We start from the raw sequence: 56,064 nt of genomic DNA on the forward strand, positions 1-56,064 counted from the left end.
TATATAATTGTAAAGCCTTGAAGTCACTTGACTACAAGGTTATGAAATTAACTATAATAATATATTAATAGGGGGAATTAGAATGTTAGAACAAGAAGGAAAAAATGCAAAAAACACAGATGGTCAAATAGCAATGAAAGATGGAAAAATAGTTAAATCCAATTCTAAAAATGCAGCAAGACCTGCTTTCTTGAACACTTTTATGGCTAGCATTATAGATTTAATAGTTATTGGTGTTATATCAACAGTAATAGTATTTTTAGCAGATGCTGTGCTTAGAATATCAGGATATGCATTAACTCAAAAATTTGGAATGATATTTGTTGCTTTTATGGTTGTGATGGTATTATATATGAGTATAATGGAAAGTGGAAAAATGTCTGCTACACTTGGAAAGAAAGCATCAGGATTATTTATTACTAAACGATAGGAGTTTGTGAAAAAAATATGCAAAGAAGAAAAGAATATGAATTTAATATAGAAGCGTTAGAATTTCCAGCACAAGGGATAGCATACTATGAGGGTGAAAAGGTAATGATTAAAAATACATTGCCAGGTCAAAAAGTAATTGCTAAAGTATCAAGAAAGAAGCCATTAGTAGTAGAAGCAAAACTTGTAAAAATACTTGAAGATGTAGACTATAAAGTTGAACCTCTTTGCAAAATCACTGAATTTTGTGGAGGATGTAGTCATCAATTTCTATCTTATGAAAAACAATTAGAATTTAAAAAGCAACAGGTATTAAAATTGTTTGAAGACGAAGAAATAAAAGACTTTGAATTTTTGGGTATACAGCAGAGTCCTGAGCAATTCGAGTATAGGAATAAAATGGAATTCACTTTTGGTGATTTTAGAAAGAACGAAGAATTAACTTTAGGTATGCATACAAAAGGAAGAAGTTTTAGCATAGTTACTGTTGATGATTGTAAAATAGTTGATGTAGATTTTAGAGAAATTTTAAAATTAGTATTAAATTATTTTACAGAGCTAAAATTGCCACATTACAATGTAATGGAACGTAAGGGATATTTAAGAAACTTAGTGATTAGAAAGGCAAAAAATACTGGTGAAATATTAGTTAATTTAGTAACCACATCACAGATGGATTTAGATCTTAGCGAAATTACGAGTAAACTTAAAGAATTAAAATGTGCTGGTGTTATTACAGGAGTAATGCATACATATAATGACTCATTATCTGATATAGTTCAAGCTGATAAAACTGAACTATTATACGGAAAAGATTATATTATGGAAAATATATTAGATCTTAAGTTTAAAATAAATCCTTTTGCTTTTTTTCAAACAAATTCGAAAGGTGCAGAAAAACTTTATAGTATCGTTAGAGATTTTTTAGGTGATTCAGAATCAAAAGTTGTGTTTGATTTATATTGCGGAACAGGAACGATAGGTCAAATTGTCGCAGCTAAAGCTAAAAAAGTCTTGGGAATTGAATTAATAGAAGAAGCAGTTGCTGCTGCAAATGAAAATGCAAGAATTAATGGATTAGACAATTGCGAGTTTATAGCAGGTGATGTATCTAAGGTTATAAAAGATGTAAAAGATAAACCTGATAGTATTATCTTAGATCCTCCAAGAGCAGGTGTTCATCCTATAGCATTAGATTATGTAATAAAGTTTGATGCACCACACATAGTTTATGTTTCATGTAACCCTAAAAGTTTAGTTGTTGATTTAAAAGAAATGATCAATAACGGATATAAAGTTAATAAGGTGATATTGATGGATATGTTCCCTCATACTCCACATATTGAAACTATTGTTGATATAGTTAAGGCATAACTGGCGAAGCCATATATGCTAATCATCAATATACGGTAATTAAATAAAAATGATAGAACTAAGGATTGAGTTTCCTTAGTTCTTTTTTTTTTATGCATTTTAATCTAGATAAATATAAGTTATATGTAAATATAGAGGTTAATTGGAATAAATGGTATAATTATTAAAAGATTATTCAAAAGTTTGAAGCAGAAGGATAGTGCTGGTAACAATTAATTTACATAAGGGGAGAGAAATGAATATTAAAATCAAAAAATGCATTAAAAGTTCTTTTTCAGTAATTGGTAAAGAAGGTTCAACGAATGATGGAAATGGTTTTGTAAATAAGTTATGGGAAAATGCTGATAATCACTATAATGAGATTGAATTTTTGGCAAAGAAAGATGAAAAGGGAACTATTTTAGGCTTTTGGGGACTGATGAGTGATTTTTCAAGAAATTTTAAACCGTGGGAAGAGAATACTACAAATGGATTATATTTAGCAGGGGTAGAAGTTAGGGATAATGTTGAAGCACCTGATACCTGGATAAAGTGGACAGTTCCTTCATTTGAGTATCTTTATATCAAAGTGGATAATGAATATGGAGAAGCCTTTTCCTATGTTTTAAATTACATGGATAATAATAACATTAAATTAGCGGGTGCTGTATTTGATTATAATTGTCCTGAAGAAAATGGGCAATTGTATTTATTTTTCCCAATAAAAAGGTTATAAGTTACTATGTCATTAGGTAAATATAATTTTAAATTGTTTGATTCATAATTTCCATAAATATTGCATTAATCATAAAACTACGATTAATGGCGATTATTAAATGTGGTAAATTACCAACGTAATAATTTAAATTTAATAAAAGGGTGGAATAAAAATGGATTGTAAAAAAAGAGCAGGTGAAAAAGCAGTTGAGTACATTCAAGATGAAATGATTATTGGGCTTGGAACTGGGTCTAGTGTTTATCACACAATTGTAAAATTATCTGAGAAAGTAAAACTTGTTTGTTTCGACTTAGACGATACTTTAATTAGAGAAATACATTCCGTAATGTTGCCATGCATTTTAAATGGGAAAGAAAATGAGCACTCTTTAATTCAAAAGCAGGAAGAGTTATTTTAAATTGTTCATATAAAGAAAATTAAATTAAATATTGTTTACAATATGAAAGGATATGAATTTAATGTTAAAGCTGGGGTTAATAAGTGGAACAGTAAAGATTGAAGAATACAATCCTGAATGGAAAGATGAGTTCCTAAAAGAGGAAACATTGTTGAAAAAGCAATTACAAGATTATGATGTTGATATACAGCATGTTGGTAGTACATCAATAGTAGGATGTCATGCTAAACCAATAATTGATATAGCAATAGGCGTTGAATCTTTAGAGTATGGAGAACAACTAATTCCAGTATTAAGAAACATTGGATATATATATAATGGAGATGGGCATATAGCTGGGAGACACTTTTTTAAGAAGAAAGATGGAGAATTAAGTACGCATTATATACATGTAGAACCAATTAATGGTAAGCTATGGAATAATCACATTTTATTTAGGGATTATTTAAATAAACATCCGCTAATTATTATAAAATATTCTAATCTCAAAAAATATTTAGAAAAAGATTTTTTTAATAATATAAATAAGTATGCAATAGGAAAAAATCCTTTTATTGAAAAAGTTATTGAAACTGCAAAAGGAGAAAAAAATAAGAAATTATAATCCAAGAAAATATTTAAAAAAACGTTATGAATATTGCGATTATATTATTTTTTTATATACAAATTCATTTATACGATTATATAGAATTTTAAGACGCTGGATTCGGCAAAGAACGGGGAAGGAAGCATATAACACCAAGCCAACATTAAAGTTCTTATGGATGAATATAAAGTGGCATAATGAATTTAACAATTATAGGAAACAGTTAATATCTGAATTATTGCAATGTGGATTAAAATATAAAAGATTTAAAAATGCAAATGATGTTATCAAATTTTGTTATAACACATATGAATTAAAATGAGTCTGAAGAATATCACTAATTTATATTTAAGGTACAATCTTCTCTAAAATTTTATCAATCGTAAAAGTAGAATATATTCAACATTGTAAAAAACAGTGAAGTGATAAAACTATTGAGGAAGTAAACTATGGAATATTTTTATTAATACCAAAAGAATATCTTTATCGTGGACCATTGGTATACGATAACTGTGATTATAAGTATAATTGTGCCGTAACTGTAGAATTATGTTTTATTGATATATTGGGAAGGAGATTTATATGGTTATAAATCAAATATCAGAGAGAATATACTACTTGCCTTTCGATGAAAATACAGACAGACCAAATATTGGGTATATTTTCGGGAATAAGTATTCGATTATGATTGATTGTGGTAATTCGCCCAAACATCTTTCTTTATTTTATGCTGGACTTGAAGAGAGACATCTTCCTATTCCACAAATTGCTATTATTACACACTGGCATTGGGATCATACCTTTGGTATGAGATCATTTAATGGGATGACGATTGCAGGACAAATTACCAATAATAAACTGAAAGAAGTCATGAAATGGAAATGGACTGACAAAGCTATGAAAGATCGCCTTGTAAATGGTGAAGAAATTGAATTTTGCGATAAAAATATCCGAAAAGAATATAAGAATTTATCAGAAATTTGTGTGAAATCAGCTGATGTGATATTCGATAGTAGTATTTCAATTGACCTTGGGGGGATTACCTGTACAGCATTTTATTGTCCATCACCACACTCAAAAGACAGTGTGATTATCTATGTTCCAGAAGAGAAAATATTATTTTGTGGAGATGCAGATTCTCGAGACTTTTACGATAATAAGGGAGAACGTGAAGTTGGACGAGTAAAACAATATCGGGATGTTCTGATGAAAATTCCATTTGAAGTCTACTTACATGGTCATTGTGAACCATTGAGACGTGAACAGGTATTTATAGATTTAGAAAAAATGATTGAAGGTAATTAAAATAAAAAATACCATATAAAGCTAATTGCTGCAGAAAAGCAAAAGAACTATTGCCTTAATCGTTATTCTACGATATATGAATATTTGTAACAAAATGTGATTTAATGAGCAATGTAAATAACTCAATAAATAGTAATTTGAAAGGAAGCTATATTATGGGAGAATTATCAAAACTACCTAATATCGGGAAAGAGGTTGAAAGTCAGTTAAATAAAGTAGGAATATTCACTTATAATGAATTAAAAGATATTGGTACAGAAGAAGTGTGGCTGAAAATACAAAAAATCGATACTTCGGCATGTATTCATAGATTGTTAGCACTTGAAGGTGCAATTCATGGTATTAAGAAAACAGCATTGCCTCAGGAGCGTAAAGAAGAACTAAAAGATTTTTATAATTGGCACAAAATATAATTATTTTTTTGAGAGGAGAGGAAAGGTATGAAGAAACTTATAATAATAAATGGAACTATGGGAGTCGGAAAAAGTGCAACGTGTAAAGAATTGAATAAAACTCTTGATAAATCTGTTTGGCTTGATGGTGATTGGTGTTGGATGATGAATCCGTTTATTGTAAATGATGAAAATAAACAAATGGTTGAAGATAATATAATATATTTGTTAAGAAAGTTTTTATGTAATTCGTCTTTTGAATATATAATTTTTAATTGGGTAATTCATAGGGAAGAAATATTTGATATGATATTAAAAGGTGTTAATGATTTGGAGTTTGAATTGTTTAAAATAACTCTTATATGTTCACAAGAGAACCTTAAAAATAGAATATTGAAAGATATAAAAAATAATATAAGAACAGAAAATAGTTTGGAAAAAAGTTTAGATCGACTTCATTTATATCAAGAGATGAACACAATAAAAATTGATACAAGTAACATTACTATTTCTGAAACTACAAATAAAATCAAAGATATTATCTATACTTAGACTTTGAAATAATTTATTGGGAGGACTATTAATAAAAATGAGTTTGGTATGCCAAAGCTTATTGAGAGTAACAGTATTAAAAGATGTGCAAAATTGCCATAGGTGATAGCAATATTAAAATATGTATTTATTTAAATTAATAGAGGAGAGGCTTTAATGAGGAAATGGCAACGAAATTATATTATATGTTTTATATTTACTTTTTTATTATTATTTATAAATGTTCAGGTATTTGCAGGTACAGTAATTCGTGTAAGTAAAGTAAGTATAAATAAAAATAATGATACTTTAGTAGCAGGGCAGACAGATATACTAAAGGCAAAATTTACACCAACAAACGCAACAAATAGAACTGTAAAATGGAGATCTTCAAATAATACAATAGCAAAAGTAGATATTTGGGGCAAAGTAACATCATTAAAGGCAGGAATTACAACTATTACTGGAGTAACGGCTGATAAAGGATTAAAAGTTGCTTGTAAAATAACTGTTAACCCTAAGCCAATAATTCGTGTAAGTAAAGTAAGTATAAATAAAAGTACTAATACTTTAGTAGCAGGGCAGACAGGTATACTAAGGGCAACATTTACACCAACAAATGCAACAAATAGAACTGTAAAATGGAGATCTTTAAATAATACAATAGCAAAAGTAGATATTTGGGGTAAAGTAACATCATTAAAGGTAGGAACTACAACTATTACAGGAGTAACGGCTGATAAAGGATTAAAAGTTGCTTGTAAAATAACTGTTAAACCAAAACCTTATGTTCCAAGTTTGAAGTTGTTATTTAATTTAAATGATACCCACAATTTTCAATCACTCACTTATTTTAATAATTATATATACTGTGGATTTGATGTTGGAAGTGGACAAGGAGAAATATCTAAGTATAGTATGACAGGTACAAAAATATCACAAACAAAACCTATGAAAATAGGACACTCAGCCGACCTTGGATATAGAACTAAAACTGGAAACATCTATATGGCAAACGGCGGTGGTACAGCAAAAACACATGTATATGTTGTTAATTATGCCAGTAGCAAAGTAATGACTGATTTAAACTATGAAAGTCTCGGTACTTCTGCATTACTTGCAATAGACAACGTTCATGACTATTTAATATTGCATACTATTTTAAGTGGTGGGGACTTTGGAAGTCTAAGATTTACTATAATAAATTTAGCTAATATGAAAGTCATAAAAACTTTTATTAAACCTAATCAAGGACGACCACAAGGTCTTGAATCTAATGGTAGATACATTTATTACTATACAAATAATAAGATTATGACATTTGATTATAATGGAAAAGAAATCGCTGCTAAATATTTTAATGAACCAGGTGAGAGTGAAGGAATAGCAATGGTCTTGGATAATAATGTACAACATTTGATTGTAGGATATAATCTTGAAAATAGAATTTATGAGTATAAATAAATTTTTATAAAAGTTTTAAAACGAGATAACTATGCTAAAGAAGTGGAGGAATACGCATATGGATATAATATTTGAGTTAGCAAAAGAATTTTCTAATGAAATTGCCTTACTCGTTGATGAAGTCACCAAATTTAATAAAGTCAGTTGGGATTTAATAAATTCAGATGACACAATGATAGATAAGCGTGTAATTTTAATTAAATTTGCAGACCGGCTTCACAACATGCGTACTCTCAAGTATATGAAACCAGAAAAATGGAGGGAAAAGGCAAAAGAAACAATAGATATATTTTCACCAATTGCTGTTCGGCTTGGCATCACCAAAATTAAGATTGAGCTTGACGATTTATCGCTTAAATATTTATAATTTAAAAAGCTATGGGATTAAGGTATTAACTTTAAATTCTATAGCTTTTATTTGAATATATTAATTACTTTGAATTACTTTGAATTACTTTGAATTATATCGAACAAATAAATTGAATTACATTTAGATTAAGGATATTAAATATTTATAAAAAATGTAAATATATTTAATTGGTGGGAATTATGGTACAATTTAATAAAAACATTTTGAGAAAGTGTAGTTAACCATAAAATTTACTGTTAAAAACATAAGTGGTGTATGGTACATCACGGGAAAGAAAGAATCTGCATAAATTTAAAATAGTGTTTTTGAATTTTATAAAAGTGGAAATTAATGATAATGTTGAAGGAAGAAGTGTGTACTTGATAGTAATCTATTATGATATAAAATTAAAGAAGTAAATAAAATATTGTAGAGAATAATATCCAATTGAGGTGTATAAGAATGGAAAAAATCAATAAATATTTAATGCCATTGGGAATGGTTGGAGTCCTATTTTATTTTACACATACTATTTTAGGAAATATTCTATGGAAGGATTATAATCCAATAACAACAGATATTAGTTCACTTACCGCAGATGGAGCCCCTAATGCAAATCTACTAAAAATATTTGGTTTTATTTATGGTATTTGTATGGTTTTAATGGTAATAGGATTGATTGCAAAAGCATTCAGAAAATATCACAGCATGTTAAGAATTGGATATGTAATTTTGATGATAATGCAGTTAACTTCTTTATTTGGGTATAGTTTATTTCCTCTAACTGGGAATAAAACAGTGATGAACTTTCAAAATATAATGCACATTGTTGTGACAGTTGTCGTGGTGGTTACAACAATTGCTTCCTCTTTTTTTATTTCGGTTGGGTACCTAAAGCAGGAGAAAATGAATAGCTTGGGAAAAATTACTTTAGTTATGGCTATACTTATTACTGTGTTTGGAATGTTTAATCCAATTTCTATGAGTTTACAATTAAACATATTAGGGCTAACAGAACGATTAGCTATTTACACCATTCAGGCACTTATGTTTATGTTGTCCTACTACTATACTTTTTTAGAAAATAAGCATAAAGATTTTACAACAAATATAAATACATAAAAGAATTGCATAAAGTTGAGTTATATCATGCAGGAACTATTTATATTATTGGGGGAGGTTTATGGTTGAAAAAAATAAAATATATGAATTAATTATTAGAAAGATGAAATGTTATCCAAATACAATAGTTGGAATTACAGATATTGCTTATTCATGTTATTCCGAGCAATATAAGTGTGCTATCGTATTAGCAGTTCCTCATAAAGAAATTATATCTTTAAATAACTATTCAGAAGAAAAATTTGAAAAGACGATATCGATTGCCCATCAAGAAGTGAATATGATTGTTTATGATCTGATAACTATATTGCAAAAATATAACATCCATTTTTATTTGCCACCAGTAGCTCAGAGTAATGAAGAAAGTCTAATTGCACCATTTTCATTTAAATACGCTGCTGTTAATGCTGGAATTGGGTGGATTGGAAAAAATGGAGTTTTAGTTACTCGAAAGTATGGTCCACGAATAAGACTTTCGGCTATATTAATAGATTATGATTTACCTATAGGAATGGCTATTAGTAAAAGTATGTGTGATGACAAATGTTTTCACACTTTAGTTGTGATACTGTTAATTCTCCTGAGGTAGTGTCTTATCCCAATTTCAATAAAGTGGGTATACTTGTAAATGGAGAACCAGGAACATTTTATAAAAAAGATTCTAATGTAGACTATTATGAAGGTGAATAATTCTTTATATAATGGTTAAGAAAGATAAATTAAAGATAATGGCTGGACATACTATTTAGTAATATGAGCGTAACAATATTGTCATGCATGTTAAAATAAAAAATAGGGGAACTAAAATGATTTGTCAATCAAAAGATTTTTATATAGATTTAGTAGAGAGCAGAGATTTAAATGATATCATTGAAGTATACAATTCCAATAAGCAATTTTTATTGAATCATATGGGAAGTGACATGGTTGAATATAAATGGGTGATTGAAGAGTTAGCGTTAATGAAAAAAATAAATTTTTATTCTTGTAAAGTAGTTTTGAAAAGTTCAAATAAAATAATTGGTATAATAGATTTTAAATTAGGTGAGGAAACTTATTTATCCCTGTTAATGATACATAATGATTACAAAAACAAAGGGTTTGGAAAGCTGATTTATGAGGCTTTAGAGGAGTATGTTAAGTCAATAAAAAGCAGAGTCATAAGAATAGATGTAGTAACTAATTATGACAATAGGGTACTTAATTTCTGGATTAGAAATGGCTTTAATAAATTTAAAGATGCGAAATTAAATTGGACAGGAAAAGTTTTGCCTGCATTAATTATGAAAAAAAGTTTGTAGTCATAAAACAATAGTAAAAAGGAAGTGAGCATTAGTAGGTTTGAGTACATAGGTACACTCTCTTACTATGAATAATTATGTTAAATGAAATGGATAGACAATACTTGAAAATAGTTGAGAAAATTTTAAAAAGAGGATATCATGATCAAAATCGTACTGGAGTTTCGACTTATAAATTACCTCACCAAATTATGCAGTTTGACTTAGAAGAAGAATTTCCAATATTAACGACTAAAAGTGTTGCATTTAAAACAGCAGTAAAAGAGTTACTTTGGATATTTAAAGACCAATCTAATGATGTAAAAAAACTTCAAGAACAAAACGTGCATATATGGGATGAATGGGCATACTCCGATGGAACAATTGGTAAAGCTTATGGTTATCAAATAGCTAAATATCATCAAATTGATACTCTTATTAAGGCTCTAAAAAATAATCCTCAAGATAGAAGAATGCTTATGAATCTTTGGAACATAGAGGACCTTCCAGAAATGGCTCTTCAACCATGTTGTTTCTTAACTCTTTGGGATGTAACTGATGGACGACTTAATTGTATGTTAGTACAACGAAGTGGTGATATGGCACTTGGAGTTCCATTTAACACTAGTCAATACGCAGTATTAGTTCATTTAATTGCTCAAGTTACAGGACTCAAAGCAGGATTATTTACTCATGTAATAAATAATGCACATGTATATGAAAATCATATTGAGGGTTTAAAATTACAGATTTCAAGAAAGGCAGAAGCTTTAGATGCTCCTAAACTTTGGATCAACCCAGAAATTAAAAACTTCTATGATTTTACACCAGAAGATGTTAAACTTATAGATTATAAGCATCTTGGTAAAATAGATATGGGGAGCGTGGCTATATAATGTTAACATGTATTGTTGCAATTGGAGATAACTTTGCTATTGGTAAAAATAATGATTTACTTTGGCATTTTTCAAAAGATTTAAAAAGGTTTAAGCAAATAACAACTGGAAATACTATTATTATGGGAAGAAAAACATTTGAATCTCTTCCTGGTATTCTCCCTGGAAGGCATCATGTTGTTTTTACTCAGAATAAAGATTTTGTAGTGAATGATGAAAGGGTAACTGTGATTAATTCTAAAGAGGCATTATTTGCTTATTTAGATGATAATAAAGAATATTTTGTTATAGGAGGAGGAGAAATATATAAGCTATTGTTACCTTATTGTAATAAAATACATTTAACACAAGTGCATAAGGAATATGATGCTGAGGTATTCTTTCCAACTTTAGATTATTCAGAGTGGAATATAAAAGAAGATGAAACTGGGTTCATTGATGAGGCTGAAACAACATCATTTAGTTTTTTAACTTTGACACGGATTATTAGGTAAAATAATATATTAGTATTGGTGATGATTGCAAAAGGGCATTTGAGGTTACAGATGAAATAGTAGGAAAGAGAGGCTAATTTTAATATCCGAATATCCCTATATCGATATACGAAAAGGAGCGAAAATTATGGATTACAATGAAATTATAAAAGAAAACTCTATCTTAGAATCAAGCAGATTAATTCTAAGACCATTTTCTATTAATGATGTAAAGGATGTGTTCTTATATGCAAGTGATGATAGTGTAACAAAATATTTAACCTGGCCATCACATACGGATATATCACAAACAGAGAAATCAGTAAAAGATCATTTTTTAGATAAAGTAGGGACTTTTGCAATTGAGTTAAAATTAGAGCATAAATGTATTGGGTGTATCGATTTAAGGATATGTAATGACGATAATAAAGCGGATTTTGGTTATGTACTAAACCGCAAATATTGGAATAATAATTATATGTCTGAGTCGTTGAATTTAATATTAGAACTTTCCTTTTCAAAATTAGAGCTGAATCGTGTTGAGGCTACACATTATGTAGGAAATGAAGGCTCTGGTCGTGTTATGAAAAAATGTGGGATGAAATACGAAGGACTTGGTCTGCAAGAAGTAAAGGTTAAAAATATTTTTTATGATGTTGTTCATTATGCTATTTTGAGAGAAAATTGGGTTAATGATAATATGACCTATTAATCTATATGTATTAAAATGAAAGGATGAAAATAAGTTATGTTAGAAAAAATATTAACAATGAAAGTATTAGCAGAAAAATTTGGTGTTTGTAGATTAAATAAAAATGCACTGATTCCTGAATGGGTAGGGGCAAGCAACTTTTATTCTGTAACAAAGACATCGGATGAATTATCAATTGTATGTTCTCAGGCAAGCATTCCAAGTGATATAAAATGTGAAAAAGATTGGAGAATTTTAAAAATTGAAGGGCCATTAGAATTTTCGCTGATTGGAATACTTTCTTCAATTAGTACAATATTAGCTAAGGAAGGAATAAGTATATTTGCTATTTCTACATATGATACAGATTATATACTTGTAAAAGAGAAAGACATTGATAATGCCATAAACACATTATCTAATGAAAGATATGAAATTATTAATTAGTAGTATAAGGCTTTACTGATAGCAAAATTTAAAATGCTATTGGTAAGGCCTTTTGCATTGATAAGACAAGATAAACAAGCAGCTAATTAGGAACGAGAGGAAAGAGTATTAACAATTATTTAGAAATTAATAAAAAAATAAAGCTAAATAAAATTAAATATAAGTATATGTAAATATAGAGGTTAATTGGAATAAATGGTATAATAATTAAAAGATTTCTTAAAAGATATAAAGAATAGTTAGAGCATATTAAAAAATGAGGTGTAAGATGAAAAATACAAAAATATGTTTCAAGTGTAATTCAAGAAATATTATAATAATACCAGGTAAGTTTGGATCATATAGCTCTGGTAATAATATTACATGGGGAATTTCAGGGTTTAAGGGAGTAAAAGTAACAAGATATTTGTGTTGCGAGTGTGGTTATTCTGAAGAATGGATTGATAATAAAAAAGATATAGAGAGTCTCCAGAAAAAATTTAAATAGATGTTTATTGGGGAGAGGATGTAAAAGTGGGAGTAACAACAAAAGATAATACTTTGAAGTTTATAACTTTAAAAGAATTACAGCCCTACCATTGGACAGGAGCATATCCGAAGGAGGAGTTAGAACATTATCAGAAGGTTAGACTTAGGGAGTAACATTATTTATGGCCTTTGATGATAAACAGCCCATTGGTGCAGTAACCATTATTTCAAGAACTGATGATATACATATGCTTGAGGGAAGAGAGGATATGACCGTATTATGGGATATACGTATATCTGATATATATAAGCATAAGGGGATAGGACAAAAATTATTTAATCTTGCTGTGGAGTGGTCAAGAAGCAACGGTTTTAAACAAATGAAAATTGAATGTCAAAATAATAATGTACCTGCTTGCAAGTTTTATCATAAACAAGGAGCTGTTTTAAGAAAAATAGATGAATATGCTTATTAGGATGATGTTTGTGGCGATGACGAAGTACAATTTATTTTGTATCTTGATTTATAGGTAGATATGAATCTTTATAAATTAATCATAGATAAGCATTATTAAGGAAGAGGATAAGATAGAGAAGGTTTATTCCTTGTAATGGATATAAGGAGAAAAGAAACAAAGGATAAAGAAGTATGGTTAAGTTTACATCATAATAATACAGTTGCTATAAAACTATATTATAAATATGATTTTTTAGAGTAACTATTTTAATTTAAATTTATAATTAGAGGTGAAAATATGAATATTAAAAAAATTGATATGAACTCTTATCCACGAAAATCTCATTTTGAATATTTTAGAAATATGGCATATCCTTATGTCGGAGCAACGGTTAATATTGATATTACTTATTTAGTTAATGTGATTAAGAGAGAAAAATTGCCTTTTTTTTTAACTGTAATTTATATAGCAACAAATGCAGCAAATAAAATACCTGAATTTAAAAGAAGGATTGATGGAGATAGTATAATTGAATATTCACATTGCAATACATCTCATACAGTTGCTTTAGAAGATGGAACTTATTGTTATTGTGAACTGGATTCTTCTATGAATTATAAAAAATATTTAGAATACGCTCAAGAGAAACAAAGATTATCTAAAATACAAGGTATTACGGATGATGGAAGTGAAGCAGATTCATTGTTTTTTGTATCATGCTTACCATGGATTAGTTATACTGCAATTATACAGCCTGTACCAAGTCCATCTGACTGTAATCCGCGTATTACATTTGGACGCTATTTTAGATATAATGATAAAATATTAATGCCTACAACCATATTAGTAAATCATGCTCTGGTAGATGGAATACATATTGCAAAATTTTATGGAAATTTTGATGAAATTATGGCTCAATTAATTGATGGTTTACAAAAATAAGCTTAATTATCTTATTGGAGGAAAGTTCATATAGAATTCTTTAAATAAGGTTTAAGAAATTATGAAAAGGAATTTAATGAGAATATGATAGTTGTATGTGAAGAATTTAAAGTAGTTTGATAATAACAATTAATCAGAAATACATGATAATTTTATACTATGTTGAAATAGTAAAATAATTAGTGAGGGGTAAATAGTATTGATAAGAATGGCGACAATTGAGGACATAGATAGTCTTGTAAAATTAAGAATTAAGTTACTTAATGAATCAAACAACAATATTAAAAGTTATGATTGTGACCAATACTCAGGAGTATTAAAAAAGTTCTATTATGACAACTTACCAAGTGGGAAAGTTATAGCATTATTAGTACTTATAAATGGAGACGTTGTTGCTATAAGTATGATTTGTTTATATAATATTACTCCTTCACTTTATAATTTAGATGGAAAAATGGCCTTACTTACTGACTTGTATACAATTCTACAATACAGGAATAAGGGGTATGGGATGGATATTTTAAAGGATATAATGGAATATGTTAAAAATAGGGGGTATGGTAAGGTTATTTTGAATGCTACTGAAGCTGGTAGGAAATTATACGAGAAATATGGCTTTAAAGATGTTAATGGACAAATGTCTTTTAAATTCAAATAATACAGTTATATCTTCCATCAAGGCTATTTTGAGTTTTTAATATATTGTGGAGGGATGTATAAATGGGAAAAGAATTATCAGAAATGACGCTGAAAGAAATGTGGGAGTTATTCCCCATCATATTAAAAAAACATAGTACAGATTATAAAGAATGGTATGAAACTGAAAAACAAAATCTTCTAAGGTGTATTGATAAAAAAGATATTATGCGTATTAATCATATAGGAAGTAGTGCGGTTGAAGGCTTGATTGCTAAGCCAACAGTCGATATTTTGTTGGAAATGGATAATAAAAGCAATATTGAACAATTAAGAGATACCCTTCTACATAATGGGTGGGGATTGATGGCATTTGAAGATAAGCCAAACATGAAAATGGTTTTTAATAAAGGATATACAAAAGAGGGATTTGCAGAGAAAGTATATCATTTGCATGTTCGCCACCAGGATAACTGGAACGAATTGTATTTTAGAGACTATCTTATGGAACATGATGAAGTAGCTATAGAATATGGGAAACTTAAATTAGAACTTATAGAAAAATATGAGCATGATCGAGATGGATATACAAATGCTAAAACTGATTTTATTTTAAAATATACAGAAAAAGCAAAAAAAGAATATGTTGATAAATATAAACCAAGCAATATTTAAAAAAGGATTTTTTGAAAATAATATAATTATGACATAAGAAAAAACATTCTAAAATCAGGTCACTAAGTGAATTGCTATAGCTTGCAATCAATAGTTGAGCAAAAGGGATTTGTTGAAAGTAAGCAATATAGATTTGTGATTGTTGCTCAAAAACGTAAGCATATAAATTTAATATAATCATATTGTTTTATATTAGACGCTACAATGAATAAAGTTGTTGCGTTTTTTTATAATAGAGTTGGAGGTTACGTTAAATAACAGTTTTTAATAGTACAATCTTTATAGTTATACTATTTTATGGTAAAATATTATGATATTCGTAGAATATTCTGAACAATATTATTATAAATATTTGCCTAAAATGATAAGCAAGGTAATATTAATGAAGTATTTAGACTTGAATTCAATGATATTAAAGAATATATAAATGCTTGTTGACGAGGTATAAAAGGGAGAGATAATAATGGATATAGATACAAAACATAAAAAAATCATACAAATAGTTAAGGATAAATTAACTTGTTCTGCTCATAATTTGGACCATGTATTTAGGGTGTATAAACTTTGTCTGTTACTTTCAAAATATGAGAAAGATGTAGATTTAGAAGTTCTTATTCCTGCAGCATTATTACATGATATTGCAAGAGTAGAAGAAAGTGAGGATAAAACAGGGAAAATTGACCATGCTGTTTTAGGTAGTGAGATTGCGGAAGGAATATTAGAAAACTTGGAATATGAACAAGAAGAGATAGATAAGATAAAGCACTGCATTGTCACGCATAGGTTTAGAACTGGAAACGAACCTAAAACTATAGAAGCTAAAATTCTTTTCGATTCAGATAAGCTTGATGTTATTGGGGCAAGTGGAATTGCTCGGACCTTTATGCTAGCAGGTCAATTTGGACAAAGATTAACAGTAAATGAACCACTTGATGACTATTTAAATGGCAATACTGTTGAGAATGGAAGGATAAAAGATGTTTCAAAACATACGCCATTTATTGAATATGAAGTAAAATTTAAAAAAATTCCTGATAAATTATATACAAAAAAAGCAAAGGAAATAGGAAAAAGAAGGCTTGAATTTATGAAAGAATATTTTAGTAGATTAACGTTAGAGATAGAAGGAAATGAATAAAAATAATTCTTTATTTTCTATTAATATGGAGGAGAAGTTAAATTGAAGCTTAAAATAACTGTAAACTCATTATACATTTGCGTTAAAGATATGGATAGAGCTATTAGTTTTTATGAACAATTATTTGAGCAAACGGTAGATAAGAAAGATGATATATTCAGTATTTTTATTATAATGGGATTTAAATTTTGTCTGTTTAATTATAGCAAAGTTAATGAAACGGTAATTTGGGGTGATAATTGTCTGCCAAGTTTGGAAGTTAATGATATCACTAAATTAATAGAAAAATTAAAGTTGCTAAGGGCAGAAATAATCTTTCCTTTAACAAAGATTAATAAAAACTGGGTATTAGAATTTACTGATAGTGAAGGGAATAATATAGAAATATATTGTAAAGATTGATTAAGTATAATGAGATAGTGAAAAGGAAAAAATATGAACAACTTTATGATTGGAATGTATGGTAAATTTATCTTAATTATAAATAGAGAGGTGGAAAATGAAAGCAGTTGATTTGTATAGTCAGTTAGAGAAGGATTTTATAAATGAAGATATGACAGATGAATGGGCTAAGTATATGAATGAAGTAGAAGAATATTTAAGCGATAACTTTAAGAAAAGAAGCATGGGTGTTGTTTGTGATTTTACTGAAAAAATAGACAAGGTATATACTGCGGTGTTTCCAACGAAAGAAGTTTTAAAAAAAGTTATGGATGATGACGCTCAAAATTCGATGTTATTTCTTCATCACCCTAGTATTTGGGATATAAGAAAATCTCCAAATGTGTTTTATCAAATGGATACTGCTATGCTTGAAAAGTTTATAGAAAGTAATGTATCAATATATAATTTGCATGTTCCATTGGATAATTACAGTAAATATTCAACAAGTAATACATTAGCTGAGACTTTAGATATTGAGGTTATAAAGCCATTTGCATATTCTAATGGAGCTATAAATGGAGTGATTGGAAGAACTAGATGTGTCAATTTAATAGGTTTGAATAAAAAGTTCTCAAGTGTTTTAGGACATCAAACTAAATGTTATTCGTATGGAGATAGCAATATAAAAGATGAGAAAGTTGCTGTAATTGCAGGTGGTGGAAATGACATTGCTTTTCTTAAAGAAATGTTAGAAAATGATGTTAGAGTATTAATTACTGGGATATCATCTGAAAATGATAGATATGCAAAAGTACATGAATTTGAAAAAGAAAATAATATTTCTCTTTTAGGAGGGACACATTATAGTACAGAAAAATTTGCATGTATTAAAATGTGTAATTATTTTGAACAACTGGGGTTAAAGTCAGAATTTATAGAAGGAGAACCTATTTATGAGGATATGTAAGATAAAACAAAAGTAGATTTAAATATAGAAATAAGGAGTGTGTAATATATGATTCTTTCGGGAAAAGAAATAAAGAGAAAGCTAGGAAAAGATATTGTTATAGAGCCCTTTAATGAAAAACAACTTAATCCTAATAGTTATAATTTGAGGTTAGATAATGAATTACTCGTATATGATGAATCAATTTTGGATATGAAAAAAGAAAATAAGTATAAAAGACTTTTTATACCAGAAGAAGGCTTAGTACTAGAAACAGGAAAGTTGTATCTTGGTAGAACAGTAGAGTTCACAGGGACGAATAAATATGTACCAATGCTTGAAGGTCGGTCTTCTATTGGTAGGTTAGGATTATTCATTCATGTAACGGCAGGGTTTGGGGATGTTGGGTTTCAAGGCTTTTGGACATTAGAAATATTTTGTGTTCAACCAATAAAAATATATTCAGGGGTTGAAATTTGTCAAATCTATTATCATAGTATTGAGGGCGAATATGATGAATATTGCAGTGGAAAGTATCAAAATAATGAAGGGGTTCAACCAAGTTTATTGTATAAAGATTTTGAAAAGTAATATGAAGGATTTTTATAAGAAAGTATATATTAATATAGAATGAAAGGTGGATACAATTATGAATCAGAAAGATAGAATGCTTGCAGGTTTGCCATATAAGGCGAGTTTAGACGGATTGGAAGAAGAACGAACGAAAAATAAAAAGAAAATATATGAGTATAATCACTTTTTACCAGATGAATACGAAAAAATTGATAAATTAATAAGAAATATTCTTGGTAAAGCAGGTGTAGATATACATATTGAAGCACCTTTTCATTGCGATTATGGAAAGAATATTGAAATTGGGAATTGTTTTTTTGCAAATTATAACTGTACTATTTTAGATTCGGGAAAAGTAATCATAGGTAATAATGTGCAATTTGCTCCAAATGTTTCTTTATATACAGCAGGTCACCCTATACATCCTGATTCAAGAAATTCTGGATATGAATATGGGATTGGTATAACGATAGGAAATAATGTCTGGCTTGGTGGAAATGTTGTCGTAAATCCTGGGGTTCACATTGGAGATAATGTTGTTATAGGTTCGGGAAGCGTCGTAACTAAAGATATTTCTGGTAATATGTTAGCAGTAGGAAATCCATGCAAGGTTATTCGAGAAATCACAGAAGAAGACCGTAAATATTATTACAAAAATAATATTTTTGACGTTGATGATTATTTTGATTAAGCTAAAATTAGCAAATAATGATCCGTCTTTAAAAGAAAATATAGCGATAGTAAAAGTGATTAAGGACAACTTAATTGAAATAAAAACTAGCATGAACAATAAGGACAACACAGATTTAGATTTATTATATAAATATATAAAAAATAAAGATATTATTGGATTTGGAGAAGCAACTCATGGAACAAAAGAGTTTCAAAATATGAGGACAAGGATAATAGTATATTTGATAGAAAAATTAGACTTTAGAACTATAGTGTTAGAGGAAAGTTATATCCATTGTTTAAGGATAAATTCATATATATTAAATGGTATGGGAACGGCAGAGGAAGCGGTTAGGCAAGGTTTATTGTTCCCTTGGGTATTTAAAACAGAGGAGACTGTACTTTTAGTAAAATTATTGAGAGAGTATAATATTACTGCTGATAAAGATAACAAGGTTAGATTTTATGGAATGGATATACAAGGTGCAAATAAAGTATCTCAGGCATTAGAATTATATATTAAAAAAGTAGATATAGAACTTTTTAATGATAAAACTAAGTTAGACATTTTAATAGGAAATATGTTTTCTATAAAGGAACTTTTTATTAAAAATAAAGTTAATTATATAATAAATAGTTCTTAAAGAGAATTTACTGAGGTATATCATTGTTTTGATGTTTATTATCACTGGTTAGAATATAGCGAAGAAATGACATTTAATAAAAGAGATAGATTGATGTATGAAAATGCAAAATGGATTATAGAAAATGGAAGAAAATATAATGATAAAAAAACAATTATAGTAGGCCATAATGATCACATTCAAAAGGGAAAATATCTTAATTCATTTGAGAATAAACAATTAGGTAACTGGCTGAATCTCTATTATAAAGAGAAGTATTATAACATTGGTTTTGAATTTTCAAGAGGTACAGTTAATTCAATGGATATAAATACTAGAGAGCAAAAGACATATCACGTGGATAAAAGTATAAAGAAAGATTTGGCAGCAAGATTGTTTGAAGAAACAAAAACTTCTATGTTTTACTTAGATTTAAATGATATAGCACATGGAAATGCTAAATTTAAAAGATTTATATCAACCGTAAACAGGTATAACTCAATTGGTGCCGTATACGATGAAAGAAACGAAAGTTTTGGAATAGACAATATAATAATCGAAAATATGTATGATGCAATTATATATATCAGGGATAGTAGCAGCACAACCATATGTGAAACAGGTGTTGAAGTTGTAAAAGCAGCAGAGAAAAAATCGCCTATGAGAGTAGATGTTATTTATCAATAAATATGATAGATAGGATTAAGGATATATTTCCTTAGTCTTATTTTTATGTTTTTGGGCATCAGGCAAGTAGTTAACCATTGCATATAATGGTATAATTCATTTATAAGAGTTGCATACCAATGATAATATATAATGCAACAAATTTTGGTTAAGAAAAACTTTGGAGGCATATAATAATGTTAAATGTAAATATAAAAGATATTGATATGAAATTTAATACATCAGAGGAGGTTTTTGCACCTCGAAACGTTGATAAAGGTACTTTAGCGATGTTGTCAATTATTGAATTTAAGAAGAATGACAAGGTATTAGACTTGGGATGTGGATATGGTATAGTTGGAATACTTTCTGCAAAAATAGTAGGTCCGTCTAATGTAGTTATGGCAGATATAGATAGCAGAGCAGTAGAGCTTGCAAAAGAAAATATTGAGTTAAATGATGTTAAAGGAATTGAGGTATATGAAAGTGATGGATTTAAAAATATTAATGAAAAAGATCTAACTTTAATTATTTCAAATCCTCCATATCATGTTGATTTTTCTGTTCCGAAGGAGTTTATTGAAAAAGGATTTAATAGATTAGCCATTGGTGGGAGAATATATATGGTTACTAAAAGAAAAGAATGGTATAAGAATAAGTTGGTTTCAATTTTTGGTGGTGTAAAAATAACTGAAATTGATGGTTACTATGTTTTTATGGCGGAAAAGAAAACTACTACATATTCAAGTAAGAAAAAATCAAAATAAAGGAGAGAAAATATGTCAACGAAGTTGATTCTAATTTAATTCTATTATAGAAGGTAACATATAAAAGAGTATGAGGCGTCACAAACAATAAAAGTTTGTGACGTTTTTCTTCGTTAAAGAATAAAGGTATTGGATAGTAGCTTAACAATATCCAAATCTTTATTTAAATGCTATGTTATGGTAATATATATTAAATTGTTATAATATTCTAATTAGTTAAATATATTATTGAAAGAATAACAAATGGAGTAAGCTCATGTGTTCGTTATATGAATAAACTAATTGCTTGGGGAATTACACAATATGATTGAGCTATAGAATTTTTGTATGTCTTGCCTGATTATAGAAGAAGAGGATATGCTCAAGATGTATTGATAGATTTAATTAAAAAGGTTCGTGATGAAAATGAAATACCATTTGTACATATTGAGGAAGAAAACGAAAAATCTATGAGGTTAGCAGTGAAATTAGGGTTTGAAAAAGATAAAGTAGTAAGTTAGTTTGAGATAGAGTAGGAATTATAAAGTAGAAAAAACAATAATGGGTATCTATTAGTTTAATATATATGAAATCAATAGAAAGTGGGGATATTATGAAATTTGAATGGAGAAAACAAGAAAAGAATTTTTATTTACCAAAAGATAAGCCAAATTTGGTAACAGTTCCAGAGCAAAAGTTTTTTATGATAAGTGGAAAAGGAAATCCTAATGATGAAGAGTATTCTGAAAAAATAGGCGTTTTATATTCTTTGTCTTATGCTGTTAGAATGATGCCTAAACAAGGGTACATCCCAGAGGGGTATTTTGAATATACTGTCTATCCTCTTGAGGCGACATGGGATTTGACTCAAGAAGGAAAAAAATTTAAAGAATTAAATAAAGATGAATTATTGTATACCATTATGATAAGACAGCCTGATTTTGTGACACAAGATATAGTTGATAGAGCATTTGAAAATGTTAGAAAAAAAAAAGACCATTCTTTTTTAGCTGATGTAACTTTTGAAACTATGGAAGATGGATTATCTGTTCAAATGATTCATATTGGTTCATATGATGATGAACCTAAAAGTTTTGAGTTAATGGATAAATATTGTTTGGATAACAATCTTCAAATTTTATCAGATGTTCATCATAGAGAAATATATCTTTCTGATTCAAGGAGAACTGAAAAATCTAAATTGAAAACAGTCTTACGGTATATGGTTTGCTATAAATAATGAGTTATTTTCATTAGTTGAAGTAATAAATATAAAAGGGAGAGGAAATATGGAGTGGATTGATTTAATACGAGAATATAAGCCTTATAATGCTCAAGAAGAAAAAGATAAAGAGTTATTTTTACAATGTATAGATATATTTGATGATGTTTTAACTAGGGAAAATAAGATAGCACATGTAACGAGCTCAGTATTTATAGTAAATAAAGCAAAAGATAAGGTGTTAATGGTGCATCATAATATATATAATTCTTGGTCATGGGTAGGCGGTCATGCAGATGGAGAAAAAGATTTATTGGCTGTTGCAATTAAGGAAGCAAAGGAAGAGACAGGTATAAAAAATGTTAGGCCGATATCTTGTGAAATATTTTCATTAGATTTATTGACTGTACTTGGCCACATAAAAAGAGGAGAATATGTTTCTCCACATTTACATTTATCAGTAACTTATTTAGTAGAAGCTAATGAAGAAGAATTGCTTATTGTTAAAGCTGATGAAAATAGCGATGTTAAATGGATTCCCATTAATGAAGTTAATATATATTCAAATGAACCTCATATGCGTAAGGTTTATACTAAATTAATATCCAAAATATTTTTAAAATTCAAGGAGAAATAAGATGGATAAATCAATAGACATAGTGATAAGAGAATTAGAACTTAAAGACTTAGAGGATTATTTGTATTTGAATCATCCATCACGTGAATTCCAGAAATTCAATGGACCATATTACGCGAAAAAAAGTGAAGCGGAATTACGAGAATATGTGGAAAATTTAAAAATATTATTATTAAAAGGAGAAAAGAATGTACTCAAAAACAAAAAGATAATAGCAAATAAAAATACAGATAAGATAATTGGAGAAGTAAATTGGTATTGGAAATCAGAGGAAACTTTTTGGATGGAAATTGGCATTGTTATTTTTAATGATGACTATTGGGGTCAGGGAATAGGGTACAAAGTTTTAAAAATGTGGATTGGAGAGATTTTTGTTAATAATCCCAAACTTATAAGGATTGGATTAACAACTTGGTCTGGAAATGAAAGAATGATGAAATTGGCTGAGAGGATAGGTTTGAAGAAAGAGGCTGTTTATAGGAAAGCAAGAATTGTTGACAATAAATATTATGATTCTGTGAGTTATGGCATGTTGAAGGATGAATGGCTAAAATTAAAGTTTTAAATCCGTGCTAAACAAAAGGAGAGAAAAGGATGAAATGCAAAATAAAAAACATATTTATAAACTATAAAATAATAGGTAATGGAAAACCAATTATTATGTTACATGGTTATAATGTAGACCATAGGTTAATGGTAGGCTGCATGGAACCAATATTTAACGATAAAATAGGTTATAAAAGGATATATATTGACTTGCCAGGTATGGGTCAATCAGAAAGTGCAGAATGGATTATTGATTCTGATATTATGCTTGATATTGTAATTAGTTTCATTGATAAGATTATTCCAAATGAAAATTTTTTACTTGCTGGTGAGTCATATGGGGGATATTTAGCAAGAGGAGTAATCTATAAAATGGCAGCTAGAGTTGATGGTGTTTTACTGATTTGTCCGGTTATAGTAGCAGATTATAATAAACGTAATGTTCCAGAACATATTGTTTTGGTTAAAGATAGCAAGTTATTAGCTAAACTTACACCAGAAGTTGCTGAAGGGTTTAATTCTAGCTCAGTGGTTCAGAGTGGAAAAATATATGAGAGATGTGAAAACGAAATAATATCTGGAGCTAAAATAGCCAACAAGGTGTTTTTAAAAACTCTTAAAAAAGATGGATATGTATTCACGTTTGATGTAGATAAGGTAAATAATAAATTCGATAAACCTTCGCTTATATTGTTAGGAAGACAAGATAATTGTGTTGGATATAAGGATTCGTGGAATATATTAGAAAATTTTTCAAGAGCGACTTTCGCTATATTAGATAGAGCGGGACATAGTTTGCAAATAGAACAAGAAAACTTATTTAACTCATTAGTGGAGGAATGGCTTAAAAGGGTTAATTAAGAATAAATATAAGGTAGATTTTTAGGAGGAAATGTATGGATAAAATGAGAAAAATAAAGGTTGGTGATTCTATTGGTATTTTTTCACCATCAGCCCCTATAACATATTCATGCCCTAATAGATTTGATAGAGCTAAGAAATATCTACAAAGCAAAGGGTTTAATCTGATAGAGGGAAGGTTAACAGGAAAATATGATTTTTACAGGTCAGGTAGTATTATGCAAAGAGCAGAGGAATTAAATAGTTTAATTAGAAATCCAGAAGTAAAATGTATCATGGCAACAATCGGTGGAATGAATTCAAATTCCATTCTTCCTTATATAGATTATGATGAGTTTAAGAAACACCCTAAGATAATAATAGGTTATTCTGATGTTACAGCAATTCTGCTTGCAATATATGCACAAACAGGAATAAGTACATACTATGGCCCTGCATTAGTAGCCTCATTTGGAGAATTTCCAACATTTGTTGATCTTACTTATAAATATTTCAAAGAAATCACTATGGATAAAATGAATTTTCCTTATGTGCTTCAAATTCCAGAATACTGGACAGATGAATACGTTAATTGGGAAACACAAGATAGATGCAAAGAGAAAAGAGAAAACTCTTGGATTACAATCTACGGGGGGAATGTTCGAGGTCGTGTAATGGGTGGTAATTTAAATACAATTCAAGGGATATGGGGTAGCAAATATATGCCTGAAATAAGGGATGGAGATATACTTTTTATAGAAGATTCTTTAAAAGATGCTGCAACGATAGAAAGAAGTTTTTCTTTTCTAAAACTAAACGGTGTGTTTGACAGGGTTTCTGGAATTATACTTGGTAAACATGAATTATTTGATGACTTGAAGACAGGTAGAAAACCATATGAAATATTAGTAGAAGTATTAGGAGATAAGAAGTTACCATTTATTGCTGATTTTGATTGCTGTCATACACATCCAATGATGACACTACCAATAGGATGTGAAATAGAACTTGATGCTACCAATAAGAAAGTAAGCATCATTAAAGGTTGGTTTAATTAGCAATAGAGTACAGAAATGCGGAGAAAATCTATATTGGAGGTGAGCTATGGATATCACATATTGTAACAATGATAAAACGGTTTTTAATTATAGGACCTGTGGTGTCATTATTAAAGGTGAAAGAATATTATTGCATAGAATGATGGATGATGATTTCTGGGTTCTTGCTGGTGGAAGAGTGAAAATGTTAGAGTCATCTGAATGTGCAATAAAAAGAGAAATTAAAGAAGAATTAGGAGAAAATATTGTGATTAATAGTTTGCTTTGGACAGTAGAGAATTTCTTTGAATTTAAAGGAAAAGATTATCATGAAATTTTAACAATTTATCTTATTGATCTTGAAAAGGAATCATGGATAATAAATCAACAAGACTCGTTTAATGGGTTAGAAGGTGAAATGCTAATATATAAATGGTTTAATTTTAATGAACTATATAATTTAAATCTAAAACCAAGTTTTTTAAAGGAAAAACTATTATGTTTACCGAGTGGACCAACTCATATAATTCACAGGGAATGTTGATTACACATGGGAGGAGCATATGGAAAAATTAGAGATAAGAAGATTTGATAATAATGACGCAACTATTGTATCAAAAATGATTTGTAGAAATTTTTTGGAAGTTAACATAATGGATTATTCCAAAGAAGAGATGAAACGGTTATCTGAAGTTTATAATGCTGATAAAGTAATAATGGTAGCGGGTTACTCACACATGTATGTTTTTTGTTTAGATAAGAAAATTATTGGTTGTGGAGCAATCTCAAGTTTTTGGGGAAAAGAAGATGAAAGTATACTTTTAACAATATTCGTTTTACCTGAATTGCATGGCAAGGGAGTAGGAAGAACAATAATTGTAAACAGATTAGTTGTTAGGGGTAAGTACTTTTAGGGAAAGGCGATGAATTAATATGGAAACATTAGTAACTAATAGATTGATACTAAGACAATGGAAAGATAATGATAGTGCTGATTTATATGAGTATGCTAAAAGTGAATTAGTAGGTCCAAGTGCTGGGTGGCCACCGCATAAGAATGAGGAAGATAGTAAAGGGATAATAAGAATGTTTATTGAAAATAATGAAACATATGCTGTAGTTTTAAAATCAGAAAACAAAGTTATTGGGGGAATTGGACTTCATAACAGAAAACCTGATGATAGTCTTTCTGACTTGTTGCAAAAGGAAATAGGATATGTTCTTAGTCCTAAATACTGGGGAAATGGTTTTATCCCAGAGGCTGTAAATTTTTTAATAAAATACGGATTTAATGAATTAAATTTAGATTTAATTTGGTGCGGACATTTTGATTTTAATTCTAAGTCTAAAAGAGTAATTGAAAAATGCAGATTTAAATATAGATTTCAAAAAAATGAGAGGTTAAAACTATTAGATAATAAAGAAGTTACAACACTATACTATAATATTTCTAAATCCGATTATATTGATTAATATAATTAATAATATATAGGGGTGAGGTATAATGTCAGAGAATAAAGTAAAATTAACAAATTTATGCCCAGTTTTTATATCTGAAGACGTCAGAAAAGCTGTAAACTTTTATGTTGAAAAACTTGGGTTTAAGTATGCAGAGCATTATGATAAAATTGAAAATTTTGCAGCAATATATAGAGATTCAATTGAATTTATAATTATACAATCAAAATTTGGAAAAGTTCAATCAAATCAAAAAACATATGGTGTGGGTTACGATGCATATATTGACCCAGATACAGTTGGTGGGGTAGATATACTTTATAAAGAATTTAAATCAAAAGGTGTTAAAGTAGTCTCAAAACCAAGTAGAACGGATTATGGCAGTTATGAATTTGTTATAGAAGATATTGATGGAAGACTTATTGGAATAGGACTTATATATCATAAGGAAACTTTTTTTGAAAATTCAGATGTAGTGTCATTTGAACAATCAAAACAATAGTTTATGAAAGCGCGTAAGCAATAGGAATGATTCTAAATTTCAAATTTGTTCCAAAAGCTTAGTGTAAAATTATTAATATAGATAAAAAAGAGGAGAAATCTTCTTTTTTATTTTTTTGTAGCTATAGTTTTGTAGATATGAAAATATAATTCTATAAAAAAGAAATAGTGTGGACATTTAAAGAAAAAAGGAATAAAATACAATTAGAAGATTAGATAGTTATCTAAATGTCTAATTATATGAAATTAGAAAATTATAAGGAGAAATTAATATGTCAATTCTCAATTTACCATTTAAAGCACTTGCGGATCCAACCAGGAGAAAAATTATTTTATTATTAAAAGAGAAAGATTTGACTGCTGGGGAAATAGCAGAACATTTTAATATGACAAAACCTAGTATTTCTCACCATCTTAATGCTTTAAAACAATCGCTTTTGGTAACAGATGAGCGAAAAGGTCAATACATTTATTATTCTCTTGATACCACAGTGTTCCAAGAAGTAACTAATTGGTTTTTTAATACAACACATCTTAATGAGGGGGAAAGTGAAAATGAAAAAGATAAGTAATGTTTTAAAAAAAGATTGGGGAATTTTGTTTCTTATATTTGTAGGGTTTGCAATTGGAGTTCATTTTTATCCATTACTTCCAAGCAGAATACCTATGCATTGGAATTCAAATGGACAAATAAATGGTTATGGGAGTAAATTCTTTGGAGCATTTGGTTTAGCATTTATAAATTTAGGAATGTATTTATTATTTATTATATTACCTTATATAGATCCCAAAAGAAAAAATTATGAAGCATTTCAGGCAACTTACCAATATTTAAAGTATCTATTAATAATGTTTTTTCTTGCAATGGAAGTATATGCGCTTTTAATAGCCACAGGAACTATCATTAATAAACCAGATTTCACGCAAATAATGGTCTCATTGTTATTCATTTTATTAGGAAATGTAATGGGTAGATTTAAGTTTAACTATTTTGTGGGAATAAAAACTCCTTGGACTTTAGCAAATGAAGAAGTATGGAAGAAAACTCATAGAATGGCTGGACCAATATGGGTTATAGGAGGAATATTAAATATCCTATTAACTGTTATAGGTGTAACTTTTAATGGAATAGTTTTCATAATCATTTTGGCAGTAATGGTAGTTGTGCCTACTGTATATTCATATATTATTTATCATAAAATTGTTAACGAAGATAAATAAAAATATAAAAGTTAAATGACCCTTATCTTATGGGGCTGATTATTTATAAAGGAGGAGACAATGGAAAAAACAGATTTACAAGAAGTTGCGGATAATCTAAATATACTTGGTGATTTTCTTTCAAAAAGAGATATTGAGGATTTGTCAAAAGCTGCCTTAATAAAAAAGTATGGAATAAAGCAAGTGGATTTGTTGATTCTTCTTGGGGGTAGTATTGTATATGGTTGTGAAATTGCTGGCAAAACTTTTAGTAATGGTATTGCAAAACAATTAATGATTGTAGGAGGGGAAGGGCATACCACATCTCTTTTAAGAACAGCAATTTCAGAGAGGTATCCGAGTATTATTACTCAAAATCGTATGGAAGCAGATATGATTTCAGATTTATTATATGAAAAATATTCGATATCTAAAAATGATATTTTTATGGAAAAACAATCTACAAATTGTGGAGAAAATGCATTGTTTTCTTTAAGACTAGCAAAGGATAAAGGAATTAAACCTAAGAATGTAATAATTATGCAGGATTCATCTATGCAATTAAGAATGGATGCCACATACAAAAGAGAGTGGAGAGAATGTAATACAACATTTATAGGGTATGCTTCATATAGAGCTCATGTAATTATAAAGGAAGGTAAATTAGTTTTTGAGGATAATAATATTTGTGGAATGTGGAGTATGGAGCATTATATAACTTTACTACTTGGTGAAATTCCAAGGTTGCATGATACATCTAAGGGGTATGGACCAAAGGGTAAAAACTATATTGTACATGTTGATATACCAAGTGGAGTACTAGAAGCATTTGAAAATCTAAAAATGCATTATGGCAAATATGTTAGAAAAGCGTGGCAAAAAAGTAATAAATAGGTGATAGATTTATGAACGTAATGGGTGTTATATCAGTAAATACATTTAAAAAAGAAAATAATATTTACAAAATGAGTATATAGATGTATAATTTAACAAAATAATTTTTATATAATAAAGTGATATTAAGAAGAGCAAACAAGTAACTCTCGTCTCTAAGATATACAAATCTTTGAGGTGAGAGTATTTTTATAATATTTGCTAAGTAACTAGTTAGATTCATTAGAAATAAAACATAGATAGTGTTAACACTATCCAGTAATATGAGGGGGAATATCTATGAATAATATTGTCAACTTTTATAATACATATGACGAAGAAAGTAGGGTTTCAACTAACAAAGCAAGAAAGGTAGAGTTTAATGTAACAACAAGTATTCTAAATGAATACATAAAATGTCAAGATAATATTATAGAATTAGGCGCGGGTACAGGAGTATATTCTTTCTATTATGCAAAGAGGGGGAATGAGGTTGTAGCTACTGATATAACTCCGAGAAATGTAGAAGTTATTAAAGAAAAGCTCAATAAAGTTAGTGAACCTATTAAACTACATGCAGAAGTTGCTAATGCTATAGATTTAAAGCAATATGATTCTGAAAGTTTTGACGTAGTATTATGTCTAGGACCAATGTACCATCTTGTAAATGAAAAGGATAGAAAAGCGTGTATTAGTGAAAATTTGAGAATATTAAAAAAAGGAGGAATACTTGCAGTTGCATATATAAATAAGCACTATGTACTTAATTCTATTATGACGCAAGATAAAAAATTTTTAAATCATGCTTTTGTTGATAAGATTTTAAGTGGCGGGACTATAGAAGAAGGTGAAAAAGAATGTTTTTGGACAGATGCATTTTTTACCACGCCTTCAGACATGGAATCACTAGTTTCAAAATTTAACACTAAAATTATTGACCATGTAGCAACTGATGGGATAAGCCCATTGCTAGGAAAGCTTGTAGATGAAATGAATGAGAAAGAATATGATGCATGGAATTATTATAATCTGTGCAGTTGTAGAGAGAAGAGCATTTTAGGAATTAGCAATCATGCACTACTAATATGTAGAAAATAGAAAGTAAAAAAAATAAGGAGTAATTAATATGGTTGACTTAAAAAAGGTCCAAGCAGTATTTATTGATAGAGATGGAACAATGGGTGGGGATACTGATATAACATATCCTGATAAATTTGTTTTATATCCATTTACGCAAAAGGCTATAAAAATCCTAAAGAAAAATGGAATCAGAGTATTTGCATTTACAAATCAACCGGGTATTTCAGTTGGAGAAGCTACAGAAGAAGATTTTATTAATGAGTTAACAGGTTTTGGAATTGAGAAAGCATATATATGTCCACATTTACCAGAACAAAATTGTAAATGTAGGAAACCTGAAGTTGGAATGTTATTAAAAGCAAAGGTCGAATATGGACTTGATCTATCAAAGTGTTTTGTAATTGGGGATAGGTGGAGCGACATGATGGCCGCAGAAAAAGTTAATATGGAAAAAATTCTTGTATTAACTGGAGCTGGTAATGAGACATTAGAGAAAGATAGAGATAAGTGGTCTCAAATAGATCCAGACTATGTAGCAAATAATTTATTAGAAGGTGTCGAATGGATTGTAGAGAAGGCATTTCAGATATGAGTATATGAAAATTAAGGGGGTATTATTTTATGGATAAACTTAATGCACTAATACCGGAGATATCTGTTTCAAATATAAATATTAGTTTGAATTTTTACTTGAATATTCTTTCATTTAGGTTAGTATACCAAAGAAAAGATGATAAATTTGCTTTAATAGCACTAAATGGTTCGCAAATTATGATCGAAGAAATAAATGGAAATTGGGAGACTGGAATTTTAGCATACCCTTTTGGTAGAGGAGTTAATTTTGAAATAGGAGTAGATGATGCTGATAAATTATACGAAAACATAAAAAAACATGACTATAAAATAAAAATAGAGATGCAAGAGAATTGGTATAAAGCAAATAATATATTACTAGGGCAGAAAGAGTTTTTAATTATGGACCCAGATGGTTATTTATTAAGATTTGCTGAAAGTTTAGGAGAAAGAGAATGTGAGATAGATATATCAAGGTAATTAGTAAAATGACATTAGTATTCTACGAAGAGTATATTCAAAGCTAATTTAGTATTTAAAGTGGGTGAAATAATGAAGAAAAAGAGTATGATAATAATTAGTATTGTAGTAATAGCAGTTGTTTTATTTGGTTTAAGTATGGGTATTGCTACTATTAAATGAATAAAACTTTAGTTTCTAAAAAAGAGCCTCAAAGTAGATGGCGTAAAACAAATAACCATAGAATAAAAAAGCTATGTTATAATTTAGCTAAGTTGAACTTTTGATAATAGTAAACTAACTTTAAGTATAAGGGGTTACAAGAATAGTTACAGACCTTTTTGATATATCAGAACTTGCACATGATGAACTTATTGGTAATGGAGGAGTGTATTCTTATCTTTACAATATGCAGTTTAAGTAATATAGTTATAGGAAGTTAATTAAGTAAAAAAATAGAACAATTTACATAAAATAAAGCTGAAAGGCTTTTTTTTATTACAATTCACTTAAAAACGTATCACTTCTTATTTGAGCGGCATATAAGTAATATAAAAACAAATAAGGAGGGGTATGTGATGGCGACAATAATTATACAATATGTATTAATAGTGCTTTTGGTAATGGGACTTGGGTATTTAGCTTATTTATTAAAGGATAAGGATAACAATCTAAAAGATGATTATTTTGGGTTTGCTTCTGTAATACTTGGATCGTTAGTTTCTAGCGACTCTACACCAGAAAATGCAAAGATAATTCTTAGAATTATTTCACGAGTTGTACAATATGTAGAAATTAACTACAGAAATAGCGATAATGCCCTTAAAGAAGAAAAAGCCATTGAATTAGCAAAAGATTCCACTGATTTATTAGGGTTTAAAAAGAAGATAGATGATGAAAGTTTAAAATGTTTAATAAGAGTAGCTGCAGCGTTATTGCCGGCAACTAATAAAACAATCAAATAAAATGGATACAAAAATCAAAGTAAACTGTGGTATTGTCCGGCAGAAAAGTTTAACTTTGCCGGTCAATATTTTTATAGAAAGCAGGGCTAAAGTTGGTTGAAAACAATATAAAATTACAAAGTTATTATTAAAAATAGAAACTAACGTTCTATTTTTTTATTAAAATCTCTTTACCTTTTGTGAATAAACATATAAAATAGCAAATGTGTGATAAAATTTTACTGGAGGATTTTTATGAGTTTTGAAAATGAAGAAATTCAAACATATGATGTAACAGACTTAACTTCTCTAGAAAAGCTAGAGCCTGTAAGAATAAGACCAGGCATGTACATAGGGTCTACAGGTAGCAAGGGCCTACATCATTGCATATGGGAGATATTAGATAACTCTATAGATGAGATAGCTAATGGCTATGGAGATAAAGCTAAAATAATATTAAATGAAGATAAAAGTGTTACTATTGTTGATAATGGTAGGGGTATTCCTACAGGAATACACCCTATAAAAAATATATCTGGTGTAGAAATGGTGTTTACAGAACTCCACACTGGAGGAAAATTTAATAATAAAAATTATAAGACTTCTGGTGGACTTCATGGTGTTGGAGCAGCGGTTGTAAATGCATTATCGGAATGGTTGCTTGTTGAAATAAAACAAAAGGGAAAAATTTTCTCTCAAAGATTTGAATATTCATTTGATAAGGAGTTAAAAAGACTTATGCCAGGTACACCAGTAAGTAAGCTTGAGGTGATTGGCCAGTCAAAAGATACGGGTAGTAAAGTTACGTTTATGCCTGATGCGAGGGTATTTACAACCCTTGAATTTAATTCGGATTTAATAGATGAAAGATTACAAGAATTGGCGTTTCAAAATAAAGGAATAAAATTAGTATTTATTGATAATAGAAAAGAAGGAAATGTTATAAAGGAATATCACTCAGAAAGAGGGTTATTAGATTTTATTGATTATTTAAATGAAAGTAAAACACTTCTACACAAGGAACCTATATTTTTTCAAGGTGAAAAAGAAATAAATGGGTTACAATTATATGGAGAAGTGTGTATGCAGTTTACTGATTCTACTACAGAGTATATTGCTAGCTATGTGAATAATATACCAACTACGGAGTCTGGAACTCATGAAACTGGTTTTAAAACTGGGATGACAAGAGCTTTTAAAGATGGCGCTAAAAAATTTAGTCTTTTGAAAGAGAAAGACAAGGATAAAGATTTTGAAGGTGATGATTTAAGAGAAGGAATGACTGCAATAGTTAGAATTAAAATTAGTAATCCAATATTTGAAGGCCAAACAAAAAGTAAGCTAGGAAATAATGAGGCTTATAGCATGATGAACGAGCTTTGTTATGTTAAAATTCTAGAATGGATAGAAGATAACAAAGAGATGGCTACTAACATAATAAACAATGCAGTTTCTGCCTCATCAAGAAGAGATAAAATAAAAAAGATTAATGATGCAGAAAGAAAAAAAATAGGTAAGGGTGCATCACCTCTTGCAGGTAAAATTGCAGTATGTACATTAAAAAATTCAGAGTTTACAGAATTTATAGTGGTTGAAGGAGATTCAGCTGGTGGAAGTGCTAAGCAAGCTCGTGATAGAAGATTCCAAACTATAATGCCATCTAAGGGTAAAATTATGAATACAGAAAAACAAAAACTAGAAAATGTATTAGCTAGTGAAGAATTAAAAATATTTAATACTGCCATTGGAACAGGGGTACTCGAAAATTATAGTGAAAAAGAATTAAAATATGGTAAAATAATTATTTTGAGTGATGCAGATGTTGATGGATACCACATTAGAACATTATGGATGACTTTTATTTATAGATATATGAGGCCACTCATTGCGAATGGTCATCTTTATATGGGAATGCCACCGCTTTATAAGGTTTATAAGGCCAGTAAGAATGGAGAAGTGGTTAAGTATGCATATAGTGATGAACAATTAGAAAAGACTAAAAAAGAAATTGGTAAAGGTGCACTTATTCAAAGATATAAAGGACTTGGAGAAATGAACCCGGATCAACTTTGGGACACTACACTAAATCCAATTACTAGGACACTACAACAAGTTACTATAGAAGATGCAGCAAAAGCTGAGAAAATGGTTTCTCTTCTAATGGGAGATGTGGTTGCACCAAGAAAAAGTTACATGTATAAATATGCTGAGTTTTAATGACATTTCAGAAGGAGTTTTCGCAATATATATAAATGCGTGAGCTCTAAATCTACTTCTGAAGTCATTAATATCAGCGACCCAGGTGATGAGTTAGGAGGAATATATTAAATGGCAAAAAAAATTGATATACCAAAAGATAATAATATAATAATGACACCAATAGAAGAAGCAATGCCAGATAATTACCTCCCATATGCTGTTGAGGTTGCTAGGGAAAGAGCACTTCCAGACGTGAGAGATGGTTTAAAGCCAGTACATAGAAGAATTCTTTATGGCGCATATATGTTAAAGGCGTTTCCAGATAAGCCTTATTATAAATCAGCGAGAATTGTTGGAGATATTCTTGGTAAATATCATCCACATGGAGATAGCTCTGTTTATGGTGCGATGGTAATACTTGCCCAAGATTTCTCTACAAGGAAACCTTTGATAGATGGTCATGGAAACTGGGGAAGTCAAGATGGAGATAACGCTGCTGCTATGCGTTATACAGAAGCAAGACTTTCTCCTATTGCACTTGAAATGATAAGGGATATTGATAAAGGCGTAGTGGAAATGGTGAATAACTACTCTGATACAGAGAAAGAACCATCAGTACTTCCATCAAGATATCCCAATTTGCTAGTTAATGGAACATTTGGTATTGCAGTGGGAATAGCTACGAATATACCACCTCATAATTTAGGAGAGGTAATTGATGGATTACTCGCTTATGCTGATAATAATGATATTACAACAAAACAACTTATGAAGTATATAAAAGGACCAGATTTACCAACAGGTGGTATTCTCATTGGAAGAAATGCTATAGAATCTGCCTATGAGACCGGAGAGGGTAAAGTAACGTTACGTTCTAAAATGAAAATAGAAGTTTTAGAAAGTGGACGATTAGGAATAGTTATTACAGAGTTTCCATATAGAAAAAACAAGGCTAAATTACTTCAATCTATTTCGGATATGACAGCTGAGAAGAAACATTTTAAAGCACTAGAATCCATTGTAGATATTAGAGATGAATCCGATAGAACGGGACTTAGATCAGTTATTGAATTTAAGAAATCTACAAATCGAGATGTTGCGACAAAGGTACTTAATTACTTAATGAAGAAAACAGAACTTCAATGTAATGTACCCTTTAATATGGTGGCACTTGCTAATGGAAAACCTCAAACGATGAGTCTTAAAACTATTCTAAAATATTATTTAAATCACCAAAAGGATGTTGTGACTAGAAGGACTCAAATGGAGCTAGAGGTTGCAAAAAAAAGATTTCACATTATAGAAGGTTTTATTAAGGCAATCGACGTAATGGATGAAATTATTTCGATAATAAGAGCTTCAAAATCTAAGAAAGATGCTGGGGAAAATCTTATAGCCAAGTTTAATTTTACGCAACTTCAAGCTGAAGCGATACTAGAACTTATGTTATATAGGCTAACTGGACTCGAACTTAAAATATTTTTAAAGGAATATAAAAAGTTAGAAGGATTAATTAAGGGGTACAACAAAATACTTGGAAGCGAGAAAGAACTTCTTAATGTAATAAGAACAGAAATTTTAGAAATTAAAGAAAAATATAATGACCCAAGAAGAACAGAAATTATTGAAGATGATAGTGAAGCAAAAATAGAAGTTGAGGATATAATGCTAGACGAAGATATTATGATAACATTATCAAACGATGGGTACATAAAGAGAGTTCCTATGAAATATTATAATAGGTCTAACGTCAATCCTAGCGATATTGAGTATAGAGAGGGAGATTTTAATACATCTTTAATTGGAACAAATACTAAAGAAACTTTGATGATTTTTACTGATATAGGTAATATTTATCAATTAAGAGGAGATTTGGTTCCAGAATATAAGTGGAAGGAAAAGGGAGAAAGACTGGATACACTTATTCGTGGAATGGAGTTAGCAAAAGAAAAAATTGTTGCCACTTTTTTATTAGGAGATTTATCTGCTAGCAAACAATTTATGTTTTTTACAAGCAAAGGAAATATTAAAAAAACACTTTTAGACAAATTTATTACAAGTTATTCTAAATTATCGGCTTTAAAACTAAAAGAAAATGATAAACTTATTGATATTAAACTAATTGAAAAAGAAAGGCAAGAAGCTTTTATAAAGGTAATTACTAAAGAGGGCCTAGAATTTTCTGTAGAGGAACCTAAACTTAAGTCGGTTGAGCGAAATGTAATTGGAACTCAATTATTTAATCTAACAGCGGGCGATGAAGTTATGAAAATTGAATATACTAAGGATTATGATTATAAAGAATTTTATCTTAGTTTAAATGCAAAAGGAGTTATAAAAATATCAAGTAGAAGGACTAATACTTTATTAAGCACCTATACAAAATCAACATCTACACTACTAATATTTACGCAAAATGGATTAGTCCATAAATTACCTAGCTATATGGTTCAGAATATTAATAAAAAAAGTACATGCATAAATAATTTTCTTGATAATTATAATGCTAACGATAAAATAGCCCAGATTATTTCTGTTGATAATTTTAGTGAAGAAATAAGTCTGTATTTCTTTTCAAAGAAAGGATTTACAAAACGAACTAAACTTAAAGAATTAGAAGGAGATTTCTATTCGACTTTGGTATATAAACTTAAAACAGAAGAAGATAAATTAATGTTTGTGAAAATTAATGATGATAAGGTTGATAAAGATGTAATAATTGTTACAAAAAAGGCAATGTGTATAAGATTTAATGTAAATACAATTAATTTTATGGGCAAGGGTGCATCAGGGGTAACTGGAATAAGCTTAAAAGATAATGATGAAGTTATTTTTGTGAATTTGATAGATGAAAAAACTGCAGAAGGTTCAAATGACATAAATGACGATAATATAAGTTTGCTTATCAGTTCATTTGGTGGCGGAAATAAAGATATAAAACTCAATGATATAAACGTTCAAAACAGAGCAGGTAGAGGTAAAAATTTAACTAGCTCTCTCCTAGACGATTATATAGAAAATGTTACTTTAAAATAGGAATATAAAAAAGACACAGACTAAAAGTTAAATAAAACTTAATTTTAGAGTGTCTTTTTTTTATTAAAAATAAAAAATTTGTTAATTAAGAATCCAAGTATACCTAAAAATATGCAACCTATTATCATGGATATATTAAGCCAAAGATGATTTAAGTGAGCTATACTTCTATGGTGATGCATAATGCGAATTAAGGGATTCCTACGGGTTAAATGTACTAAAATAAAGCTATTTAAAATCATAGTAAAAAACAGAACAGAGGCATATTGGAAGTAAGCGTTTTTTGTATCGTTTTCTTTAAAAGTGAATTTTTTATTTAAATTATATCCGCAGATTGAATAAATTGAAAATGCAATGAGGTTAAAAAGAAATAAAGCTTTTCCGTGAGTTATTCCAGTTGTATATGATAGAATGTTTAGTACAGCAATATCTATTATAGTGTTGGAACCACCGACTATACCATATTTAATAAATTGAGTTAGAGATTGAGCTTTTTTATGTTTATTGTTCATATAGTATTTTTCTTAAATAAAATGTGTTTAAGAAATTAGTCACCACCTTTAAGAAAGATATTAAAAAAAATTTGTAATATTAGTAAATCTCATATTAGTGTACAACAAAACAAAATAAAATAAAACAAAAATATTTCAAAAAACAAACGAAGGTGATTATATGGAAAAGGTAAAGTTAACAAATGGTATAAAATTATTATATAAAAAAGCTGAAAATAATTTGTCTTCTTTTACTATAGGGTTCAATGCAGGAGCAAATAGAGAGGGAAAAAAGCAGTTAGGGGTTGCTCATGTTTTAGAACATATGCTTTTTAAGGGTACAACTTTGCGCTCTGAATATGAAATAAACAAATTATGTGATGAAACTTTTGGATTTTGTAATGCAATGACTAATTACCCATACGTAGTATATTATGGTACAACCTTAGATGAAGATTTTGAAAAAGGATTCGAAATTTATTCGGATATTCTTTTAAATCCTTCTTTTAAAAATGATGGATTCTACGAGGAAATAGAAGTAATTTGCGCTGAACTAAAAGAATGGAAGGATGATTCCAATCAATTTTGCGAAGATTCTATGTTTTCTAATGGATTTAAAAATAGAAGGATTAAAGATTTAATTATAGGTAATGAGGAGAGTGTGCGTCGTATTACAATTAATCAAATTAAGAGTTTTTATGAAAAGTATTACACAACTGATAATTGCGTAATAAGCGTTGTATCTTCTTTGAGTCTTAAAGAAATTTTGAAAATAGTGGAGAAATATATTGGCAATATGAAGACTAAATTAGTCCTTGAAAACGGTGCGTCAGAAGAAAATTTGGAGAACTTATACGAAAATAATAAACCTGGTGTCTATTACGAATATAGAGATGATCTACAAGGGGCTAAAATACAATATTGTTTCACAATACACAATTTGAATAGGAGAGAAGTTAGTGCATTAAAACTATTTAACTTAGTTTTTGGAGACGGTACAAGTAGTATTTTGTTTGATGAAGTAAGGACCAAGCGAGGACTTGTTTATGATATAAGTAGTAAGATTAAAAATGAAACAGGAATAAAGCTTTTTACTATATCACTTGGAACTGCAAATGAGAATGTAGAAAAGACTATAGAAATTATTAATTTTGAAATAGAAAAAGTGAAAGAACGTAGAAACTTTTTTGATGAGAAGTGTATATTAAAATTATGTAAAAGTTATAAACTAAGAAGAATGGTAGCCCTTGAGAAATCTATTCAAACTAGTGTAAGCTTAAATACGTATGAAATTATGTATAATGATGGGTTTGAGTTATTTACGGAATTTGATGGAATGGAAAACATTACGGAGCTCGAGATAATGGATGTAGTAAATAAGGTTTTAGTTAATGCTACAGTGCAGGTTCTGATGCCAAAAGTGGAAAGTAGGAGATAAGTATGAAGAAAAAGTGGTTACTAAGAAATACAACTAAAGATATTAATTCACTCGCAAACAAATCAGGTGTAAGCCCAGTTGTAGCTAAGATTTTAATTAATAGAGGATTTGATAATGCCATAGATATAAAAAAATTTATGAGAGCAAGTATAGATGATTTGTATGATCCTTTTTTAATGAAAGATATGGAAAAAGCTGTAGATATAATAAAACTCGCAATAGAAAATAAAGAAAAAATTGTTGTTTATGGGGATTATGACATATGGTTACTTGTATTTATGAACACTTTTTATAACATTCCTTTAATAGGGAGTGTTATTTTTTATTGATTTTGAAACATATAGTTACTTGAAGTATTGTATAATACAGTATTTAGTGTTATATTTATTAATAAGATAAATAATGGTATTAAATTACAAAAAATTTAAAAGGAGGTAGTTGAAATGTATTTGATACAAGAACAAAATATAGATGGAAGTACAGTTTATAGTAAAAAATACATAAGTCTAAAAGAAAAAAACAATTATGAAATTGAAATAAACGTTAGAAGTGTCACAATAAATAAGCATGGATTTGATAATATATTAATTTACGATTCGGATATGAATGTGATTAGAAATGCTTATAAATATCTGAATATAGAATTTAAAAATAAATCGATAAATACAAGGAATAAGGTTGCATCAGCACTTAAATTATTATATTCATTTATGAAAATCTTTAATATTAATTCAGAAGATTTAAAAAAGGAGGATCTAATAAAATTAAAAGAATTTCTTTATGGAGATGGTAAAAGAGGGGAACAATTTGAATTTAGTTATATGACAATTAGGAGCAGTGATACAATAAATCAATATTTTTCAGTTTACAGAACATACCTTACATTTCTTGGGTTCAGTAATAAAGCATTAAATGCTAAGACAGTAGTTCATGTTGAGAAAGATAGTGATGGGTTACTTGGACACACCAGGGAAAAAGCGTATGAAAAATATACAATAAGTGAATTATCAACACAAAATACGCGAACCGTTCCAATGTATATAAGACCAAATGAATTTCAATTAATTCTTTCTATTATTCGCAAGGAATATTCTTTAAGAGCGGAAATAATGGTTAGATTAATGTTCGAGAATGGTTTAAGGTTAGGTGAAGTATTAGGATTAACGTTGGAGGATATCGGAAAATCTAAAATTATTATTAGGAACCGACTTTCAGATAAATGCGATCAACACGCAAAGACATGCATTAAACCTAAATGCACATTAACATATGAAAGTGGGGCTTATAATACATTTAACGTTGGGTATCAAATTATTAAGCCAACTTATGAACTTTTAGATAAAATTGAACAATATATTGATATTATCCATGGAAATATGAGCGAAACAAATAGATCGAATTATACAGGCTTTGCGAAGGCAGATAAAGTGTCAGATGGAAGTATGTTAGAAGGAGATAATTATTATTTGTTTCTGAACAAAAACGGAGGTAGTTTACATAAAGGTGGTTGGAATAAAGAATTAAGAGTTATTTATAATAAAGCGGGGTGTACTGTTGATAAAAATGTTAAAAAACATAATTTATCGCACCGCTTGCGCCATGGCTTTGCAGTCAGAAGAATAAAGGAGGATGGAGTAGGAGTATTGGAATTAGCTAATGATTTAAGACATAAAGGCATAGCTAGTGTAATGTGCTATTGGAGGCCAACTGAAGAGGATGTCTATGAAGCAAATACGTTAGGGGCAGAAAAAATGATAGCTGATAATCCTAATTTAAAAAATACTAATGGAAGGACGATATGACATGGTAGTTGAATTTTATGAAAAACTCTTAAATGATGTAATTAAAGACAAAAGGTTAAAAATTTATTTGTATGATTATATAACTACTAGTGATGATGAATACTTTAATCCGGAAACAAGTAAATATTTTGAGAACTGCATAAAAATATTTATTAATATTTTTCGAGACATAAAAATTGAAGAGTTATCATGGAAGTTATTGTGCAATCAGGTCTCTAATTCAAATATAGGTGCGAAACATTTAATCAAGTTTTATGGATACATTCTTAAAATCGGTATTAATTTGGGGGAACATACAAAATTTTTAAGAGACAACTGTTGGATATTTATGAGTGAGGGCTATGATAAAATATTGAACTATAAAAAATATTATTTAGTAGGGAGTACTCCCTTAGATATTTTTATGATAAAAAATAATAAAATGGTACATTTTTATGAGGTACATTTTGATAGTGAGTTTTTAAGTAATCTTATGAGAAAATTTATAAAATATTGTGAAGTCCAAAATAAAACTTATTTTGGATATAGTATATACAAATTTATAACTTGTTTTGAAAAGAGCTTTGGTAAGTCAGAAGATATACCAAAGGTTATAGAAGAATTTGGGTATGAAACGATGTTGACACAGTTCCAATACTATAAATTAAAAAATGAGGAATGTAAACCTTACTTAAAACATCTCAATTACTTTTATAGATTTTTAATTAATTATTTTGAAAACAATAATTCACAGCATAAGTTATTTAACAATGGTAGTGGAATTGATAGAACTTTCCTGTTTAGAGAAAACTTTAATACTTTATTTGGAAAAGGATATAGAGTTGTATATTATAATAAATTTGATGAAATACCACAAAATGATAAATGGTTGTTAGCACCAAATGGTTATGAGAAATATACTACAACTATAAAGTCAATTGATTATATTCCTTTAGAATTTTCAAGAGTAAAGGATAACGTTCTAAGGCATAAATTGAAAAAATGGTTTATGGTGAAACGGAAATCGCTTAAAGCTTTAAGGAATAGTGTTAATAATTTATTTATATTTTTTGAAGTTATAGAAGGCGGGGCGATGGCGAATTTTAGAAAAAATATTGTAAATTTACATTCTTATGCAGCTGATAAAAAGAATAGTTCAATTATTAATGAATATACCATATTGTTTTTTAGAGAATATATAAATCAAAAATATGATAATGTAAATACTGTTAATGGATATATATCTTCAATTAATTCATTTGTTAAATTTTTAGATGAAGAAGGAGATTTTTTTATTAATCCTACTATATATTCATATTTAAGGATAACAACTGTCAAAAATCTTAATGGTAAAATTATTATACAAGAAGATTTGGACATTATTTTAGAAACTTTTAAAAATAGGATGTTAAATGGTAATTATATTGATAGGATGTTTTTTGTTTTTTTTCATTTATTACTTACAACTAATTTTAGACCAAACGAGATACTAAATTTAAAAAGATCATGTATTAAACCTGGGATGAAAAAAGGTGATTTTGTAATTGATTATACAAGTGAAGATGAGGGTGAAGTAAATAGAGATACATTAGAAATGCAAAATAAGACATCACACGGAAAAGATATAGAGGCAAACCCCTCTGAATATACAATTAGAGCAATTAATGAGGCAAAGTATATATCTAAAGACTACTGGGAAGAAGCAAATAGTGATATAAAAGAATATATTTTTATTTATAAGAGCATAAACAATCAAGTTGAAGGTATAAAATTGGACAGATTTTATAGGTTGTTTAAAAGAATTACCTCAAAGTTAAATTTAAAAGGCGGCCCATATACACTATATAATTGTAGAACTACATATATGACAAAGCTGTTTGAAAACGCTGTTAAAGAAGGGAATGTTTATAAAGCAATCATTGCAACTGGGCATAAAGATTTTACTACGACAATTAAACATTATATTAAGCCCGATGTTAGAAATTATTTAGAGGCATTTTATAATATAAAATTAGGTAATGTTAATTTACAAGGCCGTATAGTTGCTGAATTAAGTGAAGTTATCTTAGACATTCCAATGGATATTAGAGAAATAACAGTGAAAAAAGGCTGTGGATTTTGTAGTGGAACATGTGATGAAAAGGAAAAAATAGAGTGCCTGATTTGTAGAAATTTTGTTGTTACTTTGGATAGAATACCATATTTTAAAGAGAGTATAAAAAACATTGATGAACTTATAAAGAATGAAAATATATTACATGAAAAAGAACACTTGGTTTCTATTAAAAAAATATATGTGGCTTTTTTAGGTGAGCTATATACATTAAAAGAAAAGCGAGGGGAATAAATAAATGGATGATTTTTTAAATAAAACTCAAACAGCTAAATTGATGGAGATAGCAAATATTTCAGATGAAAAGCACAAATTAATAACTACGTTAGATATTGGCAGGTTACCATTTTTTGATGTGGAAATATATTTTTCAGATGATATTTGGGATTTTGGTAATTATAACCCTGAAAAAGGTCCATACAAAAATAAATATGATTTTAGCAACATACACTATGCTTACCAAAAATATGTTAAAAAATATGTTTTAGAATTATTAATTAATAATAGAGCTATAAGTAGTATAAAAAAATACTTAATGTATATGAAGAAAATATGTAAATTCTTATGCCAAAATTATATTTATGATTGCACTATTATAACTTTAAAGTGTGTAAAAGAATATAATGAATTATTGGATATAGAATATAAATCGGAAGGTGAAAGAGATCATAATAGAAGATTGTTTAAAAAACTCTTGAATTATATTGAAATTCAAGAAAAGGTTGATTATTCAGAAGCAAGAAAACTTTTATCTAACAATAATTCAGACTTACTAAGAGCACAGATGGAATCTGGAAAGACTCCTAATTTGCCTCATGGCATGTACGACAAAATAATTTCTTTATGTTTAAAAGAAATATATTCTGACAAATTTAATATAACAGAAAAAAAGGAGGCAAGTGCTATACTGCTTTTATCTCAAGTTGGTATGAGAATTTACGAGCTAAGTATAATTAAAGCTAATAAAAAGAAATTTGAATGGTGCTTTAATTATACTTTGAAAGTTCCATATTTAGAATTCATAACCACTAAAACAGTAAGAACTAAAACTCATTCGCAAATAACTAAAACATTTTTAACAAAAATTGCTGAATTAGCATATGATACACTTGAAGAATTAACAAGTAATATTAGATTAAGAAATAGTTCGGAATATATTTTTATTGGTGATAATTGTAAAAATCCAATTAAAGGTGAAACATTGAGAGGATGGATAGCTAGATTTGTAGTAAGAAATTCTAGAGAGCTTAAAGTTATAAATACACAATATGAAGGATTTCGTATTCTGACTATGGAAGAGATTAAAAAATCTAAACTAGTCAAAGCAGATTATTTCAATAATCTAAAGAGTTCTGATTATGTATCAATTCCGAATCCTCATCAGTTTAGAGTTGCAGTATGCAATGAACTTATTAATGCTGGAGTTGAGATAGGGTGGATTGCTGATCAGATGAATCATTTGACTTTTGAGATGACAATGCATTACCAAAGAAGTAATGAGGATAATGCAATATCAAAAGGTGTTTTAGAGGGAGTGGTTACTGGTGAGTATAATTTGATAGGAGAAGAGGCTAATTTACTTATTTCAAAGATTGATGAGTTTATTCAGAAAAATAAATATAACATAAAAACTGATTTGAAAGAAATTGTAGACGAATTGTCAAGTAAGGTTCCTATAAGAGAAAAGAGAGAAGGATTTTGTATTAAAAGTGCTTTTGGGAAAAAGTGCAAGTACAATGAATTTATGTGTGCATTTGAAATGTGTCCAAATCATTGCACGGTTTATTACTTTGCTGATATTACTTATAAAAGGTTTAAAGAAAAATTAATAACTATAGAATACGATAAAGCAAATAACTTTATTTCTGAGGCTAACATTGAAACAATCAAATTAAAAAGGATGGCAAAATCTTTTTTAATTAAAGAACTTGAGGAATTAAAGATTGAGATGGAAAAACAGGGTAATCAGAGGATTATAGAAAAGCACCCTCAACTTGAATACATCACAGAAAATATATTTGATATAATGGAGGAGGTTAAAATATGGATATAAAGTTAGAAAATATTAGTATAATTGGGGATAAACTTAAAAAATATGATATGCCACAATATTCAAGTTTGAAACCAAACATAAAGGAGTATCTATATAAAATTGAAACAGGAATACAGTCAATAATTCAGGAAAGAAAAGCATCAATAGAAATATATAGATCAAATAAGATTAATGTGTTAAACATTGTTAGTAAGGTTGGAATAGCAAGGCAAACAGTTTATAATAATAGGGAAGTACTTGAAACTTATATATTAAAAAATCAAGATGAGAGTGAAAAAAATGATGTGTTTAAATCTATTGATGGACTTAATGAGAAGATTAACTCATTAAATGGAATAATACTTAAACAACAAAATAAGGATTTAGATGCCCAAGTTTGTTTGGATAGAATTGAGGTTCTGGAAGTATCTAACAATAGTCTTGTTAGTGAAGTTGGAAAATTGAATGAGCAAAACGCACAATTTATAATAACTATAAAAAAATTACATAAAGAATTAAGAAAATATGAAACGAACTTGTCAGAAAAAAAGATCTTATTATTATAATTCTAAATAGTTAAGGAGAGTGCATAGTTGGAAAAATGGTTTTTGAAAAATAATAAAATTGATTTTAAAGTGATGTCTAGAAGATTAAATATAAGTGAAATATTATGTAGGATAATGGTAAATAGAGGAATCACAAGTGATGATAGTATTGTTAGCTTTATAAATCCAAGCACAGATAAATTATTTGATCCAAAATTAATGAAAGATTTAGACAATGGAGTGAATATAATAAGACATAAAATCCTTGAAAATAAAAAGATTAGAATTGTCGGGGATTACGATGTAGATGGAATAATAAGTACATATTTATTGTATCGAGGATTAACGGAATGTGGTGCTAATGTTGATTATAAAATACCACATAGGGTTTTAGATGGATATGGAATTAACAAAAACATCATTGAAACTGCAAAACAAGAGGGTATCGATACAATAATAACTTGTGATAATGGTATAGCTGCAGTCGAACAAATTGAGTATGCTAAAAGTTTGGGAATGACGTGTATTATAACTGACCACCATGATGTACCATTTAAAGAGGAAAGTGATGGTAGTAGGACGTTAATAATTCCTAATGCCGACGCAATAATTAATTGTAAACAAGTAGACTGTGGGTATCCTTTTAAATTGTTATGTGGTGCAGGGGTTGTTTTTAAATTCATCCAGGTCTTATATGAACAAATGGGAAAAAGCAAGGATGAGGCAAATGTTTTTATAGGGTATGTTGCTATAGCAACTGTTTGTGATGTTGTAGATTTAGTTGGTGAAAATAGGATAATTGTAAAAGAAGGATTAAAGATTATTAATAACACACAGAATATAGGACTTAAGGCACTTATAAATGAAACGGGAATAGAGGACAAAAAAATAGGTGTGTATCATTTAGGATTTGTTATAGGGCCTTGTCTAAACGCGGCTGGGAGATTGGATGATGCTAAGAAAGGATTAAAATTGTTGTTGTCTGAGGACGCTGAAGAAGCCAAAAGTTTAGCAAAAGAGCTTTTTGAATTAAACAAGAAAAGAAAAGATATGACACTTGCAGGTGTCGAAGATGCAATTGAAATAATAGAAAAAAAAGGTATGAGGAAAGATAAAATATTAGTTGTTTATAAAGCTGACCTTCATGAAAGTATTGCTGGAATAATCGCAGGCAAAATTAGAGAACAATATAATGCACCAACACTCATTCTTACAGATGCTGAACATGGTATTAAGGGGTCAGGGAGGTCCATAGAACAATATAACATGTTCGAGGGACTATTCATGTGTAAAGACTTACTTGCTAAGTTTGGAGGGCATCCTATGGCTGCAGGATTGTCAATGAAATTGGAAAATTTAGAGAAGCTAAGAGAATGTTTGAATGCACAAACTTCATTAACAGATGATGATTTAATACCTAGAGTATACATAGATATTCAATTACCTTTTAATAATATTAATGTTAGTTTAGCAGAAGAGATAGAAACATTAGAACCATATGGAAAAGGAAATCATAAACCACTATTTGCTGAAAAGAACATTGGAATTTCAAAGGCCACTATTTTAGGAATTAATAAAAATGTTTTAAAGCTTAAATTTATATCAAATGGTGGAAATAAATTAGAAGGTATTTACTTTGGAGATATAGAAAAATTTAGATGCTATTTAATAAATAAATTTGGTGATGAAGAAACAATAAAAATGTTCAATGGAGTTTATAATAACATTAAACTTGACGTAACTTTTAATGTTTCTATAAATGAATATAGGGGGAACAGAAATGTACAAGTTGTTATTGGAAATTATAGATAAATTGATAACCTAAATAATATCAACATTACTCCTTGATTACCGAAAATCTAAGTCTACATATTTTTTAACAATAAAAAGCAGCACAATTTATAATTTTTATTATATATTGTGTTGTTTTATTATTTCTAATTATAGAGATAAATATCTCTCCTTAGCGTGATTAATAGTATGTCCGTTTAGGATAATGCGCATTACAAAATTGGGAATTAAAATGGACAATGTTTATTGTTTTTTCATATTTTAATTTTATTCGTTCTTATATATTCATCATAGGTTATCTCTCCAACACTTTTAGCATATTTTACTTTTAAAATTCTTTTTAACTTTTCAACTTCCTCTTTTGATTTCTGATATCTAATATTTACTATACCATTATCAAAAATGGGAAGTTCTTTTGTCATAATTTTGACAATAAGGTTTCTAAGCTCTAAATATGATTGAGTACTTGTATCTAAACCACTCTTTGTTGTTGTAAATGGAAGTTTTGTATTTTTATTATTACTTCTTACATATACAGATCCTCTAAAACAATAAAATTTTTCTTCGAAAATCGGTGATGAAAATCCTTCCCTTAATTTGGAGCAATTCCATCCTGTAAGTACACTTTTATCTGCTTCTACAACTAAAATCTCATCAAGATAAATACTCCAACCTGCATTTCTAATATTATTTTCACCTTTTTTTATAACAATTTCAACATTAAAATCACTAACTTTAGCATTATCTCTAAATACCTCGATATCAGTGTCACTATAACTTAGTGGTGTATCATTTACAACAATTTTAATACCATCTTCTAATGCTTGTTTATAAGTTTTACTTAATATTTCCTTTAACTTAAAGATAAATTTATTATCTGAAAAATGGATTGATATTACTTTATTTAATTGTCTAATTTCTATAATAGTACCTATGTCATTGTTAATAGATATTTTAATATCATTTAATTTAATATCCCACATGGGCTGTTTCATCCAATTGTTAACATCTAAAGCTATAGTAAAATGGTCCCCCTTACTAGTAGCAGATTCAATTTTAATGTTATTACCAATTTTAAATAATGATCTCTTCATACCAATTCCAAAATGATTCGCATCTTTTGTTTTTTCTTCTAAAAGATTTATATGACCAAAGGTAAAGGCATAATTTTTAGCATTATCTTTAGATATGCCACCACAATTGTCTTTAATAATAAATTTATTTTTTTTGAATGTTAGTTGAATTTTAAAATCGTTTAAAAAGGCACTGTTGGACATAGATTTGGCAGCTTCAATCGAGTTATCAATTAAGTCTGTTATTGCCTTCTCTAAGGAAATATCTCTTATAATATAACTAATAAAGAATTCCTTAGTTGGTTGCATGCGAATAGAATTATCTTCTATGATAATCACCCTTCAATAATATTATTATATTATAATGGTATTTATTCTTTATTGATAATATTACAGAAAAAGCAACAAAAACAGGTGAATAATTTAACTTCAATTAATAAATAAAAGTATAAAAGGTTTATATATATTTTTATAGAAGTCTAAGTAGAATTGGATGTTAATATGAAAGACTATATAGGTACATTTACATTGAAGATTTAAGATTTAAGTAGAAATAGATGGTAATTCTTAAGTAAGAATGAAGAAAGATTGAGTGTTAGACGGATTCAGAACATTTTTAAAAAGTATTAGGTAAGCAGTCATTTATTACGGAGAAGGATATTATAAGTTATGGGACAAGAGAGTTTAAATGGGAACGTCCATAGATATATGTATATAATATCTATGGACGTTCCCTAAAATTTTGTCTCCGATATAATTTAATCAAACAGTCTCTCAATGGAGATGCCTAAAACTTGTGCAATAGCTTTTACTTCATAGTCTAGGAGGACTTTTGTTTGATTTTCTATTTTTGATATAGCACTTTGATCAAAATCAATACCAAGCGTATTCAAACGTGCCGCTAACTGAATTTGAGTTATCTTTTTTTTGCGTCTAACTGCTCTTATTTTCTTGCCAGTAATATTTTTTACTAACATAACTACCATCCTTTAAAGTTTAAAATACTATTTATTTTAATATTAAGTGAAAAAATTGAAAAAAATATGCCAGACTAGCATATTTTAAAATTTTTAGTAAATATTATTAGTATGAAGGTAGGTGAAAATTTTGGAAAAGTTCAAACCCGAAGTAAAAGACATCTCCATGTTTAAAGAAATAGCTCAAAATATGGTTAATCCTATGGAACTTCTTAGGGAAGCCATTAGCAATTCTCATGATGCAGATGCTAAAGCTATTTCAATAATTGTATATAGAAATAATGTAGGAAAATTTATAATCGAAATTCAGGATGATGGTAAAGGACTATGTAAAGAGGAAATTCATAGATTCTTTAATCTTGGAGATTCAAATAAAAATAAATTAGGAATTGGTGAAAAAGGATTAGGAACTAAAATATATTTTAAAAGCGATAAAATAGTACTTCAGACGCAAACTAGAAATAATGAGGCATTCACAGCAACAATGGAGCACCCATGGGAGGCTTTGTGTGACAACCTATTGCCAGAATATGAAGTAGAAACAGTTTTGCCTCAAATGGGCAAAGGTGGTTCATGTATAACCATTGAAGGATACATGATTGATAATCCTGAAAAATATTTTAACTTTGAAACAATAAAAGATTATGTATTATGGTTTACAGCCGCAGGAAGTTTTAAAACATATTTTGCAAACTATACTGAACTACATAAATATATTACTTGTATGCAGATAGCTCCTAGAATTTTTATTGAGGATAGAATAAATAATATAAAAGATGAAATTGCGGGCACCCATCAATTTCATCAACCTCAGGAGAAGCCCAAAATTGATCCAAATGAACCTATTTATAAAAGGTCTATAAATTATTGTAGGCATTTTGGACCTTATCATAGAGAAACAAATATTGATGGAGAATATGTTTCATTTCAAATGTATGGTACAATTTCTGGCACGAATTGCAGGAGAGAGATTGTAAAATTAAAACAAGGTGAAAGTCTAAAGTCTCGATTTGGGGTTTATCTTGCAAAAGATTTTATACCATTTACGAAGAAAAACAATATGGGTATGGATCTAGACTCTAACCATTATCATTTACTAATAAACTCTCAAGTTTTTGAATTGACGTCGGATAGAAACAATTTATCAAATCAGGATGATCCAAGGGTTAAGTGGGTATTTGATGAGGCAAAAAAAATCATTAGTGAGGATATCATTCCTTTAGTAGATGAGAGCTATTTTAGTTTAAGAAAGGCCGAAGAAATTGAATATATGGTAAATGAAAAGCAAAAGCAACTTGAAATTAGGTTAGATAATTTTGATAACATTGAGGATTTACTAGTAGATGAAATCCCAATTTCTAAAAAACCAGATAATGAAGCACAGGTTGCATTACTTTTTTCTTCAATTATTTCAAACCCAAACATAAAACAATATATAAAACATATTGATAGAATTGGGAATTATTCACAGAATTCTACTACAGACATGATTTGTTTCGATTTCGAGAAAAGAAAAGTTTTGGTTGAAATTGAGTATAAATTGAGCAATCTATTTAAGCATGAACATCCATATGAAACTTTTGATTATGTTATTTGCTGGTATGTTGATCTTGATATTAATGAAAAAAAGATGTTGAAGGATGGGACAATACTAGGATTAACAAAAGAAAATCAGGAATGGATACTCAAATATGGGCCTCAAAAGATTATACCGGTGATTGAACTTAAAAACTTGATTAATAACTACAAAAGGGATAAATCAAAGAAGAAACTGCCTAGGTAAAGTAATGTTATTGTCCATAATGCTTAACAAATTATGTGGATGATATTATCTTAATTAATCTATATCTCTATTCGTTTTTGTTATCTTTTAAATAATCAATAATATGTTTTTTAAAATCATCAAGGGCATAAAATGTTTGTCTGCCAAGTTCGTCAAAATCGTCTTTATCTAAATAGTCATTATTATGGCTTTGGCTGAATGTTTCTGTGTCAAAATCTATTTCTTTTCTAAAATTCGCTACACTTGTTTCTAGTGCGTTTTCTAAATCATTTATATTTTTCATTTGCTCTCCTCCTTTATATTATAGTGAAATCTTTATTATTAGCTATGTTTATGAAGACTAAAGAGTGAACAATCATTACTAAAGTAGTTTATTATGAAGTATTTTATATTATTATAATAGTGTGTTGTAACAATGGTGAAGGATAAATATCTGATTTATCATTACTTTAATAGTTGTACTAGCAAAAGAGTTATGATTAATAAAGTTACGAATAATGCAAGTGAATATATGCATAAATGAGGTTATAAGTAAGTTAACGGTAACTTAAAACAGAAATAAGACCACTGTGCATATTTAGTATTGCACAGCGGTCTTATTAATTATTTTATATTATTCTAATCATAGGAGAGGGAGAAAAAATTATTCCCTATTATTTCCCAAATATTAATATCAATAGGCTAATTATTTTAAGTAATAAGTCTATTGATTTAAACCAATCTACTTTTTTTAAAGCAAATTTTAATTTCGAGAAGAATAGTTTTTTCTCCCAATCACGTTTATGCATGATTAGGCCTCCAATTTATATATTTAATTTATAGAATTATTATATGCAATTCTAAAACACAAGTAAAGAGTTAAATTATACCAAAGTTAATATATAACTATTTTATGTTGGGTTCTCGCCAATCTCTCTCTGAATCACATAAAGATAGCTTTATATTTAAGACTGCTAGTTGTTTCATTTAATGCTTCTTGCTGCTAACTCATATATATGCATATGCATTAGTCATTATTTATTCATGTATCTAAAAACTATAGTTTATTGGTACATATTAATATTTGTATAATTATAAGAATCTATTATTAAAATGCCATATATAAACTAATAATTAGTTTCATAAATTACTAGAGAAATATTTTAGTAATATATAGGAGGTCTTCAGTCTTTTCTACAAGAGATAAAGGAAAATTATGAATGCTTGTTGAATTATGTAAAGAGAACAAATTACAAGACAATAAATAAAGAGAAAACAGAAACAACATTGAAAAAAATAGTTAAAAGTAGATTATGCATATGAGTTTAAAAAAATTTGAAACAGTTATTTAGTTCCTAAATAATATTGTACCAATTAAATTTGATTTAAAGAAATTACAAGAAGATACCTTATTAATTTTAAAAATAGAAAGACCTCAATGTTTTTACACTTTTTTCTCAATTTAAATATGAAAGGAATTATGTAATATGAATGTTATTTTTAGTGGATATAAGGGAATATCAGTTAATGAAGTAGATGATGAAATATATATAAGGCGTATTTTATCAGCTTGTTTAGTGATAGAGGAAAAACAATATGATCGTATAAATAAGAAACTGGTTAATGCTCCAAAAGGGTTTTGTGTAACAGATTTAATGGACGGTGAGTTTGTAAATTTCAAAAGATAAAGGTTGCAGAATTGGCTAAAAAATAATACATGAGTTATTTATTACAAGAAGATTACTTAAGAAATGAGGGCTTTGTCGCGGATATTACACAAGGCGTAACAAAGATAGTAGTATATTGAAATTATTTCAAACGATTCATTAGTAAATTTAGATTAAAATATTAAATGCGGCAACTCATTGATTGTGATGTCTTTTATCACACCTCATATTCAAAGCAAGAATGCTTTGAATATGAGGTGTATTTTAATTTAACTATAAAAATAACATATATCAAACTAAAGTTATGTTATTTTGAATACCTTGTTCATATTTAGGCAAAATCAATAAAGTATGGAATAATTTAAAAATAGAGTGCACATGCTTTATTAAAGATGAAAAGGAGATACTGATGCTAACTGTAGAAGAATACATTACACAAATGAAGAAAAAGGATAAATTAGATGAGTTCGATTTTAAGAAACATGCTGAAAACATGTCAAAAACTATTAGTTATGTTATGGATTATTTTAATAACTATCTTGACCCAGAAACTTATGATTATGAGAGTGTAAAAACTGAACAAACATTAGCAAAGATAAAGCATGAGGTTGAAAATGATAGACCTAAAAGTCAAGATTTTATAATGCAGTATTATGTAAAAACTAAAACGCGTATAGATAGGTTATTAAAAAACACTATTAAAGATCTTAAATATATAGACTTGTTTTATACGAATGCTGACTATGAAAAATTAGTAATTGACTTTTGCAATAGTTCGAAGATGCGAGCAACTGGAATAGATCAATATAAATGTGAACTTATAATATTAGCTGAAGAGATAAAGAAAAATCAAACTGAGAAACCTTCAATTTCTAACTTTAAGCTTTTAGATAATGGATTAGTTAGCTGGATACAGGAGACTTATCTGAAATATGGAGTTAATTTATATGAATTTGCAGAAAATATAACTTGGGATTATGATGAAAAGTATGTTGAACACATCTACAATAACTTTACAAAAGAGTCAAGTTATATTAATAACTATAACCATAGATATAATGATGATGCATTTGGAATAGATCAAATATATAAAGAAAATATGCAACGTGTATTTATTGAAGGTAGAAAAGGTGAATTAGAAATGTTAATGATGCATGACTGGTTATTAAATACCATAAATGATGCTGAATATTGGTCTGAGTATGTAAATCTTTGTATTGAAACGGATAGGGTAAGTATGGTGCAAAATGTAAATGTACTTTTACCAGTCGTAAACAAAGGGATATTATATCCATCTGACATCAAAAGTAAGTTATGTTATGTAATAACTACTGATGGTACATTAAAGTCCAATCCAAGTAGTTCTTACATTATGAGACTTGCTTATAATAATGAATGCGATAGTATATGGAAGAACTCTGAGATGATGAACTTAGTAGTAAATAATCTTAGTGATACATTCAAGAAGTATGAAAAACCTGATGTTTTAGAGTTAATACCCCCATTTCGATCTGAAACATATAATGAAGAAGAATTTTTTAAACAGTATATGAAATTTGAAAAGAGTATGAAGAAATATACAGAGATGAAAATTGCCCTTGTAAATGGGCCATCTACAATTAGAAAAAAACAACATTATTTAGTGGAATCAATTGATGATATCATTAGAGTTAGGCGTATTATAAGAGAAATGAAATTTAAATTGAAAATAGTAATTGATATTTCTAAATTAGTAAATAATAAGAATTTTTCTAGGTACAGTTCTGAAGGTATATTTAATAAGTTAGCAGAAATTAGGAATTCAATTATAGGTATGCATATTACTGGTACACTTACTGGGCCACATATTTATGAAAAAATTTATAAGGACGATAAAGAATATCTTAATAAATTTGATTACCAACAAAGTTCAGATTATATTGAATGTTTATCTGCATGTTTGAATGATAATCAATCTCGTTACTTAGTGCCTGATGATGTTAGAGATTGTGAGGCTCTTGAGGAGTTAATAGATAATCTTCTTGGTGGAGGATTTTCATTTAGTTACGAGGAGGCATAGATATGGAAATTGATGATATGAGCATCCTTGAACAAAGGAAGCAATTATATAATGAGGTTTGGAAAGAACCTATAGTAACAGTAGCAAAACGTTATGAAATCTCTGATACAGGATTACGTAAAAGATGTAGAAAGTTAGGTATTCCACTGCCACCGGCAGGCTATTGGGCTAAAATTAGTGTTGGTAAACCAGTGGTTAAAAAACCTAAGCTACCACCAATAAGAAGTAACGTTTCCCAAAATGGCGGTGAGGGACTAAAAAATAAAGAAGATAATAAGATTTTAAAGCTTATTAATGTTGATGATTTATCAGATGAAGTGCTCAAAGGATTAGACAGCTTAGATCTGTT

At 28.6% G+C, this 56,064-nt stretch carries 63 protein-coding genes and 3 pseudogenes; 61 read left to right on the forward strand and 5 right to left on the reverse strand.

All coding sequences use genetic code 11. The annotated features are described in order from the left end of the window. The first annotated feature begins 82 nt into the window (after window positions 1-82). From Q0649_RS07390 to Q0649_RS07635, 50 genes and pseudogenes are all read left to right on the forward strand, one after another. Complete coding sequence (locus Q0649_RS07390; RefSeq protein ID WP_298839552.1) at window positions 83-430, forward strand: RDD family protein; 348 nt, start codon at window positions 83-85, stop codon at window positions 428-430. 17 nt (window positions 431-447) lie between these two features. Beyond that, complete coding sequence (rlmD, locus tag Q0649_RS07395) at window positions 448-1,803, forward strand: 23S rRNA (uracil(1939)-C(5))-methyltransferase RlmD (protein WP_298839555.1); 1,356 nt, start codon at window positions 448-450, stop codon at window positions 1,801-1,803. Window positions 1,804-2,038: 235 nt separating this feature from the next. Further along, a complete protein-coding gene (locus Q0649_RS07400) occupies window positions 2,039-2,518 on the forward strand; it encodes a GyrI-like domain-containing protein (RefSeq protein WP_367179360.1) in 480 nt (159 codons plus the stop codon). A gap of 154 nt (window positions 2,519-2,672) precedes the next feature. Continuing rightward, entirely contained in the window at window positions 2,673-2,918 is a 246-nt protein-coding gene (locus tag Q0649_RS07405) for a hypothetical protein (RefSeq protein ID WP_367179361.1), read from the forward strand. Between the two features lie 61 nt (window positions 2,919-2,979). Next, window positions 2,980-3,522, forward strand: coding sequence for a GrpB family protein (locus Q0649_RS07410; protein WP_298839558.1), 543 nt, complete (start codon window positions 2,980-2,982; stop codon window positions 3,520-3,522). 564 nt (window positions 3,523-4,086) lie between these two features. Then, complete coding sequence (locus Q0649_RS07415; protein WP_298839561.1) at window positions 4,087-4,809, forward strand: MBL fold metallo-hydrolase; 723 nt, start codon at window positions 4,087-4,089, stop codon at window positions 4,807-4,809. 155 nt (window positions 4,810-4,964) lie between these two features. Continuing rightward, on the forward strand, window positions 4,965-5,222 hold the full coding sequence (locus Q0649_RS07420) for a TfoX/Sxy family protein (RefSeq protein ID WP_298839711.1): 258 nt from the start codon (window positions 4,965-4,967) through the stop codon (window positions 5,220-5,222). 27 nt (window positions 5,223-5,249) lie between these two features. Next, on the forward strand, window positions 5,250-5,753 hold the full coding sequence (locus tag Q0649_RS07425; RefSeq protein ID WP_298839564.1) for an AAA family ATPase: 504 nt from the start codon (window positions 5,250-5,252) through the stop codon (window positions 5,751-5,753). A 156-nt stretch (window positions 5,754-5,909) separates the two neighbouring features. Further along, window positions 5,910-7,196, forward strand: coding sequence for an Ig-like domain-containing protein (locus Q0649_RS07430; RefSeq protein WP_298839567.1), 1,287 nt, complete (start codon window positions 5,910-5,912; stop codon window positions 7,194-7,196). A 67-nt stretch (window positions 7,197-7,263) separates the two neighbouring features. Continuing rightward, window positions 7,264-7,560: pseudogene (locus Q0649_RS07435) on the forward strand (HD domain-containing protein); the annotation flags it as partial. A gap of 447 nt (window positions 7,561-8,007) precedes the next feature. Then, on the forward strand, window positions 8,008-8,667 hold the full coding sequence (locus Q0649_RS07440; RefSeq protein WP_298839570.1) for a DUF998 domain-containing protein: 660 nt from the start codon (window positions 8,008-8,010) through the stop codon (window positions 8,665-8,667). 61 nt (window positions 8,668-8,728) lie between these two features. After that, on the forward strand, window positions 8,729-9,256 hold the full coding sequence (locus tag Q0649_RS07445; protein WP_298839571.1) for an epoxyqueuosine reductase: 528 nt from the start codon (window positions 8,729-8,731) through the stop codon (window positions 9,254-9,256). A 217-nt stretch (window positions 9,257-9,473) separates the two neighbouring features. Continuing rightward, window positions 9,474-9,968, forward strand: coding sequence for a GNAT family N-acetyltransferase (locus tag Q0649_RS07450; protein WP_298839574.1), 495 nt, complete (start codon window positions 9,474-9,476; stop codon window positions 9,966-9,968). Window positions 9,969-10,045: 77 nt separating this feature from the next. Further along, entirely contained in the window at window positions 10,046-10,843 is a 798-nt protein-coding gene (locus Q0649_RS07455; protein WP_298839577.1) for a thymidylate synthase, read from the forward strand. Beyond that, a complete protein-coding gene (locus tag Q0649_RS07460; RefSeq protein ID WP_298839580.1) occupies window positions 10,843-11,337 on the forward strand; it encodes a dihydrofolate reductase in 495 nt (164 codons plus the stop codon). Before Q0649_RS07455 ends, Q0649_RS07460 begins: the two co-directional genes overlap by 1 nt. Before the next feature lie 127 nt (window positions 11,338-11,464). Continuing rightward, window positions 11,465-12,028 (forward strand): GNAT family N-acetyltransferase, encoded by a 564-nt coding sequence (locus Q0649_RS07465; RefSeq protein WP_298839583.1) that lies wholly within the window; start codon window positions 11,465-11,467, stop codon window positions 12,026-12,028. A gap of 36 nt (window positions 12,029-12,064) precedes the next feature. Next, window positions 12,065-12,454, forward strand: coding sequence for an ACT domain-containing protein (locus Q0649_RS07470; protein ID WP_298839585.1), 390 nt, complete (start codon window positions 12,065-12,067; stop codon window positions 12,452-12,454). A 268-nt stretch (window positions 12,455-12,722) separates the two neighbouring features. Next, window positions 12,723-12,941, forward strand: a complete 219-nt coding sequence (locus Q0649_RS07475; RefSeq protein ID WP_298839588.1) for a hypothetical protein — start codon at window positions 12,723-12,725, stop codon at window positions 12,939-12,941. A gap of 26 nt (window positions 12,942-12,967) precedes the next feature. Then, a complete protein-coding gene (locus tag Q0649_RS07480) occupies window positions 12,968-13,096 on the forward strand; it encodes a hypothetical protein (protein WP_298839591.1) in 129 nt (42 codons plus the stop codon). Window positions 13,097-13,104: 8 nt separating this feature from the next. Beyond that, a complete protein-coding gene (locus Q0649_RS07485) occupies window positions 13,105-13,398 on the forward strand; it encodes a GNAT family N-acetyltransferase (protein ID WP_298839594.1) in 294 nt (97 codons plus the stop codon). A 279-nt stretch (window positions 13,399-13,677) separates the two neighbouring features. Continuing rightward, window positions 13,678-14,322 carry a CatA-like O-acetyltransferase gene (locus Q0649_RS07490; protein WP_298839597.1) on the forward strand — a complete coding sequence of 215 codons (645 nt, stop codon included), beginning with the start codon at window positions 13,678-13,680 and terminating at the stop codon, window positions 14,320-14,322. A 208-nt stretch (window positions 14,323-14,530) separates the two neighbouring features. Continuing rightward, entirely contained in the window at window positions 14,531-14,980 is a 450-nt protein-coding gene (locus Q0649_RS07495; protein WP_298839713.1) for a GNAT family N-acetyltransferase, read from the forward strand. Between the two features lie 62 nt (window positions 14,981-15,042). After that, entirely contained in the window at window positions 15,043-15,633 is a 591-nt protein-coding gene (locus Q0649_RS07500) for a GrpB family protein (RefSeq protein ID WP_298839599.1), read from the forward strand. Between the two features lie 463 nt (window positions 15,634-16,096). Continuing rightward, window positions 16,097-16,771, forward strand: a complete 675-nt coding sequence (locus Q0649_RS07505; RefSeq protein WP_298839602.1) for an HD domain-containing protein — start codon at window positions 16,097-16,099, stop codon at window positions 16,769-16,771. 42 nt (window positions 16,772-16,813) lie between these two features. Continuing rightward, window positions 16,814-17,173: a VOC family protein gene (locus Q0649_RS07510; RefSeq protein WP_298839604.1), complete on the forward strand. Its 360-nt coding sequence runs from the start codon at window positions 16,814-16,816 to the stop codon at window positions 17,171-17,173. 97 nt (window positions 17,174-17,270) lie between these two features. After that, window positions 17,271-18,122 (forward strand): Nif3-like dinuclear metal center hexameric protein, encoded by an 852-nt coding sequence (locus tag Q0649_RS07515; protein WP_298839607.1) that lies wholly within the window; start codon window positions 17,271-17,273, stop codon window positions 18,120-18,122. A gap of 48 nt (window positions 18,123-18,170) precedes the next feature. Next, window positions 18,171-18,692, forward strand: a complete 522-nt coding sequence (dcd, locus tag Q0649_RS07520; protein WP_298839609.1) for a dCTP deaminase — start codon at window positions 18,171-18,173, stop codon at window positions 18,690-18,692. 58 nt (window positions 18,693-18,750) lie between these two features. Then, the gene (locus Q0649_RS07525) at window positions 18,751-19,365 is read left to right on the forward strand and encodes a sugar O-acetyltransferase (protein WP_298839612.1); all 615 of its coding nucleotides are present in this window, start codon (window positions 18,751-18,753) and stop codon (window positions 19,363-19,365) included. Continuing rightward, window positions 19,358-19,990, forward strand: coding sequence for an erythromycin esterase family protein (locus Q0649_RS07530; RefSeq protein ID WP_298839615.1), 633 nt, complete (start codon window positions 19,358-19,360; stop codon window positions 19,988-19,990). The genes Q0649_RS07525 and Q0649_RS07530 overlap by 8 nt, the downstream gene beginning before the upstream one ends. 48 nt (window positions 19,991-20,038) lie before the next feature. After that, window positions 20,039-20,656: pseudogene (locus Q0649_RS07535) on the forward strand (erythromycin esterase family protein); the annotation flags it as partial. A gap of 176 nt (window positions 20,657-20,832) precedes the next feature. Beyond that, the gene (locus Q0649_RS07540; RefSeq protein WP_298839618.1) at window positions 20,833-21,402 is read left to right on the forward strand and encodes a class I SAM-dependent methyltransferase; all 570 of its coding nucleotides are present in this window, start codon (window positions 20,833-20,835) and stop codon (window positions 21,400-21,402) included. Window positions 21,403-21,725: 323 nt separating this feature from the next. Further along, window positions 21,726-21,902 (forward strand): GNAT family N-acetyltransferase, encoded by a 177-nt coding sequence (locus Q0649_RS07545; protein ID WP_298839621.1) that lies wholly within the window; start codon window positions 21,726-21,728, stop codon window positions 21,900-21,902. 92 nt (window positions 21,903-21,994) lie between these two features. Then, window positions 21,995-22,621, forward strand: a complete 627-nt coding sequence (locus Q0649_RS07550; protein WP_298839625.1) for a GyrI-like domain-containing protein — start codon at window positions 21,995-21,997, stop codon at window positions 22,619-22,621. 49 nt (window positions 22,622-22,670) lie between these two features. Beyond that, window positions 22,671-23,240 carry an NUDIX hydrolase gene (locus tag Q0649_RS07555; protein ID WP_298839628.1) on the forward strand — a complete coding sequence of 190 codons (570 nt, stop codon included), beginning with the start codon at window positions 22,671-22,673 and terminating at the stop codon, window positions 23,238-23,240. A gap of 1 nt (window position 23,241) precedes the next feature. Beyond that, entirely contained in the window at window positions 23,242-23,805 is a 564-nt protein-coding gene (locus Q0649_RS07560; protein WP_298839630.1) for a GNAT family N-acetyltransferase, read from the forward strand. Between the two features lie 29 nt (window positions 23,806-23,834). Then, window positions 23,835-24,647 carry an alpha/beta fold hydrolase gene (locus tag Q0649_RS07565; RefSeq protein WP_298839634.1) on the forward strand — a complete coding sequence of 271 codons (813 nt, stop codon included), beginning with the start codon at window positions 23,835-23,837 and terminating at the stop codon, window positions 24,645-24,647. Between the two features lie 35 nt (window positions 24,648-24,682). After that, window positions 24,683-25,684, forward strand: a complete 1,002-nt coding sequence (locus tag Q0649_RS07570) for a S66 peptidase family protein (protein WP_298839636.1) — start codon at window positions 24,683-24,685, stop codon at window positions 25,682-25,684. Window positions 25,685-25,730: 46 nt separating this feature from the next. After that, window positions 25,731-26,207 carry an NUDIX hydrolase gene (locus Q0649_RS07575; protein ID WP_298839639.1) on the forward strand — a complete coding sequence of 159 codons (477 nt, stop codon included), beginning with the start codon at window positions 25,731-25,733 and terminating at the stop codon, window positions 26,205-26,207. Window positions 26,208-26,226: 19 nt separating this feature from the next. After that, window positions 26,227-26,577 carry a GNAT family N-acetyltransferase gene (locus Q0649_RS07580; protein ID WP_298839641.1) on the forward strand — a complete coding sequence of 117 codons (351 nt, stop codon included), beginning with the start codon at window positions 26,227-26,229 and terminating at the stop codon, window positions 26,575-26,577. Window positions 26,578-26,596: 19 nt separating this feature from the next. Continuing rightward, complete coding sequence (locus Q0649_RS07585) at window positions 26,597-27,136, forward strand: GNAT family N-acetyltransferase (protein ID WP_298839644.1); 540 nt, start codon at window positions 26,597-26,599, stop codon at window positions 27,134-27,136. A 31-nt stretch (window positions 27,137-27,167) separates the two neighbouring features. Beyond that, window positions 27,168-27,623 (forward strand): VOC family protein, encoded by a 456-nt coding sequence (locus tag Q0649_RS07590; RefSeq protein WP_298839646.1) that lies wholly within the window; start codon window positions 27,168-27,170, stop codon window positions 27,621-27,623. 271 nt (window positions 27,624-27,894) lie between these two features. Further along, window positions 27,895-28,194, forward strand: coding sequence for an autorepressor SdpR family transcription factor (locus Q0649_RS07595; protein WP_298839648.1), 300 nt, complete (start codon window positions 27,895-27,897; stop codon window positions 28,192-28,194). Then, entirely contained in the window at window positions 28,178-28,843 is a 666-nt protein-coding gene (locus Q0649_RS07600) for an SdpI family protein (RefSeq protein WP_298839651.1), read from the forward strand. The genes Q0649_RS07595 and Q0649_RS07600 overlap by 17 nt, the downstream gene beginning before the upstream one ends. 60 nt (window positions 28,844-28,903) lie before the next feature. Continuing rightward, window positions 28,904-29,716 (forward strand): YdcF family protein, encoded by an 813-nt coding sequence (locus Q0649_RS07605; protein ID WP_298839654.1) that lies wholly within the window; start codon window positions 28,904-28,906, stop codon window positions 29,714-29,716. Window positions 29,717-29,995: 279 nt separating this feature from the next. Next, the gene (locus Q0649_RS07610) at window positions 29,996-30,793 is read left to right on the forward strand and encodes a class I SAM-dependent methyltransferase (RefSeq protein ID WP_298839657.1); all 798 of its coding nucleotides are present in this window, start codon (window positions 29,996-29,998) and stop codon (window positions 30,791-30,793) included. A 28-nt stretch (window positions 30,794-30,821) separates the two neighbouring features. Then, complete coding sequence (locus Q0649_RS07615; RefSeq protein ID WP_298839659.1) at window positions 30,822-31,367, forward strand: HAD-IIIA family hydrolase; 546 nt, start codon at window positions 30,822-30,824, stop codon at window positions 31,365-31,367. A 29-nt stretch (window positions 31,368-31,396) separates the two neighbouring features. Continuing rightward, window positions 31,397-31,828, forward strand: coding sequence for a VOC family protein (locus tag Q0649_RS07620; RefSeq protein ID WP_298839662.1), 432 nt, complete (start codon window positions 31,397-31,399; stop codon window positions 31,826-31,828). A 557-nt stretch (window positions 31,829-32,385) separates the two neighbouring features. Further along, a complete protein-coding gene (locus Q0649_RS07625; RefSeq protein WP_298839664.1) occupies window positions 32,386-32,772 on the forward strand; it encodes a hypothetical protein in 387 nt (128 codons plus the stop codon). Window positions 32,773-33,006: 234 nt separating this feature from the next. Then, window positions 33,007-34,968: a type IIA DNA topoisomerase subunit B gene (locus tag Q0649_RS07630; RefSeq protein WP_298839667.1), complete on the forward strand. Its 1,962-nt coding sequence runs from the start codon at window positions 33,007-33,009 to the stop codon at window positions 34,966-34,968. A 111-nt stretch (window positions 34,969-35,079) separates the two neighbouring features. Continuing rightward, window positions 35,080-37,986, forward strand: a complete 2,907-nt coding sequence (locus Q0649_RS07635; protein WP_298839669.1) for a DNA topoisomerase IV subunit A — start codon at window positions 35,080-35,082, stop codon at window positions 37,984-37,986. A 44-nt stretch (window positions 37,987-38,030) separates the two neighbouring features. Here Q0649_RS07635 and Q0649_RS07640 read toward each other — a convergent pair whose 3' ends face one another. Further along, window positions 38,031-38,498, reverse strand: a complete 468-nt coding sequence (locus Q0649_RS07640) for a GtrA family protein (RefSeq protein WP_298839671.1) — start codon at window positions 38,496-38,498, stop codon at window positions 38,031-38,033. A gap of 160 nt (window positions 38,499-38,658) precedes the next feature. On the opposite strand from Q0649_RS07640, the gene Q0649_RS07645 reads away from it, so the two are divergent. From Q0649_RS07645 to recJ, 7 genes are all read left to right on the forward strand, one after another. After that, entirely contained in the window at window positions 38,659-39,915 is a 1,257-nt protein-coding gene (locus Q0649_RS07645; protein WP_298839673.1) for a pitrilysin family protein, read from the forward strand. Between the two features lie 2 nt (window positions 39,916-39,917). Beyond that, window positions 39,918-40,244, forward strand: coding sequence for a hypothetical protein (locus Q0649_RS07650; protein ID WP_298839676.1), 327 nt, complete (start codon window positions 39,918-39,920; stop codon window positions 40,242-40,244). Window positions 40,245-40,358: 114 nt separating this feature from the next. Further along, entirely contained in the window at window positions 40,359-41,717 is a 1,359-nt protein-coding gene (locus Q0649_RS07655) for a site-specific integrase (RefSeq protein WP_298839679.1), read from the forward strand. Between the two features lies 1 nt (window position 41,718). Next, complete coding sequence (locus tag Q0649_RS07660; protein ID WP_298839682.1) at window positions 41,719-44,043, forward strand: tyrosine-type recombinase/integrase; 2,325 nt, start codon at window positions 41,719-41,721, stop codon at window positions 44,041-44,043. A gap of 4 nt (window positions 44,044-44,047) precedes the next feature. Beyond that, window positions 44,048-45,862 (forward strand): tyrosine-type recombinase/integrase, encoded by a 1,815-nt coding sequence (locus tag Q0649_RS07665; RefSeq protein ID WP_298839684.1) that lies wholly within the window; start codon window positions 44,048-44,050, stop codon window positions 45,860-45,862. Next, the gene (locus Q0649_RS07670; protein ID WP_298839685.1) at window positions 45,853-46,407 is read left to right on the forward strand and encodes a hypothetical protein; all 555 of its coding nucleotides are present in this window, start codon (window positions 45,853-45,855) and stop codon (window positions 46,405-46,407) included. The genes Q0649_RS07665 and Q0649_RS07670 overlap by 10 nt, the downstream gene beginning before the upstream one ends. A 72-nt stretch (window positions 46,408-46,479) precedes the next feature. Further along, window positions 46,480-48,198 carry a single-stranded-DNA-specific exonuclease RecJ gene (gene recJ / locus Q0649_RS07675; protein ID WP_298839717.1) on the forward strand — a complete coding sequence of 573 codons (1,719 nt, stop codon included), beginning with the start codon at window positions 46,480-46,482 and terminating at the stop codon, window positions 48,196-48,198. A 233-nt stretch (window positions 48,199-48,431) separates the two neighbouring features. On the opposite strand, the gene Q0649_RS07680 is transcribed toward recJ, so the two are convergent. Next, window positions 48,432-49,559 carry an ATP-binding protein gene (locus tag Q0649_RS07680; RefSeq protein WP_298839688.1) on the reverse strand — a complete coding sequence of 376 codons (1,128 nt, stop codon included), beginning with the start codon at window positions 49,557-49,559 and terminating at the stop codon, window positions 48,432-48,434. A 449-nt stretch (window positions 49,560-50,008) separates the two neighbouring features. After that, window positions 50,009-50,227 (reverse strand): helix-turn-helix domain-containing protein, encoded by a 219-nt coding sequence (locus tag Q0649_RS07685; RefSeq protein ID WP_298839691.1) that lies wholly within the window; start codon window positions 50,225-50,227, stop codon window positions 50,009-50,011. Window positions 50,228-50,357: 130 nt separating this feature from the next. On the opposite strand from Q0649_RS07685, the gene Q0649_RS07690 reads away from it, so the two are divergent. Next, window positions 50,358-52,010 carry an ATP-binding protein gene (locus tag Q0649_RS07690; RefSeq protein WP_298839694.1) on the forward strand — a complete coding sequence of 551 codons (1,653 nt, stop codon included), beginning with the start codon at window positions 50,358-50,360 and terminating at the stop codon, window positions 52,008-52,010. A gap of 67 nt (window positions 52,011-52,077) precedes the next feature. Here Q0649_RS07690 and Q0649_RS07695 read toward each other — a convergent pair whose 3' ends face one another. Together Q0649_RS07695 and Q0649_RS07700 are read right to left on the reverse strand one after the other, a co-directional pair. Next, window positions 52,078-52,293: a hypothetical protein gene (locus Q0649_RS07695; RefSeq protein ID WP_298839698.1), complete on the reverse strand. Its 216-nt coding sequence runs from the start codon at window positions 52,291-52,293 to the stop codon at window positions 52,078-52,080. A gap of 370 nt (window positions 52,294-52,663) precedes the next feature. Continuing rightward, window positions 52,664-52,798: a hypothetical protein gene (locus Q0649_RS07700; protein WP_298839701.1), complete on the reverse strand. Its 135-nt coding sequence runs from the start codon at window positions 52,796-52,798 to the stop codon at window positions 52,664-52,666. 678 nt (window positions 52,799-53,476) lie between these two features. Here Q0649_RS07700 and Q0649_RS07705 point away from each other — a divergent pair. From Q0649_RS07705 to Q0649_RS07715, 3 genes and pseudogenes are all read left to right on the forward strand, one after another. Beyond that, window positions 53,477-53,677: a hypothetical protein gene (locus Q0649_RS07705; protein WP_298839704.1), complete on the forward strand. Its 201-nt coding sequence runs from the start codon at window positions 53,477-53,479 to the stop codon at window positions 53,675-53,677. A 388-nt stretch (window positions 53,678-54,065) separates the two neighbouring features. Beyond that, complete coding sequence (locus tag Q0649_RS07710; protein ID WP_298839706.1) at window positions 54,066-55,715, forward strand: hypothetical protein; 1,650 nt, start codon at window positions 54,066-54,068, stop codon at window positions 55,713-55,715. Window positions 55,716-55,717: 2 nt separating this feature from the next. Further along, window positions 55,718-56,064 (forward strand): annotated as a pseudogene (locus Q0649_RS07715) (hypothetical protein); the annotation flags it as partial.

Source organism: uncultured Clostridium sp., from assembly GCF_937920395.1.
In the GTDB taxonomy this organism is placed as follows: Bacteria; Bacillota; Clostridia; order Clostridiales; family Clostridiaceae; genus Clostridium_AD.

Excerpts from the sequence above, each read along its gene's own strand:
- Q0649_RS07390 (WP_298839552.1), top strand. The coding sequence starts at position 83 with ATGTTAGAACAAGAAGGAAAAAATGCAAAAAACACAGATGGTCAAATA.
- rlmD (WP_298839555.1), top strand. The coding sequence starts at position 448 with ATGCAAAGAAGAAAAGAATATGAATTTAATATAGAAGCGTTAGAATTT.
- Q0649_RS07400 (WP_367179360.1), top strand. The coding sequence starts at position 2,039 with ATGAATATTAAAATCAAAAAATGCATTAAAAGTTCTTTTTCAGTAATT.
- Q0649_RS07405 (WP_367179361.1), top strand. The coding sequence starts at position 2,673 with ATGGATTGTAAAAAAAGAGCAGGTGAAAAAGCAGTTGAGTACATTCAA.
- Q0649_RS07410 (WP_298839558.1), top strand. The coding sequence starts at position 2,980 with ATGTTAAAGCTGGGGTTAATAAGTGGAACAGTAAAGATTGAAGAATAC.
- Q0649_RS07415 (WP_298839561.1), top strand. The coding sequence starts at position 4,087 with ATGGTTATAAATCAAATATCAGAGAGAATATACTACTTGCCTTTCGAT.
- Q0649_RS07420 (WP_298839711.1), top strand. The coding sequence starts at position 4,965 with ATGGGAGAATTATCAAAACTACCTAATATCGGGAAAGAGGTTGAAAGT.
- Q0649_RS07425 (WP_298839564.1), top strand. The coding sequence starts at position 5,250 with ATGAAGAAACTTATAATAATAAATGGAACTATGGGAGTCGGAAAAAGT.
- Q0649_RS07430 (WP_298839567.1), top strand. The coding sequence starts at position 5,910 with ATGAGGAAATGGCAACGAAATTATATTATATGTTTTATATTTACTTTT.
- Q0649_RS07440 (WP_298839570.1), top strand. The coding sequence starts at position 8,008 with ATGGAAAAAATCAATAAATATTTAATGCCATTGGGAATGGTTGGAGTC.
- Q0649_RS07445 (WP_298839571.1), top strand. The coding sequence starts at position 8,729 with ATGGTTGAAAAAAATAAAATATATGAATTAATTATTAGAAAGATGAAA.
- Q0649_RS07450 (WP_298839574.1), top strand. The coding sequence starts at position 9,474 with ATGATTTGTCAATCAAAAGATTTTTATATAGATTTAGTAGAGAGCAGA.
- Q0649_RS07455 (WP_298839577.1), top strand. The coding sequence starts at position 10,046 with ATGTTAAATGAAATGGATAGACAATACTTGAAAATAGTTGAGAAAATT.
- Q0649_RS07460 (WP_298839580.1), top strand. The coding sequence starts at position 10,843 with ATGTTAACATGTATTGTTGCAATTGGAGATAACTTTGCTATTGGTAAA.
- Q0649_RS07465 (WP_298839583.1), top strand. The coding sequence starts at position 11,465 with ATGGATTACAATGAAATTATAAAAGAAAACTCTATCTTAGAATCAAGC.
- Q0649_RS07470 (WP_298839585.1), top strand. The coding sequence starts at position 12,065 with ATGTTAGAAAAAATATTAACAATGAAAGTATTAGCAGAAAAATTTGGT.
- Q0649_RS07475 (WP_298839588.1), top strand. The coding sequence starts at position 12,723 with ATGAAAAATACAAAAATATGTTTCAAGTGTAATTCAAGAAATATTATA.
- Q0649_RS07485 (WP_298839594.1), top strand. The coding sequence starts at position 13,105 with ATGGCCTTTGATGATAAACAGCCCATTGGTGCAGTAACCATTATTTCA.
- Q0649_RS07490 (WP_298839597.1), top strand. The coding sequence starts at position 13,678 with ATGAATATTAAAAAAATTGATATGAACTCTTATCCACGAAAATCTCAT.
- Q0649_RS07495 (WP_298839713.1), top strand. The coding sequence starts at position 14,531 with ATGGCGACAATTGAGGACATAGATAGTCTTGTAAAATTAAGAATTAAG.
- Q0649_RS07500 (WP_298839599.1), top strand. The coding sequence starts at position 15,043 with ATGGGAAAAGAATTATCAGAAATGACGCTGAAAGAAATGTGGGAGTTA.
- Q0649_RS07505 (WP_298839602.1), top strand. The coding sequence starts at position 16,097 with ATGGATATAGATACAAAACATAAAAAAATCATACAAATAGTTAAGGAT.
- Q0649_RS07515 (WP_298839607.1), top strand. The coding sequence starts at position 17,271 with ATGAAAGCAGTTGATTTGTATAGTCAGTTAGAGAAGGATTTTATAAAT.
- dcd (WP_298839609.1), top strand. The coding sequence starts at position 18,171 with ATGATTCTTTCGGGAAAAGAAATAAAGAGAAAGCTAGGAAAAGATATT.
- Q0649_RS07525 (WP_298839612.1), top strand. The coding sequence starts at position 18,751 with ATGAATCAGAAAGATAGAATGCTTGCAGGTTTGCCATATAAGGCGAGT.
- Q0649_RS07540 (WP_298839618.1), top strand. The coding sequence starts at position 20,833 with ATGTTAAATGTAAATATAAAAGATATTGATATGAAATTTAATACATCA.
- Q0649_RS07550 (WP_298839625.1), top strand. The coding sequence starts at position 21,995 with ATGAAATTTGAATGGAGAAAACAAGAAAAGAATTTTTATTTACCAAAA.
- Q0649_RS07555 (WP_298839628.1), top strand. The coding sequence starts at position 22,671 with ATGGAGTGGATTGATTTAATACGAGAATATAAGCCTTATAATGCTCAA.
- Q0649_RS07560 (WP_298839630.1), top strand. The coding sequence starts at position 23,242 with ATGGATAAATCAATAGACATAGTGATAAGAGAATTAGAACTTAAAGAC.
- Q0649_RS07565 (WP_298839634.1), top strand. The coding sequence starts at position 23,835 with ATGAAATGCAAAATAAAAAACATATTTATAAACTATAAAATAATAGGT.
- Q0649_RS07570 (WP_298839636.1), top strand. The coding sequence starts at position 24,683 with ATGGATAAAATGAGAAAAATAAAGGTTGGTGATTCTATTGGTATTTTT.
- Q0649_RS07575 (WP_298839639.1), top strand. The coding sequence starts at position 25,731 with ATGGATATCACATATTGTAACAATGATAAAACGGTTTTTAATTATAGG.
- Q0649_RS07580 (WP_298839641.1), top strand. The coding sequence starts at position 26,227 with ATGGAAAAATTAGAGATAAGAAGATTTGATAATAATGACGCAACTATT.
- Q0649_RS07585 (WP_298839644.1), top strand. The coding sequence starts at position 26,597 with ATGGAAACATTAGTAACTAATAGATTGATACTAAGACAATGGAAAGAT.
- Q0649_RS07590 (WP_298839646.1), top strand. The coding sequence starts at position 27,168 with ATGTCAGAGAATAAAGTAAAATTAACAAATTTATGCCCAGTTTTTATA.
- Q0649_RS07595 (WP_298839648.1), top strand. The coding sequence starts at position 27,895 with ATGTCAATTCTCAATTTACCATTTAAAGCACTTGCGGATCCAACCAGG.
- Q0649_RS07600 (WP_298839651.1), top strand. The coding sequence starts at position 28,178 with ATGAAAAAGATAAGTAATGTTTTAAAAAAAGATTGGGGAATTTTGTTT.
- Q0649_RS07605 (WP_298839654.1), top strand. The coding sequence starts at position 28,904 with ATGGAAAAAACAGATTTACAAGAAGTTGCGGATAATCTAAATATACTT.
- Q0649_RS07610 (WP_298839657.1), top strand. The coding sequence starts at position 29,996 with ATGAATAATATTGTCAACTTTTATAATACATATGACGAAGAAAGTAGG.
- Q0649_RS07615 (WP_298839659.1), top strand. The coding sequence starts at position 30,822 with ATGGTTGACTTAAAAAAGGTCCAAGCAGTATTTATTGATAGAGATGGA.
- Q0649_RS07620 (WP_298839662.1), top strand. The coding sequence starts at position 31,397 with ATGGATAAACTTAATGCACTAATACCGGAGATATCTGTTTCAAATATA.
- Q0649_RS07625 (WP_298839664.1), top strand. The coding sequence starts at position 32,386 with ATGGCGACAATAATTATACAATATGTATTAATAGTGCTTTTGGTAATG.
- Q0649_RS07630 (WP_298839667.1), top strand. The coding sequence starts at position 33,007 with ATGAGTTTTGAAAATGAAGAAATTCAAACATATGATGTAACAGACTTA.
- Q0649_RS07635 (WP_298839669.1), top strand. The coding sequence starts at position 35,080 with ATGGCAAAAAAAATTGATATACCAAAAGATAATAATATAATAATGACA.
- Q0649_RS07640 (WP_298839671.1), bottom strand. The coding sequence starts at position 38,498 with ATGAACAATAAACATAAAAAAGCTCAATCTCTAACTCAATTTATTAAA.
- Q0649_RS07645 (WP_298839673.1), top strand. The coding sequence starts at position 38,659 with ATGGAAAAGGTAAAGTTAACAAATGGTATAAAATTATTATATAAAAAA.
- Q0649_RS07650 (WP_298839676.1), top strand. The coding sequence starts at position 39,918 with ATGAAGAAAAAGTGGTTACTAAGAAATACAACTAAAGATATTAATTCA.
- Q0649_RS07655 (WP_298839679.1), top strand. The coding sequence starts at position 40,359 with ATGTATTTGATACAAGAACAAAATATAGATGGAAGTACAGTTTATAGT.
- Q0649_RS07660 (WP_298839682.1), top strand. The coding sequence starts at position 41,719 with ATGGTAGTTGAATTTTATGAAAAACTCTTAAATGATGTAATTAAAGAC.
- Q0649_RS07665 (WP_298839684.1), top strand. The coding sequence starts at position 44,048 with ATGGATGATTTTTTAAATAAAACTCAAACAGCTAAATTGATGGAGATA.
- Q0649_RS07670 (WP_298839685.1), top strand. The coding sequence starts at position 45,853 with ATGGATATAAAGTTAGAAAATATTAGTATAATTGGGGATAAACTTAAA.
- recJ (WP_298839717.1), top strand. The coding sequence starts at position 46,480 with ATGTCTAGAAGATTAAATATAAGTGAAATATTATGTAGGATAATGGTA.
- Q0649_RS07680 (WP_298839688.1), bottom strand. The coding sequence starts at position 49,559 with ATGCAACCAACTAAGGAATTCTTTATTAGTTATATTATAAGAGATATT.
- Q0649_RS07685 (WP_298839691.1), bottom strand. The coding sequence starts at position 50,227 with ATGTTAGTAAAAAATATTACTGGCAAGAAAATAAGAGCAGTTAGACGC.
- Q0649_RS07695 (WP_298839698.1), bottom strand. The coding sequence starts at position 52,293 with ATGAAAAATATAAATGATTTAGAAAACGCACTAGAAACAAGTGTAGCG.
- Q0649_RS07700 (WP_298839701.1), bottom strand. The coding sequence starts at position 52,798 with ATGCATAAACGTGATTGGGAGAAAAAACTATTCTTCTCGAAATTAAAA.
- Q0649_RS07705 (WP_298839704.1), top strand. The coding sequence starts at position 53,477 with ATGAATGTTATTTTTAGTGGATATAAGGGAATATCAGTTAATGAAGTA.
- Q0649_RS07710 (WP_298839706.1), top strand. The coding sequence starts at position 54,066 with ATGCTAACTGTAGAAGAATACATTACACAAATGAAGAAAAAGGATAAA.